Below are 47,416 nucleotides of genomic sequence, written 5' to 3'. Positions count from 1 at the left end.
CAACCGTTTGCGATGGTGAATCACGACAAACTCAAGCCAGAAACCCCTCGTGAGTCAGATTCCACAGGTTTTGGTATTAGGTCTGAGCGCACGTCAAAACCGCTCCGGATAATTCATAAGTATAGGATTTGACCTTTTCGGCATTTGACCCGCTCGATTGTTTATTCAATTTTGAGCGTACCAAAATTTTAATGCTACCGTAGCGGATGGGTATTTTCGTGTGTCACAGCTTCAGACCCCAATAAGCTGGCTGGAATCGGCAAATGACGCCGACACTGATTTTCCACTTCAAAATTTGCCTTACGGCGTGTTTCGTCAGGCGGGGCAACCATTCCGGTGTGGTGTGGCTATCGGTAAATATGTTCTCGACCTGGCGTTGCTCGAAGGCCTTGGTCTGCTGGATGTTGCAAGGGGACGCCCGGTTTTCGCAGACCCGAGCCTCAATGCTTTCATGAGTTTGGGATCTTTTTGCTGGAATAGTGTTCGTCAACAACTGCTGAACTTGCTTGCTTTCGGGGGTGATGACCGTTTGCAAGCAAATGCGGAAGCTGCCAATCGGGCGCTTGTTCCCTTGAACGATGTTGAGTTGTCTCTCCCTTTTAGAGTTGCCGAATACACCGACTTTTATTCTAGTCGCCAGCATGCATTCAATGTCGGGTCTATGTTCAGGGATCCTGAGAACGCCTTGCCGCCGAACTGGCTTCACATGCCTATCGGCTATAATGGCCGGGCGTCTACTGTGGTTGTGTCGCCATCCGCCATTCGCCGCCCCCATGGGCAGATCAGAGATCTTGGCCAGCCCGCGCCTGCGCTGCGTCCATCCGCCCATCTAGACTTCGAACTGGAAATGGGCGCCATCGTTGGATCTCCAAGCCCCATTGGCTCACGTCTGAGCGTCGAGCAAGCCGACGACATGATTTTCGGCTATGTCATTTTGAACGACTGGTCCGCCCGGGATGTACAGACTTGGGAATACCAGCCATTGGGTCCGTTTCAGAGCAAGGCGTTTGGCACCTCTATTAGCCCATGGATCGTGACTAAGGCAGCGCTGGAGCCATTCCGGACATCTACGCCGGACCGGGAGATTGCATTGTTGGACTATTTGCGCGAGCCGCGACCAATGTCCTACGATATCGCAATGGATGTTGCCCTGCAGCCAGCGAACGCGACCGTTGAGACGGTGATATCCAAAACGAACTACAAGCACCTCTACTATTCGGCTGCGCAGCAACTTGCACATCACGCGGTATCCGGATGCGCCATGACAATTGGCGATCTGTTGGGGTCCGGTACGATTTCGGGCCCCACCGAAGGCAGTTATGGTTCGCTGCTTGAATTAACCCGAGGCGGGAAAAAGCCATTGCGTCTGGGGAATGGAGAAAGCCGCACTTTCCTCGAGGACGGCGACAAAGTCACGATGCGAGCCAGAGCCGGGAAAAAGGGGAACGCCATCGGCTTTGGTGCCTGCTCAGGCATTGTACTACCTGCCCGCTGACCACCGAAACGCTCACGATCATCGCTGATATTGCCGAGCAAAACGTTCCCGCAACAGCGCCTTTTGAACTTTTCCCATAGCGTTACGAGGGAGTTCATTGACCAGTAGGATCTCGCGCGGCTGTTTAAAGCGTGCTAATTTCCCCTTCAACGAATTCATGATCGCTTCGATATCTGGCGTCCGACCAGGCAGGGCAACGATAATCCCCAGCACTGCCTCACCCATATCGGCCTGTGGTACACCAATAACCGCGCTCTCCAAGACGTCGGGACACTCGTCGAGAACCAGCTCGATCTCCTTGGGGTAGATATTGTAGCCGCCGGATATAATAAGATCCTTTTGCCGGCCGACGATGTGCAGATAGCCGTCTTCGTCGAACCTGCCCAGGTCGCCGGTTATGAAGAAGCCGTCCGGGCGAAGTTCCTCTGCGGTCTTTTGCGGCATCTGCCAGTAGCCTTTGAACACGTTTGGGCCACGTACTTCGATCATTCCCACTGAACCGCGCTCAAGTTCGACACCGCTATCGGGATCGCTGATTTTGATTTCGATTTCAGGAAGCGGGTAACCCACCGTTCCAGGCCGCCGTTCCCCCAAATAAGGATTGGAGGTGTTCATATTAGTTTCGGTCATCCCGTACCGCTCAAGAATACGGTGCCCAGAACGCTCGAAAAACTCGATATGTGTTTCTTTCAGCAAAGGAGCCGAACCAGATATGAACAGCCTCATTCCCGAAGTCAGTTCATGGGATAGCCGCGGGTCCTCGATCATCCGGGTGTAAAAAGTCGGCACGCCCATCAGAACTGTGGCCTTTGGCAGCAGTTGAAAAATCAGGTTGAGATCAAATTTTGGTAAAAATATCATGCTGCTGCGCGCCAAAAGACTTACATTCGTTGCAACAAACAGGCCGTGCGTATGAAAGATGGGAAGGGCATGGAGCAGGCAGTCTTCGGACGTGAATTGCCAAAGCTTGGCCAGAACCGCAGCGTTGGATAGCAGATTATCGTGGGTCAGCATCGCACCTTTGGAGCGACCGGTGGTCCCTGACGTATAAAGAATTGCGGCGAGATCATCACCGTTTCGTTCGACCACATTGAGCTTGTCAGGCTGCGCGTCTATCAGATCGGTCATGGTGCCTTGCCCATTCTCGTCCAATGTAAATGCCGTTATACCAAGCTCGTCACATATGGTTTGTATTTCTGGTCCCGAGGACATATCGGCCACGAGCAGCGACGCGCCGGAATCCTTCAAAAAATAGGACATTTCCGTCGCTGTGTACGCTGTATTGAGTGGCAGAAAAACCGCACCTGCGGCAACCGCACCCCCATAAAGCGCCAGAGCTTCTGGCGATTTCTGAACCTGCACGGCGATGCGGTCCCCTGGGCGGATGCCGGCATCAACAAAGGCATTCGCGGCGCGTACGCAAAGGGCCCAGAATGCAGCACCCGACATCGCCGTTCCTTCTGGCAGGTGCAAGAACGCTTCGCGCGAATGCCTCAGTGGTGAGAATAGGGCATTGTAGAGTACATTAGTCATCGGATCGCCATAAATTTTGATGTCCAGTATTGGTCTTCGGGCCCGCCATCAGGACTTCCTTGCGCAGCCTTTGCCAACTGCTGAACTTCAGCGGTCGCAACGACCTCGCAATTCCCAACGTAGCGTTCATGGTGTTCCTCGATTGAATCGAGGTCGTAGAGATAATTGGCCATTGCACCGCAGGACTGCCTCAAGCCGTTGGGCGAGGTATCGGCCGACGCGTTCACGTTGAAAACCATTCCACCGTTTCCGAGATGAAAACGGGCCACGGGATCACGGGGCATTCCGTCCGAGCGGCGCACCGAAAGTAGATAAGCCGCCGCCAGTTCGCGTAAATCGTCCGCCGGCTGACCTGTGGGTGGCTGATGCTGTTCCAATACTCCTGCCGCCTTCTTGTTGCCTGACTGCGCTGCTTCCCGCAGCCAATCGACCAGTCCGGGCATCGGCGACAAAGTCACGAAGCGCTTCAAATGCGGCAGCTCGAACCGCAGTTCTTCGACCACTTGCTTAATCAAGGAGTTACCAAAGGAAATGCCCTTGAGACCGGCTTGGCAATTCGAAATTGAGTAAAAGACTGCTGTATCCGCGGCCTTGGTGTCGATTGGTTCTCGAGTATCAGCGAGGAGCGCCTGAACCGAACCAGGGACACCCGTGGCGAGCGCTACTTCAACAAAGATGAGTGGTTCATTGGGAATTGAGGGATGAAAAAACGCAAAGCACCGGCGATCGCGAGGCTCGAGCCGTCGGCGCAGATCGTCCCAGTCGTCGATTGCGTGCACCGCTTCATACTCGATGATCTTGGCGAGTATGGATGCCGGAGCTTCCCAGTCGATGTGTCGCAGAACAACAAAACCGCGATTAAACCAGGACTTGAAGAGATGAACGAAATCGAGATCGGCCTTGCCAAGATTTGCATGGTCGCGCTGCAAGGCCAGAAGATGCGTACGCATCCGCACGAGATTGGCAGTGGCGCCGGGCGCCTGATTTAGTCGTCTGAGCAACTCCTGCCTCGGCGGCTCTGCAGCCTCAAGAACTGCTTTAAGGGACCTGGTATCGTTTTGCGAGGCATAATCAGCACAGGCCATTTGCAAAACTTCGTTGTCGATATCCAGTTCATCGGCAAGGAAGTTGAAGAAACCCAATCGCTGATCGGCATCCGCCTTTTCGTAGTGCGCAAAGAAATTTCGCGACAATTGCATGCCGGAAATTTCGCCGTGCGCAGATAGCAGCGCGAGACTAATATCCTTCAGGGACGCCTCGCTCAGTGGCGGATGGTCAGTGTCCCGCCTCTTGAACAGCGTCGAAAGAATTTCGCTCAGGAAACTGGATTTCGGCATCGACTGCCTCCACGCTAACGAGCTGATACGGGGCGATCCAAATGTGGACGACGCTTCAGAGCTCCGGGCCTATTTCTCTGGATAAGGCATAATCACGAGCATCGAGGCTGGCAGGTTGCCGCGATTCATTATCGTGCGCCTCTCCCCGCCTGCGAGATGACAGGAATCCATCGGTTTGAGCAGAGTCTCTTTCCCATCGACCGTGACGCATACCTCTCCAGAAAGGACAACGTAGACGCGCTCCAGCGGAGATGAGCTTTCCTCTGCTCCTCCTCCCGGCAGAAAATGTGAAAGGCCAACCCAAAAGGCATCAGTATTCGTAGCCTCGTGACCCTGAAGCCGGAGTCCACACATATTGAAATGGCCCGCCGCCTCATATGGGCGCGCATCGGCTAGTCTCGCGATCTGCATTCTGTGCTCTCCTCAAGTTGAACGATTGACAGCAGATGCCAACAGAGCATGGTCAAGTCTGTCTCGGACAGCCTGGGCTTGATCAGGTGTCCAGGTCCTGAAGCCCTCTCCGCTCTTCATGCCGAGTTTTCCCTGCCTGATCTTGTCCATGAGATAGGGATGAGGCTCAGGAGTGCGGTCCAGGCTCGGCATCAACACTTCAAATATCTGCGCCGTAAGATCGAGCCCAACCAGATCGGACTGTTCGAGCGGACCCAGTACTGCCAAACGTGCCCCAAAGCCGGCTTTGACGACATCGTCGATGGTTTCGGCTGAGCATACCCCTGCCGCGACAAGAGCGATTGCCTCCCGTTTCATCGCGTGCTGGAGCCGGTTTCCGATCAATCCCGGAATGTCCCTCTCCACTTTGACGGGCTGGCGTCCGGCGTCTTTGAGAATGTTGATCACTACATCCACGGCCGGAGCATTCCGCGCATCCATCTGAACCACTTCCACAAGCGGAATCAGGTGAGGTGGATTCCAGAAGTGCGTTCCGACGACACGGTACTTCTTGCGCACATCATTGGCGATTGTTGCCAGTGGAATGGCCGAAGTATTTGAACACAAAATGCACTCTTCTGACGATAGCGCATCGAGGCTTGCAAATATTTCCTGTTTGAGCGCAATGCGCTCACTCACGGCCTCGATCGCGATATCGGCTCCCGCAATCGCGCCCTCAAGATTTCGGCTGACCTGAACCGACCCGTTTGGGACGCTGCTCCCCAAAAGCTCGCCTATTTCAGCCAAATGCTTGATCAGACCATCTAATGCATCCGCGGATGCATCGAATACCGAAACCTGGTGACCGGCCGAAGCCATGACGTACGCGATTCCCCGGCCCATCAGGCCGGCACCGATTATCGCAACTGATTTGGGCCCTGCAGCCATGTCAGCCCGCCGTATATCCGCCGTCGACATACATTATCTGCCCGGTGCAGAAGTCCGACGCAGGGGCAAGCAGATAAAGAGCCATGCCCATCAGGTCTTCTACCTCGCCAAGCCGTCCCAGCGGTATTCGGGAAAGCGATCGCTTGCGCGTCGCCTGTCCCACCTCATCGTCGCTCCACATCCAATCGGTCAGTTTCGACCTGAAAACCGTTGGAGCGATCGAGTTTACGGTGATGCCATACTTAGCCCACTCCGTCGCAAGAACGCGTGTCAGGGCGTCGATAGCACCCTTGGAGGTGCAGTATCCCGTGTAACCCGAATAATTGCCGTGCCGACCGCGCACGGATGACATCATCAGAACCTTGCCGACGACCCCATTGTCGATCCACCATTTCCCCACAGACTTTGCCATCAGCCAATTGCCGCGGACATTGGCATCCATGATCCGCTCCCACTCATCCAGCGGCTGATCCTGAATGAAGCCAGCCTTGTTATATCCAGACGCGATAACGAGTTGGTCGATCCTTCCAAAGGCATTCAGGGCAGTATCCCGGATGGCATCGACGTCTTCGGTACTGTCCGGACGCCTGGGAATGGTAACACTCTGTCCTCCAAGTTCTTCAATTTCGTCAGAAAGTTCGGCAAGCGCCTGCTCGTCTCCCGATGCAAGGCAGAGTTTGACCCCCATTGAGGCAAGAGTGAGTGCACACCCCCGCCCGAACGCGCCTGAAGCACCTGTGATAATTGCAACCTTGCCTGTGACATCAAACAGAGACATTGGATCTCGCAGTGGTGCTGAAATCTCGCCCATTTCAGTTCCCTCCCCCGAACCGGAACGTCTGGTCTGGATCGATGGCGGCAACGATGCGGACGCCGCATCCCTCACCTTCCGGCCAACGCCAGGGAAATGCCATGAACGTGCAGCGCTTACCGGTAACCTTATCAAGATCACCACCCACATTCTCGATGCCCGGAATGCCGCCCTTGACCATTAAAATCTTGTGGGCGGCTTCCCAGTACGGAAAGTCCTCGGTTACCTCGCGACCAGTGTATTGCTTATACTCATCAATCAGATGCGGGTGCGTGGGGCCCGGTCCATGATCGACCAGCTTGGTCGCCATCGGATGGTCGTTCGCCTGCACATCAACCCCTACTAACTTTACCTTCTTTTCGACGAGCCACTCCGCCCCTTCCTTGTAGAGCCCGGGTGAATAGGCATAATAGTCGTCGGTATCGGCCATCTTGTGATGCATGCCGGTATTGATCATCACAATATCGCCTTCCTGGATCACCGGGCGAGCATTCTCCAGATCCTCGGCAGTTATGACCTCCCACTTGCGTTTCGGGATGGAGACCGCCACTCCGGTGCCGAAAAATCGCCAAGTCGGATAGCCTGTGAGGGTGGGCGTGTTTTCGGTTACGTGCAGCGGTGCATCCATGTGCGTGCCGCGATGCATAATGCCCTCAAATTCCGTCTCATACAGACCATTCCTCGCGTGGAATTTCTTGACGAGTACATTCACTCCGGGTGACGAAGGCCATTCAGGCATTCCGTGGCCCCAACGGTGGGTTAGATCGTAAAGTTCAAGCGCCATAACTAATTCCTTTCGCCTAAACAGCCGTACCGGACTCGATCGCGACGGAATTCGCTGGATCAGTCATTGCAATAAAACGGATGACGCACGCGTCACCCTCAAGCCAACGCCAAGGAAGGGCATGGAAGGCAGCTCTTTGTCCTAGAACCTCCTCGACGTCCCCGCCCACGTTTTCCACCGTGGGAATCCCCGCTTCCAACAGCGTTTTGTGGGCGACGTTCCATTCAGGATGGTCTTGTCTGGGATCCCGCCCTGTTTCCTCCTGGTATTTGCCGGGCAGGCGGTTCATTAACGGCCCGCCGCGATGCAAACCGAGTGAAGTGGCGAGGGGATGATCTATCTGGGGGGTGTCCATCGCGACCAGGCGAACCTTCCGCATCACCAGCCACTCTGCGGCCGACTTGGAAAGGCCCGGAGACTCTCCAAAATATTCCAGGCTGTCGGAGAATTTCCTGTGCCAACCGGTAACGATCACGACCATATCGCCTTCGCCTATCGGAGGGGTGGCTTTTTCGAGATCAGCCACCTCGACAAGGTCCCAGCGCGATTTGGGTATGGATACAACCACGCCGTTGCCAAACAAGCGATCCAACGCTATGGCACCAACGCCATCTCCGCCCTGTATGAGGTGTATCGGCGCATTGAGATGCGTACCTGAGTGCATCACCATGCGTATGCGGTGCGCCATCACACCATGTTGCGCATGTTTCACGGAGCGCCACATGAGAACATCGTCGTGACCCGGCATTGACGGCGTGCCGTGTCCCCATTCGTGACCCAGTTCCGTGAAGACCAATCCGCTTATTGGATCCGTTACAGACACGCCCTTCTCCCAATCCAAGTTCTTGATTTCGTTGACACCTCTTTTGCCGAAAACCTCGACCATTGCGCCAATACAATTGGTCGGCTTTGCCATGCTTTCTTGTTAATGCCCGTCACACCCACTCGGAAGGGAGCCCAGGACGCCAATGTGCAAGGTCATTTAAAATGCGATGAGGTAGCTCAGCCCTCGTTGCGCCAGCGCAGTACCCATTGCTCGAACCATGTCAGAAGCGTCGCACTCATATAACCGAGTGCTCCAAGCAAAATGACACCTGCAAATAGGTCCGGAGAACGAAACATGCGGCCGGATGCGAGTATCCACTGCCCCAGCCCATCCTGCCCCGAGAGCATTTCACCGACGACCGCCAAGATAAGCGCAACGGTCAAGCTGAGGCGCATTCCAGCCAAGATGTCAGGCATCGCATTGGGCAATGCGATCTTGAAAATATACTGCATCTTCGTAAGACGCAGAATCCGGCTTACCTCGTTCAGACGCGGCTCGACGGACGTGAATCCATGAATGGTCGATAGAAGCATCGGCCAAAGCGCCCCAAATCCAATAATGAACAAGACCATCGACGTTGAGAGGCCCAGAAACGCGATTGCTACAGGCACCAGGGCTGAAGCCGGTAGGGGACGCAGCAACTCCAAAGATGGCGCCACATACACTTGGGCCATTCGAGAAGTCCCAATGATTGCGCCGAGGCTTATGCCGATTAAGGATGCAATGAACCAGCCGTAAAACATGTGCTGGACGGTGCTGAAAAATTTGCCTGTAAGGACGCCAGATTCAAGACCGGCAAGCAGGGCCCGGAATGTGCGGTCGGGTCCGGGCAGGAAAACATTCGACACCAGACCGGAACTCGCCACAATCTGCCATATGCCAATGAATCCTAGCGCCACCAGCACGCTACCTAGAAACCAAAGCGGTCGCTCAAATCGGTGCAACATGTACATTTTCTAACGCCCCTCGTCCGCTTGCCGCCACACAAGGAGCTTCTGCAGCGAAGTAAGAAGCAAATTCAGACTCCAGCCTACGACACCAATCCAGACCAGATAAGCGAACATGAGATCGGGCCGAAGTGCTTGCTGGGCAACGCGCATGCCATACCCAAGCCCGATTGGATTTGCGGTGACCTCAACAGTGACGCAAACCACCAGCGCTATGGCTACGGCCAACCGCAACGCTACAAATATCCGAGGTAGCGCGGCAGGAAGCACGATCTTCCAAACGCGCGAAAAAAAGCCAAGGCAAAGCACTTTGGAGACTTCGATCAACCTGGGTTCGACGCTTTGGATGGCACTCCTTGTGAAGATCAAAATGGGCCATGCCGCGCTGAATGCTACAATCGAGACCTCCATGGTCATACCCGCGCCAAGCACCAGCAGTGCGACGGGGATAATCGCTGTCGGAGGAATTGGGCGGACTGCCTCGATGGAGAAGGTGAGCAATTTATTGGCAACCGGAAATAGGCCAAGTGTTATGCCACCAGCTAGACCGACGCTGCCCCCCAGCAGAAGCCCCAGTGTCGCCGCAGTCAGGGTTTCAAGCGTTGCATTGAGCAATGAGCCATTTAGCAACGCTGCCCAACCTGCCGTCGCGATCTGGCTCGGCACCGGCCAGAATTCAGTTTCGAGCGGCAATACATGACCCCCGATCTCCAACCCGAGAATGACCAAAATTGGCAAGACCAGCGCGCGCCAATTGATGTGGCTAGGGCGATCGACAATTGTTTGCTTCAAATCCACGGCCGTTATCCGTGTTCAACCAATTTGATGAAGCTGTACAACTCGTGACGGAGTTGAAGAAATTCAGGCTTCTCCGGAGTGGTCAACTGATCTCTTGGACGCGAAATGTTCACCTCGAATTCGCGGCCAACCCTGCCAGGATGAGGCAAAAGCCCAATGACACGATCTCCCAGATACACAGCCTCTTCCAGATCGTGTGTGACGAAAAAGATCGTGCAGCCGCTAACAGATGCCAACTCTTGCATCTCGTCCTGCAATGCCTGGCGCGTCATGGCATCGAGCGCGCCAAATGGCTCGTCCATCAATAAAACCTCCGGATCCTGAGCCAGGCAGCGTGCAATTTGGAGCCGCTGCTGCATGCCACCGGACAGTTGCGTCGGATACTTTTCGGCATGATCGGCCAGGCCGACTAGTTCCAGGTGGGCCATGATCTTGTCCCGCCTCAGCTTGCGGGGCACCTGAGCAGCCTCGAGCGCCAGCGACACATTCCCGAATACCGTCCTCCAAGGTAGGAGTGCCTTTACATAGTCCTGAAACAGAACCGCAACGTCAGGCCGCGGTCCGGAGACCGGCAGTCCCTGATATAAAATCTGGCCCGCGGACGGGGTCAGCAGCCCCGCAAGCAGCCGCAGCATGGTCGTCTTGCCGCATCCCGAGGGGCCAATGACGCATAAAAACTCTCCACGTGCGACATCGAGATTGATATTGTCGAGAATAAGTTTCGAGCCGAATGACAGAGAAAGGTTTTCGAACGAAATTATTACTTCGCCATGTCCCCGTGCACCTTTGGCCGTCATTGCTTCCGAAGCCTGGTCGACACTAGGCATTATGCATCTCCGATTTCGATGTCGTTCCACTCGGCAATCCGTCGCGATAGAGACTGTGCCGAGGCATGATGTGTTGGCCGCGCCATTAGAATACGGGCTAACACAGTGTCAGCGACTTGCTTGGACCAGACAGGCATCGAGTTTTTGGCAACAAATCCCCAAGCGTCCGGTCAGCAAAATGCTGCAGGAAGGTTTCAACTCCCTGCAGCAGGCGCCCTATTGCCAGAGCAACTCGTTGACGTCCACCTCGCCAGATAGCAGGCCCTGTCCAACCATCATTGGCACCCATTCCGCTGCCACTTCTGGAAGGATCACGGTTTCGAAGGTTGGAACGGGAACGCTATTGAGCATTTCGATGGGTTGCTGCAAGTAAGCCGATGCGTGAGCTCGAACCTGATCGGGGTAAGCCACGGCAAACTCCGAAGCATCATCCAAAGCGGCACGAAACGCAGCGACGATCTCAGGATTTTCGGACGCCCAACCGCCTTGTGCCGCGTGTACCAAAAGCGGAAGTTCCGACGGCGCGCCATCTGCGATGCTGCCAGCATATTTACCAATACTAGCACCCAACATTCTTGAAACGGTCGGCTCCACAGGGACAACTCCATCCACCGACCCGCTACGCAAAGCATCAGGCATCTGAGGGATTGCTATTTCGACAAATGTAACCGTATCGGGATCAGCGCCAGCGTTGATCAGCATCTGATTAAACAGGATATGGAGAAAACCGTACAATGCGTTCACACCAATCCTTTTGCCCTCGAAATCCATAGGGCTATCGATGACAAGGTCGTTGTCAACAACCACCGGTCCAAAAACGAGCCTGCTATGATCGGCATCGAGGGGATTGCCACCAGCAACGACTGTCAGATCGAGGCCGTTCTCAATGGCCTGCAGTACCTGCACCATCGTCGGCGTACTGATGTCCACAGAACCGGAGACAACTCCAGCGATCTCGACGTTGCCACCGCCGACGACCAGCTCTACATCAAGCCCGTGATCTTCGAAGAAGCCTTCCTCTAGAGCGACAAAGAGCGCCGCCGAACCAACAGCTGGCTGGTAGCTGACTTTCAACGAGGTTTGCGCAAGCGCACCTGAGCCAGCAAAGGACAACCCAATGAGCGCAGATGCGAACAGAACGAGCCTGGCCGACCATCTACCAACCGGAGCCTCACTATTCCCTTGTTTAGCTTCTGATGGATCCAATTTATACATTTATTCCTCCCGTTTTGTAATTCTCAGGTTTATTTACTTCGGCAGTCGTTTGTCCGGATCACCGGTACAAAAGCTTTATATTGAACTATAGATTGACTTTCTGCAGATCGAACTGGGCCACTTGCTTATAGCGCGCCATGAACGATTCAATCTCACCTTGTTCGAAAACCTCATCGACCGATTTGAAGCCATTCGGCGCGCGCTCCTCGGCAACCGCAATGATCCCCTCAGGCCCCCCTTTCCGATTGGACTCAACGATTTGCTTGGTTTTGATCCTGCGGTCACTTTCATAGACAGCGAACGCCTCTGCGACACTAGACGCCGTGGTCAATGCCTGGGTCAAACGCTCGGCATCAAGAATGGCCTGGGAAGCCCCATTTGAACCAACGGGATACATTGGATGGGCCGCATCGCCCAACAGCGTGACACCACCGAATGACCAACGGTCCAATGGGTCCTTGTCAATCATTGGATACTCGTAGACCGCTTTGGCTTCGTTGATTATCCCCGGTACATCGATCCAACCAAAATCCCATCCGTCATACCAGGAGGCGACCTTTTCCACCTCGGCCTGACGAGTCCAGTTCTCAGGTTTGTACCCCTCCTCGACCGGAACGTGGATGCCGGCGATCCAGTTGGTCAGCGATTTTCCTGCACGCAGGTGCTCCGGTGAAATCGGATAGGCAACGAAAGTTTTGCGCCCGCCAATGGCGACATGTGTCTTGCCTGTTAGGAAAGCGTCGGTTTCCGAAACACCTCTGTACATGATACGGCCCGTCCATCGGGCTGGCCCCTCATCGGGATACAGTTGTGCACGTACCGTAGAGTGAATGCCGTCGGCGCCGATCAACACGTCGGCAGAGACTGTCTCAATGGCTTCTTGCGTGTCCGGGTCGACGAAGGATGCGGAGACTCCCGAAGCGCCTTCCTGATACTCAAATCGCTTGAGGTGGTGCCCCGTCTTAATGCGCGCCGCGCCGAGCCTTTTGGTGGCCTCGCGCATCAGTGCCAGCTGCAGATAGCCACGATGGATGGACAATTGCGGGACGTTGTATCCGGCGGCCAACCCTCTTGGCTCCCGCCAAATCTTCTGACCCTGCTGATTGAAATAGATCAATTCTTCATTGGGAATGGAAATTGCCAGAAGATCTGGGACAAGCCCCAACTTGTTGAGAATACGAACTGAATGAGGAAGAATATTTATACCCACGCCGAGTGGACGCACTTCACGCACCGACTCATAGATCGTTACGTCGAGCCCCGCTTCTTGTAGGGACATACCAGCAACCAGGCCGCCGATTCCCCCTCCAACAATAATAACTTTCATGTCAGTTCTCATTCCCGCTCACGCCACTCAGCAGTGCCGCGCTTCTCGAAATCCGGATAGCCTGGCGCGCGAAAAGACTCCGCCAGGCGACGGCTCAGGTAAAGATTCTCAGCTCAGGCCGGCTCGCCAGACACCAGCACAAAAGCAACACGACAAGGAGCATCCGACCGATTGCTCCAAGTGTGATTTGTCCCACGCTGGACGAGAACATCACCTGCCTTCATCAGACTTTCTTGGGCATCCATAACGGCATAAATTTCGCCAGACATGATGATGGCGTAGTCAATCGTATCGGTAATATGCATGCCGACATGCTCTGATTCATGGTCGTAGTGTAGACCCGGTGCCTTTGGTCGACTGGAAAGGTCTTTTCTGCGGATCTCAAAATAGTGAGCTTTTTCCGCGGCATCTTTGGGTTCCGGCGGAAAATCGACGATGTGCAGAATTGTCCCGCCTTCGACCGGGCAGATTCCCTTGGCTTCAGCAAAGCGATCAGGATCATTCACCTTTGCCGGCAGTGGCCCCGTACCCCAAACGTTATACTTGTAAAAATTTGGGTTACCCGAATTGTAAGGCGCCTGCGGAGCGTCACCGTCTTCCGTTATTACGGAATGTCCGTTCTCGTTAATTCCTGTCACCAGACGGCGAACGGGGGGTAATTTTTCGATCATGATTTGTAATCCTCCACATAGACCCTAATTTTATCAGTTCGAGCAGCAAATCTACTCCCGCCCAGAGCGCTTCCAGGATAAGTGGCTTCCACTTGTCCGGCTCGGAAGCGCAACAAAACAAAGACTTGGAGCTCCTGTATTGGTTCTGTCAGAACAAGATATGCTCTAGTCGGCCAGATGGGTTTCAATCCAATAGCGACAGATGTGATTGTCTGCATCGACAGCCACTTTGGCCAATATAATCGCGGCCCAAGGCGATAACCGGCGCTTATCCGGTACAGGCTGGAGCTTCAGTGGTTGGCACCGCGTCCAACGGATATACGGGCATCGACAGCAACGGTGATGAAGTAAATTTTAAACGGACTGGAAAGCTGACTATTCCAGCTTAAGCTCTTGAATCGCTTCAACAAACCGCTTCACATACGGCAACTGGGTTTCGCCCGAGCGATACACCAGCCCTGCCGATGTCTCCCAGAATGGCCCTTCAATGCGAAGTTTCACAATACCCTCTGTGCCACGGTCCCGAAGCAACAAGTCCGGAACATGTGCTAGATGGAGGCCACGCGCGACCATATCGAAAATTAGTTCGGGCTCGGAGGTTTCGACGGAAATCGTCGGGGGCCTGCACCCATGCGAGGAAAAATAGGACCATATTCGGCTCGAACCAACGTCATCGTCGGCCAAAACGACCCACGGACTCTGGGCAAGGTCATGCGGCACAGAGATGAGTTTCTTGGCTTCCGGGTGGTTGGCGCTGGCAATAATGCTGTGCTTCACATGCATTAGCGGTTCGACTACGAGGCCCGGTCGCTTTGGAAAGTCCAGCGAAGCGCACATTATATCAAACTTCCCGGCCTCCATCGCAGGCAGCAGCGTATTGAGAACACCACCGATCAAACGGATTCTTACCCCTGGCCACTCATCTTGGAATGAGCTGATCAGCTTGGGCAAGATCTTCGAGTACCAAAGCGGACCTGCCCCAATCCGAATTATCCCTTGGGTTCCACCCCGTACTGAGTCGATTTCTGCAAGCGCATGGCGATACTCCATCTCCATAAGCCTGACTCGCCGTGCGAGGACATCGGCGTAGCGTGTGGGTATCATTCCATTGGGTTTTCGCTCGAACAGTTCGACGCCGAGGTCTTGTTCGAGATTATGGATGCTTCTCGTTATGGCTGGCTGGCTGATGTGGAGCCGTTCAGCGGCACTACTGATGCCCTGGCAATCATAGACGGTAACGAAATACCGCAGGAGCCGTGAATCCATAATTTAGTCTCTCCTCACTTGGATACCCGCGCGAAGTTAGACTAACGGTCAAGCAGGGTATAATCAATAGTTATCCCATTCCGTATAATTTCTCTGATGAGTGAGCTGATCCAGCACGCGTTATGATTTAAAACAGACGCCAGTATCGACTTAAAATACTAAAAAATAAATATTTTTTAGGCGACGTATCTGATCGAGGCCCACGAAGCGCGCCATATAACATATAGCTTCTCGGTATGGGAGCGCGCCTTCTTGGTCCGGAAGGTCGATTGGAGCGTACAAATCGCCGGCAAGACTAAATGGCAGGCACTGCACCAATCATGATGAAGGCGATGACGCACGATTCGGAGCCGCGATTGACCCACATATGGTTAGTGCCGCGCTGGACGATTACGTCCCCAGCTTTAACATGCACCTGCTCCTCGTCGTCGAGTTGCATGTCACATTCGCCTTCAATCACAATCGCGTAGTCTACGGAGTCAGTGCGGTGCATGTGCGGCTCGTAATGCGGATCAATTTTTAGTAGTCGGAACACGGTGCCATTGGGAAGAGCAATGGGTACCTCGCGCAAGGAAGCATCTTCTTCGCCGGTGTTGTCGACTGGATACCCTTCCGTGCTCCACAAGACGCAAGTAGTTCCCCCGGGTCGGCGCGATTTCGTATTCGCACAAACTTCATCTATTAATACGACAGCCTTGCCGTCTTGGTGACCAGTCACGATCCTTCGTGGTGGAAATGTCATTGCTTTGTCCTCCTCTGCAATATGCGAATTTAATTGGATGTTGAGCGCGTCGAGGCTTAGCTGCTCGCGATCACCGGGACTTGCAAATACGACGCATAGTCGCCTCCGGTGTATATCGTGTGATTTCCGTTAAACCTGTCGACGGGCCGGTCAGTGGGGTCGTTATGTGTAAACAGTCCGGAGCCTTTCATCTTGCCAGTAGCCCCCGGCCTTTCAAAATCTTTGCCCTGTAGGGTTAGCGACAGTCTTGAACCTTTGGTTAGCGCAATGCTTGCTGGCCAGATCTCTACCTCAATCTGGTAAATGTGACCCGGTGTGAGCGGCTGTTCTTCATCGTGAGCGTGCCAAGGCATCCAGTCTGTCGTGCGAGAATCGTCGAGCTTCCGATGGGTGACGCGGAGCCAACCTTGCGAGACCGGAAGCTTGGGTTCATCGGCTGCAGCGAAGGTCACTTCATCGCCATCAGGATCGAAAGCCTGTATTGTTGCAAACAAATCCATGTCTGGCTTGTCGCACGATACATGGAGATGCGCCTTGAACGGCCCTGCAAGCGTCAGATCCGTTTCAAGCGGGCCGGTTGCAAATGTAACACCCTCCGATAACGCAGGGTATGTAGTCTCACCTATGATCTTCGCAGGCTCGGCATCCAGGATAAGTTCGGGCGCGTTCAGGTAAAGTTTTTGCCAACTCGTGCCATCCAGTGGCCAGCTTTTGCTGGTAAGGGTCTCCGCTACTGAGTCCCCGGGTCCCCGAACCATCACTTCCACCCTCGGCTCACTCTCCCAGCCATTGTCCTCATCCTTGAGGTAGCGGTCGAAGAACTTTCGTTGGAGAAGAACGGATTCAGGTTGGAAGAACGTGGCAAAGTACGAACCCGATTGAATTTTCAGCCACTTCTGCTCAGACGCCAGTCCCATGAATCCGGTAACCGTTCCCCTGAGATGCAAGCCCAGCCCTCCCCAGTTGGCGACAACAAGCGCTGGGAGCGAGACCTGGCTCAAATCGCCCGATCTGGACGTGTAGTACTCATCGCACAGGGGATGATCCAACACCCCTTGGATGTAGTCGAAGCGGTTAGCGCGCAACTCTTCTTCACTTAGATTGCCTGAACCACTCAGGCGCTCTCCGGTGACCATGTCGACCAGATCACAGTTCGGGTTGCCGTGCTGCCTTTGAAGATTACGCGCCCACCAGAAATGCACGAAACCATCACAGAACATGCCGCCCGTACGGGTACGGCCCCGATAAAAGTCCGACGTACCCTGCCAGGGTTGTATCGCCGCCAGATGAGGCGGGCGCAGCGAAGACACCATCCACTGCCCGCAAGCAAAATATGATATCCCCAGCAAACCGACTTTGCCACTGGACCAGGATTGGGTGCCCGCCCACTCAATAGCGTCATAATAGTCTGCGAACTCCTGGGGACTATTGACGTCCATCTTGCCAGGGGATTTGCACAAGCCGCGCGAGTCGACACGCACGGTCACATATCCATGGGGGACCCAGACCTCCGGATCGGGTGTTTCAAACGCCATCCACTTGCCGGTAGAATGCTCAAAAACGTCCGGACAGTTCTTGACCAGCGTATCCCAAGTGTCCTTGCGATGGTTAGAGAAATGAAGATCCTTGCCATAAGGACCAAGGGTAATGATAACGGGATATTTTCCGGGCGTTTTGGGCCGAAAGACGTTGGCCTTAAGTGTGGCGCCGTCCCGCATGGGCACGTCCACATCATGCTCCATGACGATATCGTGGCCGGTCTTGTTCTTCTTTTCGACCTCATAAACAACAGGCATATGATCCCTCCATTAGTGCTGCCTCGCTCGCGCTCGGCCGCGGTGAACGGCAGCACGCATGAGGTTGCTGGTAGTGCTTTAGGAGCAGAAAACTATAGACTTGATCGTCGGTCAAATGCCGTCGGAACGGCGTGCGATAACTTTGTGTTATCGAAAGTAGAATCGCACGGACGGGCTCTGACCTGAGAACGGCGGTGGAAAATTAGGCCACGGTAGCGGCGGGATTGTCCGGCTGCGGGCGGCGCAAAAGTCGTCCACTGTCCGTCGTCAGAACATTTGGCGCAGATTGGGGCGTATTTTGTTTGTTTCACTGCCTGTTTTCCCTTTTTGACAGGCGGTTGAGTGAGGTCGTCGTGAATTTCAGCTTTGCCATCGCCGTCGTCCGTTCGTAGCAGTTTTGCAGCACGCCTGCGTAGACACCAGAACGCTACGTAATGCGCAGAACGGAAAAAGCGAATACGCTTCAATGAGTTGGGAAAGACAAAGATGCCCAGGGGTGTTTGGGAAAGCTTACAATGAGTGCTTGGGAAGCTTCTGCTCTACCATTGAGCTACACCCGCGGACCAAAGCCTGTTTGCGGCAAATCCGGGGGCGCGTCAAGGGAGCGGGGCGCTTGGCGATGCCCTCGATCATTGCCAGTGAAACGATAGTTTTTCCGGGGGTTTCGGCGGGAACTCCAGTCACGAAAGCGCGGGCGCCAGCCCAAAATAAGGCAAAAAATCGGCACGCGCTGTTGATATCTCCGCCCCACTCCCCTATTGTCTTGGATCAACAGCCTGATGAACTGAGACACCCAGCCGGCGCCGCAGGCGGATCTGGCCTGGACCTCTATTGTATTAGGGACCACAAAAGCGAATACGAACCAATATTGATTGTTTGTGCATGGTTCAACGCAAAGGAGATTCATGCCAGCCAAGTTATCCGTCAAAAACGTCTTCAAAATCTTTGGTGAAAAGACGGAACACGCCAGAGCCCTCCTCGCGGAGGGGAAATCCAAGGAAGACATTCTGGAAGCCACGGGCGCCACGGTCGGCGTGCAGGATGCGAGCTTCGATGTGGACGAAGGGGAAATCTTCGTCGTCATGGGACTCTCGGGATCCGGCAAATCGACCCTGGTGCGCATGCTCAACGGCCTGATCGCCCCCACCTCCGGCCATATCATGATCGATGAGGACGACGTCGCGACCTGTTCCAAGGAGCAGTTGCGCCGCATCCGCCGCGACAAGATCACCATGGTGTTCCAGCACTTCGCGCTGTTTCCCCACTGGACCGTGGCCGAGAACGCCGCCTATGGGCTCAAGGTAAAGGGCATCAAGCCGGCGGAGCGGCGCGAACTGGCGCTCAAGGCGCTGGACCAGGTGGGCCTCGCGCCCTGGGCCGACAGCCTGCCCTCCGAGCTTTCGGGCGGCATGCAGCAAAGGGTGGGCCTGGCGCGCGGGCTGGCCAACGGCCCGCAAGTGCTGCTGATGGACGAGCCGTTCGGCGCGCTCGACCCCCTCATCCGGCGCGAGATGCAGGACGAATTGCTGGCTTTGCAGCGGACGCTGAAAAAGACCATTGTCTTCATCACCCACGACCTCAACGAAGCCCTGCTGCTGGGCGACAAGATCGCCATCATGAAGGATGGGCGCTTCGTGCAGGTGGGCACGGCGCAGGAGATCGTCTCCCACCCGGCCGACGATTATGTCGCCGCCTTCGTGGCCGATATCGACCGGGGGCGGGTGTTCACCGCCGAGGACGTCTCCAACGATCCCGCCGCGGTCAAGCTGGGCTCGGACAATGCCGAAGACGCCATGCGGGCCATGGAAGAACTCAACCGCAACGCGCTTTACGTGGTGGACGGGAAAAACAACGTGGCCGGGGTGGTCACCTATCAGGACCTTGCCGCCGCGACCTTCGACGAAACGACGCCCGCGCCGGTGCTCGAAGAGGTCATGCTGACCGAATACCCCACCGCCGACGCGGACCAGCAGTTGGCCGACCTCTATGGCGCCGCCAGCGCCGGCCTGCCGATCGCGGTGACCGACGACAAGGACCGGCTGGTCGGCGTCATCGAGCCCGAAGCGGTGTTCGCGCAACTCTCAGGGGATGGCGAAGCGGAAGAGCCGCCGGCGGAAACCGACGCCGCGCCCGAAGCGGCACACGAGAAAACCCCAAAGGAGAGCGCAAATGCTTGATAGTCCCGGCGACCTCCTCACGATCCCCTTCGCCGACTGGGTCAACGATTTCGTGCGCGGCTGGCTGGTGCCCAATTTCCGGCCGGCCTTCCGCGCGGCGCAGGTTCCCATCACCCTGGTGCTCAACGCGCTCAACGATTTCTTCAACGCCCTGCCCATGCTGCTGACCACCGGCGTCTTCGCGCTGGCGGCCTGGAAATGGGCCGGCCGGGGCATCGCCATCTTCACGCTGATCGGCTTTGCCTTCATCGACATGATCGGGCTGTGGCCGCAAACCATGACCACCCTGGCCATGATCATCACCTCGGTGCTGTTCTGCGCGGTGATCGGCATTCCGGTCGGGATCGTTTCGGCGCGCAGCGATCTCACCTGGAAGATCGTCCGCCCGGTGCTCGACATCATGCAGACCATCCCCAGTTTCGTCTATCTGGTGCCGATCGTGATGCTGTTCGGCGTCGGCATGGCGCCGGGCATCATCGCGACGATCATCTTCGCGCTGCCGCCCATCATCCGCCTGACCAATCTGGGCATCCGCAATGTGCGGGGCGACCTGGTCGAGGCGGCGCAGGCCTTCGGCTCGACCGCCTGGCAGATGCTGTGGGACCTGCAGATCCCCCTCGCCATGCGCACCATAATGGCCGGGCTCAACCAGACGCTGATGCTGGCGCTGTCCATGGTGGTCATCGCCGCCCTGATCGGGGCCGGCGGGCTGGGGCTGGTGGTCAATACCGGGCTGGGCCGGCTCGATGTGGGCGGCGCGACGGCCGGGGGCGTCGGCATCGTGATCCTCGCCATCGTGCTCGACCGCATCACCCAGGGGCTGGGGGAAGCCAATCGCAGCGAGACGGTTTCGCTGCGGCAGGTGTTGTTCAACCTCGTCCGGCTGCGCGGCACCGAGACCGTGCGCAAGACCGAGAGGGCTTAGCCCGCATCCGAGATGACGCGGCGGTTTTTTGGCCGCCGCTTCTATCGCCCGTGTCTTTATCGGGCTTCGCATGGCGGGCGCTTCGCCCGTCCATTTGAGAACCAAAGAAAAGGAGACAAAGACAGCTATGTTCAGTCTCAAAAAATCCTTCGCAACCCTTTCCGCCGCAACCCTTCTGGGGGCAGCGCCGGTCGCCGCGATCGCCCAGGACAATCCGGGCGAGGGCGTTTCGATCGTCATGGCGCAGCCGACCTGGGACACCGGCTGGTTCCATACCGAAATCTATCGCCAGCTGTTCCAGGAACTGGGCTATACGGTCGATCCGGCCATCACGCTCGACAACCCGCCCTTCTACCAGTCGGTAGCGCTGGGCGACGTGACGCTGTGGGTCGACGGGTGGTTCCCGCTGCACAACACCTATGAGCCGATCTTTTCGGAAGGCGCCGAGATCGTCGGCGCGGTCGCCCGGGGCGGCGCGCTGGAAGGCTATCTGGTCAACAGATCGGCGGTCGAGGAATTCGGCATCACCTCGCTCGAGGATTTCAAGCGCGATGACGTCAAGGCCGCCTTCGACCGCAATGGCGACGGGCTGGCCGATCTGGTCGCCTGCCCGCCGGGCTGGGGCTGCGAGATCAATATCGAGCACCATATGGACGCCTATGGCCTGCGCGAGCATATCAACCCGATCAAGGCCGGCTATGCGGCGGCGATGGCCGACGCGGTTGCCGCCTATGAAAGCGGCGAGAACATCCTGTTCTACACCTGGACGCCGAACTGGACGGTGAACGAACTGGTGCCGGGCGAGGACGTGATGTGGATCGAGGTGCCCGAGGTCGATCTGCCCGAGGATCTGATGGACCTGGCCGATGCGGCGACGCTGGACGGCGTCGAGGGGTGCGTCAACGATCCGTGCATGCTGGGCTTCCCGGCCAACGATATCGTGCCGGTGGTCAATTCGGCGTTCCTCGAGGCGAACCCGGCGGTGGGCGCGCTGCTCGACGCGGTGGAGATTCCGCTGACCGACATCTACGCACAGAACGCGGCGATGAATGCGGGCGACGACGACATCGAGGCGCAGGCCAGCCAGTGGATCGAAGACAATCGCGACGCCGTGGATGGATGGCTCGAAGCCGCGCGGGACGCTGCTTCCTGACGCGAGCCCTTGAGAGAAACGATGGAGGCCGGGGGAGACCCCGGCCTTTCTTTTTGCGTGAGAGAGGTGGGGGATGGGGCAAGCTCAGAGCCCCCCTCATCCGCCCCTTCGGGGCACCTTCTCCCACCAGGGGAGAAGGGGAACCGAGGGTGGGAGGCGTTGGCGCAAACCAAAAGAGCCCCCTTCTCCCCTGGTGGGAGAAGGGTCGGGGATGAGGGGGGCGCTGAGCTTGCCGGGGACGCTCGCAACCCGTGTTCCATCCGCCGCCTCAGCAGTCCCCCACCCCCAACCCCTCCTCTCAAGGGGGAGGGATTAAGGGTGGGGTGGAGCCAGGGGAACGATAGCCAACTCAGGGATAGGGCCGGAAGTGCTTGGAGAGTTTCAGGCTCTGCGCCTGATAGTTGGAGCCCAGGGCCGAGCCGTAGAGCGCGGCGGGGCGTTCGGCCATTTTCTCGTAGACCAGCCGGCCGATGGTCTGGCCGTGGCCGAGCAGGAAGGGCACTTCGCGGCTGCGCACTTCGAGGACCGCGCGAGAACCCTCGCCGCCGGCGGCGGAGTGGCCGAAGCCGGGATCGAAAAAGCCGGCATAATGCACCCGGAACTCGCCGACCAGCGGATCGAACGGGACCATTTCCGCAGCGTAGTCCGGCGGCACATGCACGCTTTCGCGGCTGACCAGAATATAGAATTCGTCGGGGTCGAGGATCAGCTCGTTGTCGCCGCGATTGACCAGCGGCTCCCAATAATCGAGCACATCGAGCGCATTCTTCCTGTCGACATCCACCACGGCGGTGTGCCGCTTGGAGCGGAAACCGATGAGGCCATCGCGCCCGTCGCCGACCAGATCGATAGACAGCGACACGCCGTCGCCCACATCCATGTTGGGATCGAACACCAGAGTCTGCTCGGCATGAAGCGCCTTGTGCTCGGGGGCCGAAAGCCGGACATCGCCGACCCGGAAGCGCATCTGCGACAAGCGCGAGCCGGTGCGCACCAGGACGGGGAAGGTGCGGGGCGAAATCTCGAGATAGAGCGCGCCCTCGTAGCCGGCCGGGACCGTATCGAAGGAGCGGGCGCCATCAGCGATGACCCGGGTGAAAATATCGAGCCGCCCGGTCGAGGATTTGGGATTGGCCGAAGCGCTCACCTCCGCCGGCAGGGCGAGGCGTTCGAGCAGGGGCACGATATAGACGCAGCCGCGTTCGAGCACCGCCCCTTTGGTCAGGTCGATCTCATGGAGCTTGAGGCGGTCGATGCGGTCAGCCACGGTCTTTCGCGGCCCGGGCAGGAAACTCGAGCGCACCCGGAAGGCGGTTTGCCCCAGGCGCAGATCGAGGCTGGCCGGCTGGACCTGGTCGCCGTCATAGGGGCGCTCGGAGGCGATATGGCCGCCATCGGTGAGGGCATGGATCAGCCGGGCCGAGAAGATGCCCTTGGGCCAAGCAGTTTCAGTCATCCCCTACGCCTCCGACGAACAACACAGGCTTGGCTTAGCAATTGAGGCGATTGACGCCAAGCGGGTTTTGGCAGTAAGTCAGCGCTGACCGAATTGAACCTCGGTTGGTGGTGATTTGGCCGGTCCGATTGCAGGCCACCTAAAACAAGTCTGCTAAAGAGACCATATGCACCGGCCGCTCACGCGCGCCGGTTTTTGTTTTTGAGGAACCGCCATGGCCGATAAATCCGCCAATCCCCTCTTCGACCCCAAGGCCCGCAAGGCCCAGACATTGGTGGTGCATGGCGGCCTGGAACGCAGTCAGCACGGGGAGACCTCGGAGGCGATCTTCTTCAATTCCGGCTTCGTCTATCCCACATCGGCCGGCGCCGAGGCGCGCTTCAACGGGGAGGAGCCCGGCCATATCTATTCGCGCTTTTCCAACCCCACGGTCGAGATGTTCCAGCAGCGCGCCGCGCTCCTCGAAGGGGCCGAACTGGCGCGCGGCACCGCCACCGGCATGGCGGCGGTGACCACGGCGGTGATGAGCCAGTTGCGGGCCGGCGACCATATCGTCGCGGCGCGCGCCCTGTTCGGGGGCTGCCGCTATGTGGTGGAAACCCATATGCCGCGCTTCGGGGTGGCCTCGACCCTGGTCGACGGCCGGGACCCGGACAATTTCGCCCGCGCCATGCGCCCCAACACCAAGGTGGTTTTCGTCGAGACCCCGACCAATCCCACCCTCGAGCTGGTGGACCTCAGGGCGGTGGCCGAGATCGCCCACGCGCATGGCGCGGTGCTGATCGTCGACAATGTGTTCGCCACCCCGATCTGGCAGAAGCCGCTGGAGCTGGGGGCCGATATCGTCACCTATTCGGCGACCAAGCATATGGACGGGCAGGGCCGGGCCATGGGCGGGGTGATCCTGGGCAACAGGGACATCGTCGGTGGCGATATCCACACCCTGATCCGCCAGACCGGGCCCTCGATGAGCCCGTTCAATGCCTGGGTGCTGCTCAAGGGGCTGGAAACCCTGTCGCTGCGGGTCAAGGCCATGACCGAGACGGCCGGGCGCATCGCCGATTTCCTTGCCAACCATCCCAAGATCGAGCTGATCAGCTATCCCCATCACAAGAGCCATCCGCAATACGATCTGGCGCGGCGGCAGATGAGCGGCGGGTCGACGCTGGTCTCGTTTACGCCCCGGGGCGGCAAGGAAGCGGCCTTCAAGCTGGCCGACGCGCTGGCCATCATCGCCATCTCCAACAATCTGGGCGACGCCAAATCGATCATCTCGCATCCGGCGACCACCACCCATGAGCGGTTCTCCGATGCCGAGAAGGCGGAGATGGACATCACCCCCGGCCTCCTGCGCCTCTCGGTGGGGCTGGAGGACGCGGACGATCTCATCGCGGACCTTTCGTTCGCGCTCGATCAGGTTTAGACTCCGGCCCAGGATCATTGTCGGGGCGCGGCGTGGCCGGGCATGGATTTTCGCACCATATTTTCGGCCGTGGGCGCGCTGACCGCCGGTCTGGGACTGGCCATGCTGCTGCCGGCGGCGGCCGACTTCCTGGCCGGCAATGCCGACTGGCTGGTCTTTGCCTCCTCATCGGCGATCACCCTTTTCCTGGGCGGAGGACTGTGGCTGGCGGCCCGGGGCGGCGAGGCGCGGCTCACGCTGCGGCAGGCCTTCCTGATGACCGTGTCCATATGGATCGTGCTCACCGCGTTCGGGGCGCTGCCGCTCTATCTCTCCGACCTCGGGCTGAGCATGACCGACGCCCTGTTCGAATCCATGTCGGGGATCACCACCACAGGGGCGACGGTGCTCACCGCGCTGGACACCAGCCCGCCGGGCATCCTGCTCTGGCGGGGACTGCTGCAATGGCTGGGCGGGCTGGGCGTGGTGGTAATGGCCATCGCGGTCCTGCCCATGCTGCGGGTGGGCGGCATGCAGATGTTCCGTGCCGAGGCCTTCGAGACGCCGGACAAGATCTTGCCCGCCGCGGCCCAGATCGCCACGGCGATGACGGTGATCTACAGCCTGCTGACCCTCGCCTGCGCGCTCGCCTACTGGATGGCCGGCATGCCCGCCTTCGACGCGGTGGTGCATGCCTTCTCGACGGTGGCGACGGGCGGGTTCTCGACCCGGGACGCCTCGCTCGGCGCGTTCGAGCAGGGCGCCATCCACTATATCGCCGTGGTCTTCATGATCCTCGGCGCCCTGCCCTTCGTCCTTTATATCGGCGTCTTGCAGGGCAGCGTGGTGCAATTGGTGCGCGATTCCCAGGTGCGGCTGTTTCTCTATCTCATCGGCCTTGCGACGCTGATCATCGTCTTCGTGCAACTGTCCGGCGATGTTGCCGAGGGCGAGCTGGCGGTGCGGCAGGGCCTTTTCTCGGTGGTGTCGGTGATGACCGGCAGCGGGTTCGGCATGGCGGACTTCTCCCAATGGGGGCCGCTGGCGGTGTCGCTGTTCTTCGTCATCATGTTCATCGGCGGCTGCACCGGCTCGACCTCGTGCGGCATCAAGATCTTCCGGTTCCAGGTCTTGGCCCGCGATCTCTACCAGCATGTGCGGCAGATCGTTTTCCCCTCCATGGTCTATGTGAAGCGCTATAATGGCCGCCCGCTGCCCGACAGCGTCTCGATCTCGGTGCAGAGCTTCGTCTTCGTCTATTTCGCCAGCTTTCTGATCCTGGCCGTGCTATTGTCGCTCTCGGGCCTCGCGCCGCTCGATGCGCTGGGCACGGCCGCGACGACCATTTCCAATGTGGGGCCGGGGCTGAGCCGGGAACTGGGACCGGCCGGCAGCTTCGCCGAGCTTCCCGACGTCGCAAAATGGCTGATGACGGTCGGGATGCTGGTGGGGCGCCTCGAGGTGATGATGATCCTCGTGCTGCTCACGCCGCGCTTCTGGCGCGCCTGATGCTGCCGGACCTAACCAAAATGTCAGCAGCATTACCGATTTCTAACGTTACGCCGGGATGACCATCTCCTAAGGTACGCCGAACACCCTATTTGCCAATCGACACCGGACCCGCTCTTGAAACTCGTTATCCGTCTTCTCATCGTCATCGCACTGGCCACCGCGGCCTATTTCGCGTGGCAGTATTATGCCGAGCCGGCCCCCGTCGCCGCGCCGCGCACCAGCGAGGTGACCCGGGGCTCGGTGGAGGTCTCGGTGCTGGCGAGCGGCATCCTCGAAGCGCGGTCGCTGGTCAATGTCGGGGCGCAGGTATCGGGCCGCATCAACGCGCTGCACGTCGCCCTGGGCCAGCATGTGGAGGCCGGCGAACTGATCGCGGAAATCGACTCGCTGGAACAGGAAAACGCGGTCCGTGCCGCCGAGGCGGCCCTGGCCAGCGCCGAAGCGCAGAAGCGCATCCAGGAAGCCAATGCGCGCCAGGCGCAGCAGACGCTGGCGCGGTCGCAGCAATTGCGCAGCCAGAACCTCATCACCGCCTCGGAACTCGAAGCGGCCGAGATCGCCGCCGAAGTCGCCGCCGCGCAGGTCGAGCAGTTCGAGGCGCAGATCCTGCAGGCCCGGCTCAGCGTGGAATCGGCCAATCTCGACCTCGACCGCACGAAAATCACCGCGCCCAGCGCCGGGACCGTGGTGGCGGTCATGGCCGAGCAGGGCCAGACGGTCAACGCCAATGCCGATACGCCGACCATCGTCAAGATCGCCAATCTCGACACCATGATCGTCAAGGCGGAAATCTCGGAAGCCGACGTGCCGCGCGTGCGGCCGGGACAGCGCGTCTATTTCACCATATTGGGCGATCCCGACAATGAGATCGGCGCCACGCTGGTCGATGTGGAGCCCGCCCCGGACTCCATAACCTCGGACACGGCGACGACCTCGTCGGCCATCTATTACAATGGCCGCTTCACCGTACCCAATCCCGACCACATGCTGCGCATCTCGATGACGGCGGAGGTGACCATCGTGCTCGACGAGGCCGAGGACGCCCTCGTCGTCAACGCCTCGGCGATCAGCAACGGGCCGAACGGGGCCAGCGTGCTGGTCTACGACCCCGTGCGGGGCACGACGGAATCGCGCCCGGTGACGGTCGGGCTCAACAACAATATCACGGCGGAAATCGTCGAGGGCGTCGCCGAGGGCGACCTTCTGGTCGACTCCGCCGGCACGGTGGCCGGCCCGGCCGGCTTCACCGGCGGGGGCATGGGACTGGGCGGGGCGCCGCGCGGCCCGATGATGTTCCGATGAGCCAGCCGATCATCTCCATTCGCAAGCTGCGGCGGGAGTACCAGGCCGGGGACGAAAAGCTGGCGGTGCTCAAGGATGTCGACCTCGACGTCCATGCGGGCGAGATGGTGGCCATCATCGGCCAGTCCGGCTCGGGGAAATCGACCCTGATGAACGTCCTCGGGTGCCTCGATGACGGCTGGACGGGCAGCTACACCTTTGCCGGCAAGGACGTGCGCAAATTGTCGGCGGACGGGCTGGCCGAATTGCGCCGCGAGCATTTCGGCTTCATCTTCCAGCGCTACCAGCTGCTGACCGAGCTCGATGCGGTGGAAAATGTCGAGGTCCCCGCCGTCTATGCCGGGGCCGATCGCAAGCGACGGCGCCAACGCGCCGCCGACCTGCTCACCCGGCTGGGGCTGGGCGAGCGGCTATCGCACAAGCCGTCCGAGCTCTCGGGCGGGCAGCAGCAGCGCGTCTCGGTGGCGCGGGCCCTGATGAATGGCGGCGAGGTCATTCTCGCCGACGAGCCCACCGGAGCGCTCGACTCGCGCTCGGGCACCGAACTGATGGCGCTGCTGCAGGAGTTGCACGGGGAAGGCCACACGATCATCATCGTGACCCACGATCCGGAAATCGCGGCGCAATGCCAGCGCGTCGTCGAGATCAAGGACGGCGTGATCATCTCCGACACGGCCAAGACCGCGGCCGTATCGGGCCGCGCGGAGCAGGCGGCGGGGCTGCGCCGCGCGCCCCTGTGGCGCGGCGGCATAGACCGGTTCGGCGAAGCGTTCTCCATGGCCGTGCGCGCCATGGGGGCCCATCGGCTGCGCACCTTCCTCACCATGCTGGGCATCATCATCGGCATCGCCTCGGTGGTCTCGGTGGTGGCGCTCGGACAGGGCAGCCAGCAGCAGGTGCTCGAAAGCATATCGGCGATCGGGACCAACACCATCAACATCATGCCCGGCACCAGCGCCGCCGACCGGCGGGCGGGCAATATCCGGACCCTCGTCCCGGCCGACGCCGAGGCGCTGGCGGCGGAGAGTTTCGCCGACAGCGTGACGCCGCAGGTCTCCTCCAGCCAGCGGGTGGGATACAGGAACGTCTCGGCCAATGCCTCGGTGAGCGGGGTGGGCGCCGATTATTTTCGGGTCAACGGCCGCACCTTCATCACGGGCGTGACCTTCAACCAGACCAGCGTCGACACGCGCAGCCAGGAAGCGATCCTTGACGAGACCGCGGCGCAGACGCTGTTCGGCGACAGCCGGTCGGCGCTCGGCCAGGTGATCATCCTGGGCAATGTGCCGGTGCGGGTCATCGGCGTCATCGAGGACCAGACCCTGGGCTTCGGGTTCGGCAACCAGCTCAATGTCTGGCTGCCCTATACGACGGTGATGTCGCGCATGCTGGGCCAGCGCCATCTCAGCGCCATCTCGGTGCGGCTCGCCGACACGGTCGATGCCACGGAGGCGGAGAACCTGATCACCGCCATATTGCGGCAGCGCCACGGGGTGGTGGACTTCACACTGCAGAACACCGACACGATCCGTGAGACCATCCAGAGCACCACGCAAACGCTGACCCTGCTGATCTCGGCCATCGCGCTGATCTCGCTGGTGGTCGGGGGCATCGGGGTGATGAACATCATGCTGGTCTCGGTCTCGGAGCGCACCAAGGAGATCGGCGTGCGCATGGCGATCGGGGCGCGGCAGGCCGACATCATGCAGCAATTCCTCATCGAGGCGGTGCTGGTGTGCATCATCGGCGGGCTGGCCGGGGTCGGGCTGTCCTTCGCCTTCGGCCAGGGCCTGACGGCGCTGATGCCCGATGCGCGGCTGGATTATTCCCTCTCCACCATCGTCGCGGCCTTCATCTCCTCCTCGCTGATCGGCATCGTCTTCGGCTTCATGCCGGCCCGCTCGGCCGCGCGGCTCGATCCGGTGGACGCCCTGGCGCGGGAATAGCAGCGGCCCCAGGCAACAAAAAAAGGCGGCCTAAGATTTGTCGCGTTTCCGAACCGCAAAAGTGGTGTCCACTTTTGCTGGAAACACTCCAGGCCGCCTTTTTCCGTGTCACGATCCCGATCAGAACTGATTGGGATTGAAGTGATAATGGGTGGAGCAGAACTCGCACACCACTTCGATCTGCCCGTCCACCACCATGTCGGCGCGGTCCTCAGGCGTGAAGTCATAGATCATCTGCTCCACGCGCTCGGCCGAGCAGGTGCAGCGTTCGACCAGATGCTGGGGCTCAAAGACCCGGACGCCGGTCTCGTGATAGAGGCGGAACAGCAGCCGTTCGGGCGAGATGTCGGGATCGGCCAGCTCGGCATCGGAGAGCGTGTCCATGAGGGCCCGCGCCTCGGCCCAGCGGTTGTCCTCGGCAAAGTCGGTATCGGCGGTTTCCGGGTTGTCGAAATCGCCGTCGCCGGGCAGGTCGGGCATGGTGCGCCCGCCATGCTCGGGCAGATGCTGCAGCAAGACGCCGCCGGCGCGCCAGGACGGCCGCGACTGGCCCTTCATGGAATGCTCGGCCACCGCGAGGCGGACCCGGGTCGGAATCTGCTCGGACTGCATGAAATAGGTATGGGCGACCTCTTCGAGGCTTTCGCCTTCGAGCGCCACGATGCCCTGATAGCGATCCATATGGGCGCCCTGATCGACGGTGAGGGCCAGTATGCCCTTGCCCAAGAGGTCCTGCGGCCGGATGGTGCCGGCCTTGGCCAGCGCGGCCAGCGCCTCCTCGTCATAGCGCGCATAGGCGCGCAAGCCGTCCGGCGTATCGAAATCGACCACCAGCAGGCTCACCGGACCATCGGTGCGCGATTGCAGGATGAACCGGCCCTCGAATTTGAGCGAGGAGCCGATCAGCGCCGCCAGCGTGGTCGCTTCGCCCAGAAGGCGCGCCACGGGCTCGGGATAGCCATGGCGGTTGATGATCACGTCGAGCGCATCGCCCAGATGGACGACGCGTCCCCGGCTGTCGAGGGTTTCAAGCGTGAAGGGCACGGCAACGTCGTCGCCGCTTTCGGGCCGGTCCAGCCCGAACTGTTCGAGAGAGAGTTCGCTCATCTCCTGTCCTAACCTTATTGTCCGCGCCTGGGAAACGCAGGGCCGCCCGGCTTTATCCCCGAAGAGGCTAAAGCGTTTCGATCCCGAAGACCCAGCACAAAATGGCCTTCTGGATATGCAGGCGGTTTTCAGCTTCGTCAAAGACAACCGACTGCGGCCCGTCGATCACCTCGTCGGTGACCTCGTCGCCCCGATGGGCAGGAAGGCAATGCATGAAGAGCGCGCCGGGTGCCGCGTTGGCCATCAATCTGGTGTTGATCTGGTAGGGTTTCAAGATACGCCGGCGCTCGCCCTCATCGGTGTCGCCCATGGAGACCCAGGTGTCGGTGATGACGAGATCGGCCTGCGCTATGGCCTCGACCGGATCGGTCCCCAGGCGCACGGCCTCCACATCGGCGATGTCGGAGAGCAGGCCCTGATCGGGCCCGTATTCCCGGGGGCAGGCCACCGAAAGCGTATTGCCGAACAGGGCCGTCGCATGCACCCAGGAGGCCAGCACATTGTTGGAATCGCCGATCCAGGCGACCTTGCGGCCGTCGAGCGGGCCCACATGCTCCTCGAAGGTCATGATGTCGGCCAGCACCTGGCAGGGATGGCTACGCCGGGTGAGCCCGTTCACCACCGGAACGCTGGACGCGCCGGCCAGATCGAGGAGGTCGTCATGGGAGAGGATGCGGATCATGATCGCGTCGACATAGCGGCTCATGACCCGGGCGGTATCCTCGATGGTCTCCTCACGCGCCAACTGCATTTCCTGGCCGGTCAGCATGAGGGTTTCGCCCCCCAATTGCCGCATGCCGACATCGAAGGAAACGCGGGTCCGGGTGGACTGGCGCTCGAAGATCATGGCCAGCACCTTGTCCTTGAGCAGCGGCGGGCGCTCGCCGGCCTTGAGGCGACGCTTGAGCTCATGGGCAAGGTCGAGAATGCCGCGCAGCTGGGCGGCGGAAAAATCCTTGAGGTCGAGGAAATGTCTCGCTGTCATCATCACAATCCTGAATCCATGGGGTGGCCCGAGGGCTATTGCCCCGCCTGCCCGGCCTCGGCGTCCCATTCGGCCAGGACGCGGGCGACGATACCGACGGCTTCCCGCACATCGTCCTCGCTGACGATCAAGGGTGGCAGCAGACGCAGGACATTGTCGCCGGCGGCAACGGTGAGCAGCTTGTGGTCGCGCAGGCGCTGCACGAGCTCGCGGACGGGCGGGGTGACCTTGATGCCGGCGATCAGCCCCTTGCCGCGCACTTCGGTGACCAGATGGGGATATTTCTGGATCAATTGCTGCAGCTCATAGGCGAGGACCTGCCCCATCGCCTCCACATGCTGGAAAAAGCCCGGCTCGAGCACGCGGTCGAGCACGGCATTGCCGATGGCACAGGCCAGCGGATTGCCGCCATAGGTCGACCCGTGGGTGCCCGGGACCATGCAGCGGGCGACCTCCTCGGTGGCCAGGCACGCCCCCATGGGGAAGCCGTTGCCGATCGCCTTGGCGACGGCCATGATATCGGGCGCGATGCCGGCCCATTCATGGGCGAAGAACCGGCCCGTGCGCCCATAGCCGCACTGGACCTCGTCGAAGATCAGCAGGATGCCGTGCTGGTCGGCGATGCGGCGCAGCCCCTGCAGATAGGCATCGGAAAACGCGGTGACGCCGCCCTCGCCCTGCACGGGCTCGATGAGGATCGCGGCGGTCTTGTTGTCAATTGCGGCCTCGACGAGCGCCAGATCGCCGGGCGTAAGGTGCTTATAGCCCGGCATGGGGCCAAAACCCTCGGTGTAGGCCGGATTGCCGGCCGCCGCGAGGGTGGCGATGGTGCGCCCGTGGAAGGAGCCGGCGAAGCCGATGATCTCCACCCGGTCCTTCTCGCCCTTGTCCCAGAAATAGCGCCGGGCGGTCTTGATGGCGCATTCGAGGGCCTCGGCGCCGGAATTGGTGAAGAACACCTTGTCGGCGAAGGTCGCGTCCACCAGCCGCTGGGCCAGCCGCTCCTGCTCCGGGATCTGGAAGATGTTGGAGGTGTGCCACACCTTGTCGGCCGCCGCCTTGAGGGTCGTCACCACATGGGGATCGCCATGCCCGAGCGCGTTGACGGCGATGCCGGAGCTGAAATCGAGATAGGAGGTCCCGTCCGCGGTGAACAATCGCACGCCCTCGCCCTGCTCGAAAGCGAGTTCGGACCGGGCATACGTGCCATACAGCGCAGACATTTTGGTGGACCTTTTCTGTTGCCAGAGGTTTCGGAAGCGGGAATGCGAAAAGCGCGCTCGCGACCCAAGCCGGCAGCGCGCCTTTTTGCACGCCTGCTTATGCTGGGCGGCGCGGGAAATGTCAATCAAGGCCCGGAAACCGGAGGCTTCTTCTGACTCAACTTCGCCACATTGGAGATTCATACCCCTGTGCGGCCCGCCAAGCCGTGCACGAAGGCAACAGCCTGCCCTTTTGTGGATCGCCGGCCAAAATTAAGGGGGAAACCCTTGGGAAAGTCCCCGCCCGCCCTTGCGCCCAATTTCTCCGATTGTGTAGTATGGAGCCATTGGGAACACGACATCTCGTGTGGCGGACCCCATCAGCATACGACAGTTAGTATCAAAGCGGCTGAATGTGCAATTCGGCCGCATGAGATACGAGTCTGAATATCTTACGGCCTGGAGCTTAGTTATGACCTGGACGGACGAGCGCGTCGCACTTCTGAAAAAACTCTGGATGGAAGGTCTCAGCGCAAGCCAGATCGCAGCGGAGCTCAGCGGCGGCGTGACGCGCAACGCGGTGATCGGCAAGGTGCATCGGCTCAAGCTCTCGGCCCGCGCCAAACCGGCCAGCGTCTCGACCCGCGCCAAGGCCCCCCGGCCTACGGCGCCGCGCCGGCCCACGGCGCCGGCCAGTCCCAACGCGCCGCGCGGCACCGCTTCGGCGGCCGCGAGCGCGGTGAGCCAGCGGCGGAGCAGCCCGGCCCCGATCATGGGCGCCACGGCGCTCAAGATCGATGCGGACATCGAGGTGGAAACCCTTGTCGAGCCGGTGACCAAGGCCGTCGAACTGTTCATCCCGCCCGAGGAACGCATTTCCCTGCTGCAACTGAGCGAAAAGACCTGCAAATGGCCGATCGGGGACCCGATGAGCAGCGAGTTCCATTTCTGCGGGCGCGCTTCGGAAGACGGCAAGCCCTATTGCGAGTTCCACTCCCGCCGCGCCTATCATCAGATCGACCGCAAGAAGCGCTGATCGGCCTTTAAAAAACGGCCGCTCAAGCAAGCCGGCCGGGCTTTCATCGCAATTTAACCAGCCATCTCCCCAAATGCGCGGTTGAACAAATCAGCCGCCTTGACGTTGACATGTTTTACTGTGCCTAATCGCAGGTGAAGGGCAGGTAGAAGACCCTCAACGGGGGCGCAGGGAGAATGCGCTATGAAACTAATGCTTGCGATGGATATCGCCGATCGCCTGCGCGAAGTCGCGTCCAGCGCTCGTCCGTTCGATATTGAATCCGAAGCCCGTCACCTTATCGCCCGCCATCCCGAGGCGCATGTGACGGTCAATGAGGTCATCGAAACCCTCACCCAGGAAATCCGCATCACACGCCGGCCCATGCCCGAGCAGGTATCGCATTTCTAAGGGAGTTATCGGATTTAAGCCTTGAGAAAGGCCCGGCTCTTTCGAACGGGGCCTCAGCGTTGTGACGCGGCCTCCTTGCGGGGCCTATTTCGCCACTTGCCATTCCGGCAGCGGGAACAGCCGGTCATAGGCGAAATTGAATACGAAGGCGTAGCCCATATAGAACAGGGCAAACGCGATATCCATGACCAGCGCCTGCATGAGGCTGATGCCCAGATACCAGGCGATGAAGGGCAAGAGGACGATCAGCAGGCCCAGTTCGAACAATAGGGCATGCACGATCCGCATGGGTAGCGATTTGAGCGTCGTCCCCCGCCACGCCCTGAGGACGTGGTCGAAGATGAGATTGTAGAGATAGTTCCAGGCCGTGGCGAGCGTAGCGCTGACCACCCCGACAATGCCGATATCGTGGAGGGGCATGGCGAACAGCCACGCCGCGAGGGGGACGACGATCAACAGGCCGATGATCTCGAAGCTGATGGCGTGACGGACACGGTCCCATGCGGTGCGCATGATATTTTCCCTTGCACTGTGCTCGGGCCGTCCCGAATTGGTCTCCAACATGGCGGAGGTCGTCCTCACGAGGGAGCTATTTAGGGCCGCCCGCGCCGAAGTCAAGGCCACGCACCGCCCCTGCTGGACTTCGCCGCCGAAATAGCGTTTTCTCGCGCCCGTGATGGCCGATTTCCTCCCCGTTCTTTCCGTCGCCCTTGGCGGCGCTTTGGGCGCCGTGCTGCGCCATGTGGTTGCGGCGTCGGTCACGCGGTGGCTGGGGCATGGCACATTGGGCACATTGGCGGTCAATGCCAGCGGCGCCCTGATCATCGGAGGCGCTGCGGGCCTCGCGCTGGGCCCGGACGGGGCCCTTGCCTCCGATGCGCTGGTGTGGCTGGCCGGGGTCACCGGGGTTTTGGGGAGCTACACCACGGTTTCGAGCTTTTCATTGCAGACACTGGAACTGGTGCACACCGGACGGTTTTCCTGGGCGCTGGCCAATATCGCGGCCTCGCTGATCCTCTGCCTGTCGCTGGCAAGCATCGGCTTCGCGCTGGTACTTGGCGTGAGGCTGGCGGCATGAGCGACTGGCGGCTTTCAGCGGCGATCGCCGGCGGCGGGGCGCTGGGGAGCCTTGCCCGCTATGGCGCATCGGTGGCTGCGGCGGCCACAATGTCGGGACCCACTGTCTGGGGCACGCTGAGCGCCAATATCTGCGGCTCGTTCCTCATCGGGCTGATCGCCATCTGGGCGGCCCGGCGCTTTCCGCCCCCGCTCGTCGCCGGCTTCCTCGTGACGGGCTTTTGCGGCGGCTTCACCACGTTTTCGGTGTTCTCCCTCGAAACGCTGATGCTGGCGGCCGGGGGACAATGGGCCGGCGCGGCCGGCTATGTGGCGCTCTCGATCACGAGCTGGCTGGGGGCGGTCTGGCTCGGCTGGGAAGCGGGCGCGCGCCTGTTCCCTGCCCGCAGCTAATCTCGAATTTATTCCGCCGCCCAAGCTCCGAACTGGGCATTGTGCAGCCGCGCATAGGCGCCGCCCGCGGCGAGCAGGCCCTCATGGGTCCCCTGCTCCACGATGCGTCCGTCATCGACCACCACGATGCGATCGGCGTTGCGGATGGTGGCGAGGCGGTGGGCGATGACCAGCGTGGTGCGCCCCTTCGAGAGCTCGGAGAGGGCGCGCTGGATGTGCATTTCGGTGGCGGTATCGAGAGCCGAGGTCGCCTCGTCCAGAATGAGGATGGGCGGATTCTTGAGGAAAATGCGGGCGATGGCCAGGCGCTGCTTCTGCCCGCCGGAGAGCTTGGCGCCGCGCTCGCCAACCAGAGTATCGAGCCCGGCCGGCATCTGGTCGATCACCGCATCGAACTGGGCCTTGCGCGCCGCGTCCATGATTTCCGCGTCGCTCGCCCCGAGCCGGCCATAGGCGATGTTATCGCGAATGGAGGTGCCGAACATGAACACGTCCTGCTGCACGATGCCGATCTGATCGCGCAGAGAATCCTGGGTCATGTCGCGGATATCGATGCCGTCGATGCGGATCGCGCCCGAGGCGATCTCGTAAAAGCGCGGCAGGAGCGAGCAGATGGTGGTCTTGCCGGCCCCCGAGGGGCCGACCAGGGCCACCGTTTCGCCGGCGCGGATGTCGAGGGAGATGTCGCGCAGGGTCGGGCGATCGTCGGAATAGCCAAATTGCACGTGGTCGAACACGATATCGCCCCTGAGCCCGGCCACCTTGCGCGCGCCGGGACGGTCGACGATGTCGGGCTCGGTGTCGATCAGCTCGGTGAAGCGCTTGAAGCCGGCAATGCCCTTGGGATAGCTCTCGATGACGCCGATGATCTTGTCGATGGGCCGGAACAGGACGTTGACCAGCAGCAGGAAGCCGACAAAGGCGCCATGGGACATCTGCCCGTACATGACCAGTCCGGCGCCGACCAGCATGACCAGCAATTGCACCAGGCTCTTGGAGAGATAGGACAGCGAGATCGACGCGGTCATGATCTTGTAGGCGGCGAGCTTGGTGGTGCGGTAATTCTGGTTGTCGCCCTCGAACAGCCGGCGTTCGTGCCGTTCATTGGCGAAGGCGCGCACGGCGCGCACGCCGCCGATGGATTCCTCGATGCGGACGTTGAAATCGGAAACCCGGCCGTAAAGGTTCTTCCAGGTGACGGTCATCGCCGTCCCGTATTTCCAGACGATGAAGCTGGCGACCGGCACCATGATCAGGGTGATCATGGCCAGGGTGGCGTTCATATAGGCCATGATGGCGAAGGCGCCGACAAAGGTCATGACGGCGATGAACACGTCCTCGGGGCCATGATGGGCGACCTCGCCGACCTCTTCGAGGTCCTTGGTCACATGGGTGATGATCTGCCCGGTCTTGGTGTTGTCGAAATAGCGGAAGGACAGCTTGTGCAGGTGATCGAAGGCCTGGCGCCGCATGTCGGTCTCGATGCCCACCCCCAGCGCATGGCCCCAGTAATTGACCACCGACAACAGGCCCGCATTGACGATATAGACCACCAGCAGCCCGGCAGCGGCGACGAGAATCCACGTCCAGTTCTGGCTGGGCAGAAGATAGTCGACATAGAGCTGCACCACGAGGGGAAAGCCCAGCTCGAGCAGGCCCGCCAGCACGGCGCAGCCGAAATCGAGCAGGAACAGCCCCTTATAGGGGGCGTAATAGGAAAAGAAGCGGCGCAACATGGCTGACTGTCTGCAACGGAAATCGGGCGGACCTAACGCCTCTAAACTTGATGAGTCAAGTCAGGTAAAAGAGAGGGTCCCAAAGGGGTCTTAAACCCGCCGCCTTCCCGCGGTCAACCGCCCGCCGGGGCGATCGATGCGGCACAGGTCAGGGCCGAAGCGGATAACAGCGGGTCAGGCGACGACGAATTTCTCGTCGAAGGCGTAGCCCGAGCCCCGCACCGTGCGGATGGGGTCCTTGCTGCGGCCCTTGTTGATGGCCTTGCGCAGCCGGCCCACATGCACGTCGACGGTGCGCTCGTCCACATAGACATCGGTGCCCCAAACGCCATCGAGCAATTGCTCGCGCGAATAGACGCGGCCGGGATTGCTCATCAGATATTCGAGCAGCCGGTATTCGGTCGGCCCGAGATGGATCTCCTTGCCGGACCGGCGGACGCGATGGGTGGTGCGGTCGAGCTCGATATCGCCGGCCTTGAGCACGGCGGCGATCAGTTGCGGATTGGAGCGGCGCAGCAGCGCCTGGATGCGCGCCATCAGCTCGGGCAGCGAGAAGGGCTTGACCACATAATCGTCGGCACCGGTGGCGAGGCCGCGCACCCGCTCCTCCTCCTCGCCACGCGCGGTGAGCATGATGATGGGAATGCGCGCCGTATCCTGCCGGGCGCGGATGCGGCGGCAGATCTCGATGCCCGAAGTGCCCGGCAGCATCCAGTCGAGTAGGATGATGTCGGGAATGGCCTCGGACAGCCGCAGCATGGCTTCCTCGGCATCCTCGGCGGTGGACACCGAAAAATTCTCGGCTTCGAGATTGTAGCACAGCAATTCAACGAGATCGGCTTCGTCTTCGACGACCAGAACCTGAGGCGTCATCGGTCAGCTCTTGATCTGCTCTCGCTTGAGATCGCCGATATCGGCGACGAGCGTCTTGCCCGTAGCGAGGAAATAGGCCTGTTCGGCGATATTGGTCGCGTGGTCGCCCACGCGCTCGAGATTCTTGCCGCAGAACAGCAGGTGCGTGCACATGGTGATGTTGCGGGGGTCTTCCATCATATAGGTCAACAGCTCGCGGAACAGCGAGACATAGAGCGCGTCGACATCGGTATCGCGCTCGACCACCTCGACGGCGATGTCCTTGTCGCGTCCGGTGAAGGCATCGAGCGCGAGGCGGACCTGGCGCTGGACCAGCTCGCCCATATGGCGCAGGCCGTTCTTGAACTGGACGGACATGGCGATGCCCTCGAACTGGGTCGACCGGCGGGCCGTGGACTTGGCCATGTCGCCGATGCGCTCGAGATCGTTGGCGACGTGGATCGAGGCGATGACCAGGCGCAGGTCCAGCGCCACGGGCTGACGCCGGGCAATGATCGACACCGCCATCTCGTCGATCTGGTTCTGCATGGCGTCGATCTTCTTGTCGTCGGCCACGGTGGTGAGCGCCAGTTCGGCGTCCGAGCGGATCAGCGCCTCGGTGGCATTGGCGACGGCCTTTTCGACAAGGCCGCCCATTTCCGAAATGGTCCGGGCCAGTTCGGTCAGTTCCTCCTCATAGGAGGAAACGATATGTTCATTCGAGCCGGGCATGGACACTCCCCTTAACCGATACGGCCGGTGATATAATCCTGGGTACGCTTTTCGCGCGGGTTGGTGAAGATTTCCTCGGTCGGACCTTCCTCGATCAGCTTGCCCAGATGGAAGAACGCCGTCTTCTGGGAGACACGGGCCGCCTGCTGCATCGAATGGGTCACGATGATGATGGTGTAGTTGGAGCGCAACTCGTCGATCAACTCCTCGATGATCGCCGTGGCGATGGGATCGAGCGCCGAGCAGGGCTCGTCCATCAGGATGACTTCGGGGCCGACCGCGATGGCGCGCGCGATGCACAGGCGCTGCTGCTGGCCGCCCGACAGCCCGGTCCCGGGCTGGTGCAGCCGGTCCTTGACCTCCTCGAACAGCCCCGCCTTTTGCAGCGAGGTGATGACGATTTCCTCGAGATCGGCCTTGGAGCGGGCCAGCCCGTGAATCTTGGGACCGTAGGCGACGTTCTCGAAGATCGACTTGGGAAAGGGATTGGGCTTCTGGAACACCATGCCGATCCGGGCCCGCAACTCGACCACGTCGAGGCTCTGATCGTAGAGATTGTGATCGTCCAGGGTGATCTTTCCGGCGACCCGCGCCCCCTCGATGGTATCGTTCATGCGATTGATGCATCTGAGGAAGGTGGACTTGCCGCAGCCCGAGGGCCCGATGAAGGCGCTGACGGATTTTTCCGGCAGGTCGATGGAGACATCGAACAGGGCCTGCTTCTCGCCGTAGAACACCGACACTGCGTCGGCTTTCAGGCGCGCCGGATGGGCGTTGGGATCGGGCGTGCGGACCGTCTGATGGACCGGGCTGGCCTGGGTTTCGGTCGCGGACATGTCGGTCGCGCTCCTTGCGGTCATGATGGGTGTGGTCATTTGTTGCGCTCCAATCGCGTGCGCAGGAAGATGGCGATGGCATTGAGCGTGATCATCAGGCCCAGAAGGACGAGGATGGCGGCCGAGGTCCGGGCTTCGAAGAAGTTGCGGTTCTCATTGCCCTGCCAGAGATAAATCTGCACGGGCAGAGCGCTGGACTGGTCGAGCGGGGTGCCGGGAATGTTGGCCACGAAGGCGTTCATGCCGATGAGCAGCAGCGGCGCGGTCTCGCCCAGCGCCTGGGCCACGCCGATGATGGTCGCGGTCAGAATGCCCGGCAGGGTGAGCGGCAGGACATGGTGGAAGACCATCTGCGTGCGCGAGGCGCCCAGGCCCAGCGCCGCCTGGCGCAGAGAGGGGGAAACCTGGCGCAGAGAGGAGCGGGTGGCGATGATGATGGTAGGCAGGGTCATCAGCGTCAGCACGAGGCCGCCGACGATGGGCGCCGAGATGGGCAGGCGGAAATAGTTGATGAAGACCGCCGCGCCGAGCAGGCCGAAGACGATGGAGGGCACCGCGGCGAGGTTGTTGATATTGACCTCGATCAGATCGGTGAAGCGGTTCTTGGGCGCGAATTCCTCAAGATAGATGGCGCTGGCCACCCCGATCGGCACGGCCAGAACGACCACGACCAGCATCATGTAGAGCGAGCCGACGAAGGCCCCCGCCAGACCGGCCGAAGCCGGCGCGGTGCGGGAATCGGTGTTGGTGAAGATGTGCCAGGCGAAATCCATGCTGATCACGCCATCGGCGGCGAAGCGGTCGGCTATGGCGCGGGTGACGGCGGAAAGCTGCTGGCGGGCGTCGGGCAGGCTGCGGTCGATGGTGCCCTTGAGCCAGTTGTCGGTATCGGCCGAGCCGAGCAGCGCGACGTTGAGGGTCTGGTTGAGCAGGGCCGGATCGTCCTGGTACATCTGGCGCAGGGTGAGCCCGGCATTGTTGTCGACCAGCCGCCGGATATCGGAGGCCTCGGCGTCGAGCTCGGGCATTTCGGCGCGCACCGCCTGCTCGATCAGCGCGGCCCAGTTGATGCCGGCCAGCGCGCGGCGCCAATCGAGGAAGGCCGCTTCATATTGGGCTGCCGAGGCGTAGTCGCTGCGCAAGGGGGCCGGACCGGCAGTGATGACATCTTCATCGAAGGTGACGTCGAGATGCAGCGTGGCCTGGGTGAAGGCGGGCAGGCCCTTGCTCAGCACCTGCCAGAACAGGGTGCCGACCAGCGCCAGCGCGATGGCGATGGCGGCGATGCCGATGCCGCGGAAGATGGCTTCGCCACGGTGGCGCCGTGAGAGGCCGTTGCGGACGCGTTCGCGGCGGTCGAGGGCGGCGGATTGGGACATGTCGCTCATGATCAGTCGTACTGCTCCCGGAACCGGCGCACAATGGTCAGCGCGGCCACGTTGAGGATGAGAGTGAGGACAAAGAGGGTCAGGCCCAGCGCGAAGGCGACGAGGGACTGAGGGCCAGCAAAGTCGGAGTCGCCGGTCAACTGGTTGACGATGGTGACGGTGACGGTGGAGGTCGGTTCGAAGGGATTGAAGCGCAGGACGGGGCTGTTGCCCGCGGCCAGCACCACGATCATGGTCTCGCCGATGGCGCGGGAGACGGCGAGCAGGAAGGCGCCGACAATGCCCGGCAGCGCGGCGGGCAGGATCACCCGGCGGATGGTCTCGGACTGGGTGGCGCCCAGGCCGAGGGAGCCGTCGCGCAGGGATTGGGGCACCTGGCGCAGGATGTCGTCGGAGAGGGACGAGATGAAGGGAATGATCATGATGCCCATGACGAGGCCGGCCGTGGCCGCGCTGGTGGCGCGGATGTCGAGCCCCACCGTCGCGCCGAGGCCGGAGAGGAACGGGCCGACGGTCACCAGGGCGAAGAAGCCATAGACGATGGTGGGAATGCCGGCCAGGATCTCGATCAGCGGCTTGACGACGTTGCGGACGCGCGGATGGGCGTATTGGGAGAGATAGATCGCCGCCATCAGCCCCACGGGCACGGCGAACAGCATGGCGATGGTGGCCACCATTATGGTGCCCCACAGCAGGGGGATCAGGCCGTAATCGCCTTCCGCGCCGGTGCCGGTGGTGGAAAAGCGCGGGTTCCAGACCGTTCCGAAGAAGAAGTCCAGCGGATTGATGAAGGTGAAGAAGCGGATGGCCTCGACCAGCAGCGAGGCGACGATGCCGACTGTGGTCAGGATGGCGACGCCCGAGCAGGCCAAAAGCAGCAGCGTTATGACGCGCTCGACCTGATTGCGGGCCCGCAGGCCGGGAACGATACGGCCGCGCGCATAGAGCAGCGCGCCGATACCGATGATCGCGGCGGCCAGGATGACGATGAGGAAGCCGTAGAGCTGGAACTGGCTGAGCGCGCGGGCCGCCTCGGCCTCGAAGGGCTGGGGCTCGCCGATGATGCCGAAGCCCGAGGCGATGGCCTTGATGCGGGACACCGCATTGACGATCTGGCCGGGCTCGAGGCCGGCGGCGATTTCGGCCGGGATCTGCGAGCGGGCGAACTGGTCGGCCACGCCCGGGCCGAACAGCGCCCAGAGGCCCATGATGAGAGCGGCGGGGATGACCACCCACAGCGCCACCCACACCCCATGATAGATGGGGCGGGAATGCAGTCTCTGCCCGGAGGACTGAGCGACGGCGCGACTGCGCGACCAGCCGGTCTGATAGGCGAGGCCGAGCAGGACCAGAAGCATTGCTGCGATGACGAAGCTGTTCATTCCGAGCTACCCGACCGTATGGGGGTCAAAAGGGAAAGAGGCAGGGACGCGGGAAGCGCCCCTGCCGAAGGGTGGCCGATTACTCGGCGGCAGCCTGAACGCCTTCGTTGAAGTCGGCGACGATCTGGGCGCGGGTGTCGGCTTCGAGCGGGATCAGGCCCGCTTCTTCCAGACGGCCACCGGCACCGGCCATGACGTCGGAGAGGAAGAATTCGACGTATTCGGCAATGCCCGGGACCGCATCAATGTGGGCGCCCTTGACGTAGAACTGCAGCGGACGCGACACCGGGTAGTCGCCGGCCAGGATGGTTTCCATGGAGGGCTCGACGCCCGAAACGGTGGCGACCTTCAGCGTGTCGGTGTTCTGCTCGTAGAAGGACAGGCCGAAAACGCCGATGGTGTCGGTGTTGGACTGCAGGCGCGACAGGGTTTCGGTGTAGTCGCCGGCGATCTCGACCACCACGTCCTGGCGGAAGGTGATGCAGGCGTCGGCATCGTCCACGCCGGCTTCTTCACAACCCGGGACCACGACGCGCTCTTCGAACACTTCGCGGGTGCCGTGGTTGCCGGCCGGAATGGCGAGGGCGATCGGCTGGTCAGGCAGGGAAGAATCGATGTCGGCCCAGCTGGTGTAGGGGTTGTCGACCATCTCGCCATCGACCGGCACCTGAGCGGCCAAGGCCTTGTAAACATGGACAGGTTCCAGAGCGAAGTCGCCCTTGTCGGCGTTGACGGCGAAGACGATTCCGTCATAGCCGATCACGACTTCGCGGATGTCGGTGACGCCGGCGGCGGCGCAGGCCTCGACTTCGGCGGTGCGGATCTTGCGCGAGGCATTGGCGATGTCGATGGTGTTGTCGCCGACGCCTTCACAGAACTGGCGCAGGCCGCCCGAGGAACCGCCCGAACCCACGACGGGGATATTGAACTCGGGGAAGGCCGCGCCGAACTCTTCGGCGACGATGGAAGCGAAAGGCAGAACCGTGGAAGAACCAGCGATCTGAATGGTTTGGCGAGTCTGCGCCTGAGCAGCGGTGGCGCCGAGGGCGACCGTGACGACGGCAAGTGCGGCGCCTGCGTAAAGAGCGGTTTTCATGTCTCTGATCATCCTTCGTGTCAGAAGCGTCCGGGCGTAGAGCCCCCGAATGACCGGCGTTCCGGAGGGAGGCCGTGTCGTGAACGGGGCGAACCTAGAGGCCGCGCCTGAACCTTCTATGTCGTTTGGATGACAGTTCCATGACAGAACATTGGGTTGAAAAGGCGGCATAATTCGCGTTGTGCCCCGCCATGCACCCTGACAATGGCGGTTCCCACGACTCAAATGTGTCAGCGCGGCAGCAAAATCTCGACGCGGGTCCCTTCCCCCAGCCGGGAGCGGATGGACAGCTGGCCGTGATGGCGGGCGACGATGTGCTTGACGATGGCCAGACCCAGCCCGGTGCCCTTCTGCTTGCGGCTCGATTCCGCATCAACACGATAGAAGCGTTCGGTGAGACGGGGGACGTGCTCCTCGGGGATGCCGGGGCCGTGATCGGTGACGGTGATGGCGTAGTGCTCGCCGGTGCGGCTGGTGCAGGTGCCGAGCGCAATCTCGATGTCGCGGCCGCCGCCATATTTGATGGCGTTGTCGGCGAGGTTCTCGACCACCTCGAAAAGCTGCTGGCGGTCGCCCATGACGGTGACGGTCTCGTCGGGCATGGAAAGGTCGAGCTTCACCCCGTTGGTTTCGAGGCGCGGCTCGAGGCTTTCGGCGACCTCGCGCAGCAGGAGGTTGAGGTTGACCGGGGTGGTGGGCCGCACGTGCTGGCGCAACTCGATGCGCGAGAGCGAGAGCAGGTCGTCGATGAGGCTGGTCATGCGCTCGGACTGCGAGCGCATGATGCCCAGGAACCGCTCGCGCGCCTTGGCGTCGCCGGCGGCGGGGCCTTGCAGGGTATCGATGAAGCCCATCAGCGAGGTGAGCGGGGTGCGCAATTCATGGCTGGCATTGGCGATGAAATCGGAGCGCATGCGGTCGGCGCGCTTCTGCTCGGTGAAATCGTAAAGCGTGATGACCGCATAGGAACGCCCGCCGCCCGCCGGCGCGTAGGGGGAGACCGAGACGCGGAACCAGGTGTCGTTGGGGGTGGCGGTGTGAATCTCGCAATGGCGGGGCTGGCCGGTTTCGAGGGCCTCGTCGAGGGCGGCGACCAGATCGGGATCGCGCAGGGTGAAGGCCAGCGGGTCCCCTGCCCTGGCGCGGGGAAATTTGGCGAGCGCGGCCGGATTGGCATGGATCAGCACGGCGCGGTCGTTGACGATGAGGCAGGGCTCGGTGAGGACGGCGGCGAAATCGGTGACGGCCGCGTCCAGCCCCGGCGCGGCGGCGACGGCCGGCTCGGCATTGTGCACCCGCGTGGCGCGCCACAGCATGAAGCTGGCGACGGCGAGGAAGCCGGCGGCGATGACCACGCCTTCGGCGGCCGGCAGGCGGCCGGAAACGGTCAGCGCCAGAACGAGAAGCGCCGCGCCCGCACCCGCCAGAAGCACGGGCGCGATGAGGCCCGTCCGGATGCGGCCCGGCACTCCGGCATCGGGCGTTTGGGGAATCGTCATTGCAATAGGCTCATCCATGGTGCCGATGCCATACCGTAGCGATATGACAGGCACATGATGACGGTTCCGGGCCCGAATTCAATGCCTTGGACTTCGCCAGCTTAAAACGTGAACCGCTTGCGGCCCGGGCGGGCGCCGTCGCTGCCGTCGGAGCGAAAGCCGAGCTTTTCCAGCAGGCGCCAGGAGGGACGGTTCTCGGGCCGGCATTCGGCGACGAGGCGGCGGCCGGGCCAGGCGGCGCGCAGGGTCTCGATCATGCCGGTGGCGGCCTCGGCGGCAAAGCCCTGCCCGCGCGCCGCCGGCGCGAACCAGTAGCCGAGCTCGATCTCCTGATCGCCGCGCAAATGGGTGCCCACCGTGCCGACCAGGGCCGGGCCGTCGAACACCCCCCAGAAGCAATCGCGGCCATCGCCTTCCCCGGCCAGCAGTTGGGCGGCATCGGCAAGGGTGAAGGGCTGGCTGAGGAAATGCACCATGTCGAGAATGGCCGGATCGTCGGTCAGGGCGTGGAAGGCCGCCGCATCCCCCGGGCCGAGCGGGCGGAGGGAGAGGCGCGCGGTGGCAAAGCCGGGCATGGCGGAGAGAGAAGCGGCCATCCTTGTCCCCCGATCAGTTCAGCGCTTGTCGCGGCGCTCGAAGCCGCGGCGGATGGCGCGCAGGCCGAAGAACACGGCGACCAGCGCGATGGGCGAGAGGATGGAGATGACGAGGGTCTTGCTCCAGCCGGTGGCTTCCAGCGGCCCGGCCAGCGCATAGCCCAGAATGCCGATGAGATAATAGGTGATGGCGATGGTCGACAGCCCTTCGACCGTATGCTGGAGCCGGAACTGGCTGCGCGCCGTCTCGGCGATGGTGTCGAGCACCGCCTTGTTCTGGATCTGCATGTCGAGGCTGATGCGCACATTGAGCAGTTCGACGGCGCGTTCGAGCTTTTCGAGCAGCACGGCCAGCCGCTTGTCCATGGCCTCGCAGGTGGCCAGCGCCGGTTCGACCCGGTTGCCGACGAAGCTGGCCAGCGACGAGCCCGGCCCCAGCGTCGTCTCGCGCAGCTTTTCCAGCCGGCGCTTGAGGATGGCGCCATAGGCATAGGAGGCGGCGAAGCGATAGCTGAGCTTTTCCGAAATCTGGCCCGAGCGCACCGACAGATCGTGCAGGCGCTTCAAACGCTCCTGCACCGCATCGGTGCTTTCGACCGAGGACAGGTCGGTGAGGACTTCGGTCAGCTCGGTTTCCACGGCGCGCAGCTCGGGCGAGGTGGCGCGGGCCAGCGGCAGGGCGAGCAGCGCCATGCCGCGATAGGTCTCCGCCTCGAGGATGCGCCGCAGGGTGATGGCGCGCCGCAGGGGCGACAGCGCGCCGGCGGCGAATTCGAAGCGGATGAACTTGTCCTGGTCGGGCACGAAATCGGTGGCGAGCTGGGCATTGCCATATTCGACCGCGACGAGGCAGAGGCTGGTATAGGTGAAGGAGGACAGCGCGCGCTCGGGCAGTTCGGCCTCGTCGAGCACGTCGACGCGCATGGCGCCGACCAGTTCGGCCCCGCCCACGGCCCCCAGCCCGATATCGTCGGGCCAGTTTTCCGCGTCGTTGAGCGCGCCATGCCAGGTGATGGTAATGAATTCGGTGTGAAATTCCCAGGTGACCGAGCGGGTGGCGGTCTCGAAGCGGTATTGGCGCGTGGTGTGGTCGCTGCCGATATCATGACCGCTTCGCTCGGCGAAGGCGGCGAACTCGTCGAGCGCCTTGCGCAGGCCCCCGGAGCGATCGGGCACCGCCAGCACGAGCCGACGCACCCGCACGCCGGGGGCGATCATTTCGATCGGGCGGGCGTGCAGCTCGGCGAGGACGGTATAGCGATAGGGATGTTCGGCGATGGGGGCAGCGCTCATGCGGGTTGGCCGGGGCTCGAGGAAAAAGGAGGGCTATTCAGTCGTTGGTTTATCGCGTTTCCAGTTTAACGCGGACCGGAGCGATCCCCCATTGGCCATTGGTGTGGTGCGCGCATCTGCCCCACCTTCCTCGCAGAGTTTTTCGCCCCTGCCCTAGGCTGAATCGACATTCATCGCATCCACAGCATTGCTGCGGCGAGTTGCAAGAAGCTTAGGAAGTGGGTCGCGCG

General features: G+C 60.9%; 43 protein-coding genes and 1 riboswitch. Of the genes, 12 read left to right on the top strand and 31 right to left on the bottom strand.

Annotated elements, in window-relative coordinates:
• Positions 1 to 220 precede the first annotated feature (220 nt).
• On the top strand, positions 221 to 1,495 hold the full coding sequence (gene fahA / locus DVH29_RS12820) for a fumarylacetoacetase (protein ID WP_199562591.1): 1,275 nt from the start codon (positions 221 to 223) through the stop codon (positions 1,493 to 1,495).
• Positions 1,496 to 1,513: 18 nt separating this feature from the next.
• Here fahA and DVH29_RS12815 read toward each other — a convergent pair whose 3' ends face one another.
• The 16 genes from DVH29_RS12815 to DVH29_RS12745 all read right to left on the bottom strand — a co-directional run bounded on the left by DVH29_RS12815 (position 1,514) and on the right by DVH29_RS12745 (position 17,713).
• Positions 1,514 to 3,028 (bottom strand): malonate--CoA ligase, encoded by a 1,515-nt coding sequence (locus DVH29_RS12815; RefSeq protein ID WP_114646578.1) that lies wholly within the window; start codon positions 3,026 to 3,028, stop codon positions 1,514 to 1,516.
• The gene (locus DVH29_RS12810) at positions 3,025 to 4,365 is read right to left on the bottom strand and encodes a malonyl-CoA decarboxylase domain-containing protein (protein ID WP_114646577.1); all 1,341 of its coding nucleotides are present in this window, start codon (positions 4,363 to 4,365) and stop codon (positions 3,025 to 3,027) included. The genes DVH29_RS12815 and DVH29_RS12810 overlap by 4 nt, the downstream gene beginning before the upstream one ends.
• A 69-nt stretch (positions 4,366 to 4,434) precedes the next feature.
• Positions 4,435 to 4,719, bottom strand: a complete 285-nt coding sequence (locus DVH29_RS12805; protein WP_245944980.1) for a cupin domain-containing protein — start codon at positions 4,717 to 4,719, stop codon at positions 4,435 to 4,437.
• A 69-nt stretch (positions 4,720 to 4,788) separates the two neighbouring features.
• Positions 4,789 to 5,703, bottom strand: a complete 915-nt coding sequence (locus DVH29_RS12800) for a 3-hydroxyacyl-CoA dehydrogenase family protein (protein WP_114646575.1) — start codon at positions 5,701 to 5,703, stop codon at positions 4,789 to 4,791.
• 1 nt (position 5,704) lies between these two features.
• Positions 5,705 to 6,514 carry an SDR family NAD(P)-dependent oxidoreductase gene (locus DVH29_RS12795; RefSeq protein ID WP_114646574.1) on the bottom strand — a complete coding sequence of 270 codons (810 nt, stop codon included), beginning with the start codon at positions 6,512 to 6,514 and terminating at the stop codon, positions 5,705 to 5,707.
• Between the two features lies 1 nt (position 6,515).
• Positions 6,516 to 7,298 carry a cyclase family protein gene (locus tag DVH29_RS12790; RefSeq protein ID WP_114646573.1) on the bottom strand — a complete coding sequence of 261 codons (783 nt, stop codon included), beginning with the start codon at positions 7,296 to 7,298 and terminating at the stop codon, positions 6,516 to 6,518.
• A 16-nt stretch (positions 7,299 to 7,314) separates the two neighbouring features.
• Positions 7,315 to 8,214, bottom strand: a complete 900-nt coding sequence (locus DVH29_RS12785) for a cyclase family protein (protein ID WP_199562590.1) — start codon at positions 8,212 to 8,214, stop codon at positions 7,315 to 7,317.
• A gap of 86 nt (positions 8,215 to 8,300) precedes the next feature.
• Complete coding sequence (locus tag DVH29_RS12780) at positions 8,301 to 9,077, bottom strand: ABC transporter permease (RefSeq protein WP_245944979.1); 777 nt, start codon at positions 9,075 to 9,077, stop codon at positions 8,301 to 8,303.
• Between the two features lie 3 nt (positions 9,078 to 9,080).
• Positions 9,081 to 9,869 (bottom strand): ABC transporter permease, encoded by a 789-nt coding sequence (locus tag DVH29_RS12775; protein WP_245944978.1) that lies wholly within the window; start codon positions 9,867 to 9,869, stop codon positions 9,081 to 9,083.
• 5 nt (positions 9,870 to 9,874) lie between these two features.
• Positions 9,875 to 10,666, bottom strand: a complete 792-nt coding sequence (locus tag DVH29_RS12770) for an ABC transporter ATP-binding protein (protein ID WP_114646582.1) — start codon at positions 10,664 to 10,666, stop codon at positions 9,875 to 9,877.
• 246 nt (positions 10,667 to 10,912) lie between these two features.
• On the bottom strand, positions 10,913 to 11,911 hold the full coding sequence (locus DVH29_RS12765) for an ABC transporter substrate-binding protein (RefSeq protein WP_114646572.1): 999 nt from the start codon (positions 11,909 to 11,911) through the stop codon (positions 10,913 to 10,915).
• 85 nt (positions 11,912 to 11,996) lie between these two features.
• Positions 11,997 to 13,238 (bottom strand): flavin-dependent oxidoreductase, encoded by a 1,242-nt coding sequence (locus DVH29_RS12760; RefSeq protein WP_114646581.1) that lies wholly within the window; start codon positions 13,236 to 13,238, stop codon positions 11,997 to 11,999.
• A gap of 113 nt (positions 13,239 to 13,351) precedes the next feature.
• Positions 13,352 to 13,909, bottom strand: a complete 558-nt coding sequence (locus DVH29_RS16235) for a cupin domain-containing protein (RefSeq protein WP_147276088.1) — start codon at positions 13,907 to 13,909, stop codon at positions 13,352 to 13,354.
• Between the two features lie 375 nt (positions 13,910 to 14,284).
• Positions 14,285 to 15,175 carry a LysR family transcriptional regulator gene (locus tag DVH29_RS12755; protein WP_114646571.1) on the bottom strand — a complete coding sequence of 297 codons (891 nt, stop codon included), beginning with the start codon at positions 15,173 to 15,175 and terminating at the stop codon, positions 14,285 to 14,287.
• 295 nt (positions 15,176 to 15,470) lie between these two features.
• Positions 15,471 to 15,917, bottom strand: a complete 447-nt coding sequence (locus tag DVH29_RS12750) for a cupin domain-containing protein (RefSeq protein ID WP_114646570.1) — start codon at positions 15,915 to 15,917, stop codon at positions 15,471 to 15,473.
• A gap of 56 nt (positions 15,918 to 15,973) precedes the next feature.
• Positions 15,974 to 17,713: a CocE/NonD family hydrolase gene (locus DVH29_RS12745; protein ID WP_114646569.1), complete on the bottom strand. Its 1,740-nt coding sequence runs from the start codon at positions 17,711 to 17,713 to the stop codon at positions 15,974 to 15,976.
• Positions 17,714 to 18,618: 905 nt separating this feature from the next.
• On the opposite strand from DVH29_RS12745, the gene DVH29_RS12740 reads away from it, so the two are divergent.
• The 3 genes from DVH29_RS12740 (at position 18,619) to proX (ending at position 21,968) form a co-directional block, all read left to right on the top strand.
• Positions 18,619 to 19,890 carry a quaternary amine ABC transporter ATP-binding protein gene (locus tag DVH29_RS12740; RefSeq protein WP_114646568.1) on the top strand — a complete coding sequence of 424 codons (1,272 nt, stop codon included), beginning with the start codon at positions 18,619 to 18,621 and terminating at the stop codon, positions 19,888 to 19,890.
• On the top strand, positions 19,883 to 20,815 hold the full coding sequence (locus DVH29_RS12735) for an ABC transporter permease (RefSeq protein WP_114646567.1): 933 nt from the start codon (positions 19,883 to 19,885) through the stop codon (positions 20,813 to 20,815). Before DVH29_RS12740 ends, DVH29_RS12735 begins: the two co-directional genes overlap by 8 nt.
• Positions 20,816 to 20,942: 127 nt before the next feature.
• Entirely contained in the window at positions 20,943 to 21,968 is a 1,026-nt protein-coding gene (gene proX, locus DVH29_RS12730) for a glycine betaine/L-proline ABC transporter substrate-binding protein ProX (protein WP_114646566.1), read from the top strand.
• 349 nt (positions 21,969 to 22,317) lie between these two features.
• On the opposite strand, the gene DVH29_RS12725 is transcribed toward proX, so the two are convergent.
• On the bottom strand, positions 22,318 to 23,424 hold the full coding sequence (locus DVH29_RS12725) for a 2'-deoxycytidine 5'-triphosphate deaminase (RefSeq protein WP_114646565.1): 1,107 nt from the start codon (positions 23,422 to 23,424) through the stop codon (positions 22,318 to 22,320).
• A gap of 97 nt (positions 23,425 to 23,521) precedes the next feature.
• A riboswitch (SAM riboswitch) is annotated at positions 23,522 to 23,602 on the top strand.
• A 36-nt stretch (positions 23,603 to 23,638) separates the two neighbouring features.
• Between DVH29_RS12725 and metZ the strand changes: the two genes are divergently transcribed.
• The 4 genes from metZ to DVH29_RS12705 all read left to right on the top strand — a co-directional run bounded on the left by metZ (position 23,639) and on the right by DVH29_RS12705 (position 29,586).
• Positions 23,639 to 24,847 (top strand): O-succinylhomoserine sulfhydrylase, encoded by a 1,209-nt coding sequence (gene metZ / locus DVH29_RS12720; protein WP_114646564.1) that lies wholly within the window; start codon positions 23,639 to 23,641, stop codon positions 24,845 to 24,847.
• A gap of 42 nt (positions 24,848 to 24,889) precedes the next feature.
• Positions 24,890 to 26,335: a TrkH family potassium uptake protein gene (locus tag DVH29_RS12715; RefSeq protein ID WP_114646563.1), complete on the top strand. Its 1,446-nt coding sequence runs from the start codon at positions 24,890 to 24,892 to the stop codon at positions 26,333 to 26,335.
• A 117-nt stretch (positions 26,336 to 26,452) separates the two neighbouring features.
• Complete coding sequence (locus DVH29_RS12710; protein WP_158541664.1) at positions 26,453 to 27,640, top strand: efflux RND transporter periplasmic adaptor subunit; 1,188 nt, start codon at positions 26,453 to 26,455, stop codon at positions 27,638 to 27,640.
• Positions 27,637 to 29,586, top strand: coding sequence for a MacB family efflux pump subunit (locus DVH29_RS12705; RefSeq protein WP_114646561.1), 1,950 nt, complete (start codon positions 27,637 to 27,639; stop codon positions 29,584 to 29,586). The genes DVH29_RS12710 and DVH29_RS12705 overlap by 4 nt, the downstream gene beginning before the upstream one ends.
• Before the next feature lie 120 nt (positions 29,587 to 29,706).
• Here the strand turns inward: DVH29_RS12705 and DVH29_RS12700 are convergent, their stop codons facing one another.
• The 3 genes from DVH29_RS12700 to DVH29_RS12690 all read right to left on the bottom strand — a co-directional run bounded on the left by DVH29_RS12700 (position 29,707) and on the right by DVH29_RS12690 (position 32,901).
• On the bottom strand, positions 29,707 to 30,693 hold the full coding sequence (locus DVH29_RS12700) for an Hsp33 family molecular chaperone (protein WP_114646560.1): 987 nt from the start codon (positions 30,691 to 30,693) through the stop codon (positions 29,707 to 29,709).
• Between the two features lie 67 nt (positions 30,694 to 30,760).
• On the bottom strand, positions 30,761 to 31,678 hold the full coding sequence (argF, locus tag DVH29_RS12695; RefSeq protein ID WP_114646580.1) for an ornithine carbamoyltransferase: 918 nt from the start codon (positions 31,676 to 31,678) through the stop codon (positions 30,761 to 30,763).
• Positions 31,679 to 31,713: 35 nt separating this feature from the next.
• On the bottom strand, positions 31,714 to 32,901 hold the full coding sequence (locus DVH29_RS12690) for an aspartate aminotransferase family protein (protein ID WP_114646559.1): 1,188 nt from the start codon (positions 32,899 to 32,901) through the stop codon (positions 31,714 to 31,716).
• Between the two features lie 451 nt (positions 32,902 to 33,352).
• Here DVH29_RS12690 and DVH29_RS12685 point away from each other — a divergent pair, with 451 nt between their 5' ends.
• Both DVH29_RS12685 and DVH29_RS12680 read left to right on the top strand, forming a co-directional pair.
• Positions 33,353 to 33,916: a GcrA family cell cycle regulator gene (locus tag DVH29_RS12685; protein WP_114646558.1), complete on the top strand. Its 564-nt coding sequence runs from the start codon at positions 33,353 to 33,355 to the stop codon at positions 33,914 to 33,916.
• Positions 33,917 to 34,099: 183 nt separating this feature from the next.
• The gene (locus DVH29_RS12680) at positions 34,100 to 34,306 is read left to right on the top strand and encodes a hypothetical protein (RefSeq protein ID WP_147276087.1); all 207 of its coding nucleotides are present in this window, start codon (positions 34,100 to 34,102) and stop codon (positions 34,304 to 34,306) included.
• An 84-nt stretch (positions 34,307 to 34,390) separates the two neighbouring features.
• Here the strand turns inward: DVH29_RS12680 and DVH29_RS12675 are convergent, their stop codons facing one another.
• Positions 34,391 to 34,819, bottom strand: a complete 429-nt coding sequence (locus DVH29_RS12675; protein ID WP_114646556.1) for a PACE efflux transporter — start codon at positions 34,817 to 34,819, stop codon at positions 34,391 to 34,393.
• 163 nt (positions 34,820 to 34,982) lie between these two features.
• Between DVH29_RS12675 and DVH29_RS12670 the strand changes: the two genes are divergently transcribed.
• Complete coding sequence (locus tag DVH29_RS12670) at positions 34,983 to 35,384, top strand: CrcB family protein (protein WP_114646555.1); 402 nt, start codon at positions 34,983 to 34,985, stop codon at positions 35,382 to 35,384.
• Complete coding sequence (locus DVH29_RS12665) at positions 35,381 to 35,776, top strand: fluoride efflux transporter FluC (RefSeq protein WP_114646554.1); 396 nt, start codon at positions 35,381 to 35,383, stop codon at positions 35,774 to 35,776. The genes DVH29_RS12670 and DVH29_RS12665 overlap by 4 nt, the downstream gene beginning before the upstream one ends.
• 8 nt (positions 35,777 to 35,784) lie before the next feature.
• Here DVH29_RS12665 and DVH29_RS12660 read toward each other — a convergent pair whose 3' ends face one another.
• The 10 genes from DVH29_RS12660 to DVH29_RS12615 form a co-directional block, all read right to left on the bottom strand.
• Positions 35,785 to 37,512 (bottom strand): ABC transporter ATP-binding protein, encoded by a 1,728-nt coding sequence (locus DVH29_RS12660; RefSeq protein ID WP_114646553.1) that lies wholly within the window; start codon positions 37,510 to 37,512, stop codon positions 35,785 to 35,787.
• A gap of 174 nt (positions 37,513 to 37,686) precedes the next feature.
• A complete protein-coding gene (phoB, locus tag DVH29_RS12655) occupies positions 37,687 to 38,385 on the bottom strand; it encodes a phosphate regulon transcriptional regulator PhoB (protein ID WP_114646552.1) in 699 nt (232 codons plus the stop codon).
• A 3-nt stretch (positions 38,386 to 38,388) separates the two neighbouring features.
• Positions 38,389 to 39,096 carry a phosphate signaling complex protein PhoU gene (phoU, locus tag DVH29_RS12650; RefSeq protein WP_114646551.1) on the bottom strand — a complete coding sequence of 236 codons (708 nt, stop codon included), beginning with the start codon at positions 39,094 to 39,096 and terminating at the stop codon, positions 38,389 to 38,391.
• 11 nt (positions 39,097 to 39,107) lie between these two features.
• Positions 39,108 to 39,932, bottom strand: a complete 825-nt coding sequence (gene pstB, locus DVH29_RS12645) for a phosphate ABC transporter ATP-binding protein PstB (protein WP_114646579.1) — start codon at positions 39,930 to 39,932, stop codon at positions 39,108 to 39,110.
• A 35-nt stretch (positions 39,933 to 39,967) separates the two neighbouring features.
• On the bottom strand, positions 39,968 to 41,323 hold the full coding sequence (gene pstA / locus DVH29_RS12640) for a phosphate ABC transporter permease PstA (RefSeq protein WP_439331624.1): 1,356 nt from the start codon (positions 41,321 to 41,323) through the stop codon (positions 39,968 to 39,970).
• Positions 41,323 to 42,702, bottom strand: a complete 1,380-nt coding sequence (pstC, locus tag DVH29_RS12635; RefSeq protein WP_114646549.1) for a phosphate ABC transporter permease subunit PstC — start codon at positions 42,700 to 42,702, stop codon at positions 41,323 to 41,325. The genes pstA and pstC overlap by 1 nt, the downstream gene beginning before the upstream one ends.
• A 79-nt stretch (positions 42,703 to 42,781) precedes the next feature.
• Positions 42,782 to 43,798 (bottom strand): substrate-binding domain-containing protein, encoded by a 1,017-nt coding sequence (locus DVH29_RS12630; protein WP_114646548.1) that lies wholly within the window; start codon positions 43,796 to 43,798, stop codon positions 42,782 to 42,784.
• A 230-nt stretch (positions 43,799 to 44,028) separates the two neighbouring features.
• Positions 44,029 to 45,297 (bottom strand): ATP-binding protein, encoded by a 1,269-nt coding sequence (locus DVH29_RS12625; protein ID WP_158541663.1) that lies wholly within the window; start codon positions 45,295 to 45,297, stop codon positions 44,029 to 44,031.
• A gap of 101 nt (positions 45,298 to 45,398) precedes the next feature.
• On the bottom strand, positions 45,399 to 45,893 hold the full coding sequence (locus DVH29_RS12620; protein WP_114646546.1) for a GNAT family N-acetyltransferase: 495 nt from the start codon (positions 45,891 to 45,893) through the stop codon (positions 45,399 to 45,401).
• Positions 45,894 to 45,911: 18 nt separating this feature from the next.
• Entirely contained in the window at positions 45,912 to 47,186 is a 1,275-nt protein-coding gene (locus DVH29_RS12615) for a DUF3422 domain-containing protein (protein ID WP_114646545.1), read from the bottom strand.
• Between the last annotated feature and the right edge of the window lie 230 nt (positions 47,187 to 47,416).

This window comes from Pelagibacterium lacus (genome assembly GCF_003345525.1).
GTDB classification, from domain to species: Bacteria; Pseudomonadota; Alphaproteobacteria; order Rhizobiales; family Devosiaceae; genus Pelagibacterium; species Pelagibacterium lacus.
The sequence above is the reverse complement of the archived record's forward strand: the minus strand, read 5'-3'. Positions and strand labels throughout refer to the sequence as shown.

Bases quoted from the DNA above. Each gene is read 5' to 3' on its own strand.
- DVH29_RS12750 (WP_114646570.1), bottom strand. From the start codon at position 15,917: ATGACATTTCCACCACGAAGGATCGTGACTGGTCACCAAGACGGCAAG.
- DVH29_RS12785 (WP_199562590.1), bottom strand. From the start codon at position 8,214: ATGGCAAAGCCGACCAATTGTATTGGCGCAATGGTCGAGGTTTTCGGC.
- DVH29_RS12765 (WP_114646572.1), bottom strand. From the start codon at position 11,911: ATGTATAAATTGGATCCATCAGAAGCTAAACAAGGGAATAGTGAGGCT.
- DVH29_RS12670 (WP_114646555.1), top strand. From the start codon at position 34,983: ATGGCCGATTTCCTCCCCGTTCTTTCCGTCGCCCTTGGCGGCGCTTTG.
- DVH29_RS12630 (WP_114646548.1), bottom strand. From the start codon at position 43,798: ATGAAAACCGCTCTTTACGCAGGCGCCGCACTTGCCGTCGTCACGGTC.
- DVH29_RS12735 (WP_114646567.1), top strand. From the start codon at position 19,883: ATGCTTGATAGTCCCGGCGACCTCCTCACGATCCCCTTCGCCGACTGG.
- DVH29_RS12810 (WP_114646577.1), bottom strand. From the start codon at position 4,365: ATGCCGAAATCCAGTTTCCTGAGCGAAATTCTTTCGACGCTGTTCAAG.
- DVH29_RS12625 (WP_158541663.1), bottom strand. From the start codon at position 45,297: ATGACGATTCCCCAAACGCCCGATGCCGGAGTGCCGGGCCGCATCCGG.
- DVH29_RS12740 (WP_114646568.1), top strand. From the start codon at position 18,619: ATGCCAGCCAAGTTATCCGTCAAAAACGTCTTCAAAATCTTTGGTGAA.
- pstC (WP_114646549.1), bottom strand. From the start codon at position 42,702: ATGAACAGCTTCGTCATCGCAGCAATGCTTCTGGTCCTGCTCGGCCTC.
- phoB (WP_114646552.1), bottom strand. From the start codon at position 38,385: ATGACGCCTCAGGTTCTGGTCGTCGAAGACGAAGCCGATCTCGTTGAA.
- argF (WP_114646580.1), bottom strand. From the start codon at position 31,678: ATGACAGCGAGACATTTCCTCGACCTCAAGGATTTTTCCGCCGCCCAG.
- DVH29_RS12725 (WP_114646565.1), bottom strand. From the start codon at position 23,424: ATGACTGAAACTGCTTGGCCCAAGGGCATCTTCTCGGCCCGGCTGATC.
- DVH29_RS12620 (WP_114646546.1), bottom strand. From the start codon at position 45,893: ATGGCCGCTTCTCTCTCCGCCATGCCCGGCTTTGCCACCGCGCGCCTC.
- DVH29_RS12805 (WP_245944980.1), bottom strand. From the start codon at position 4,719: ATGTGTGGACTCCGGCTTCAGGGTCACGAGGCTACGAATACTGATGCC.
- pstB (WP_114646579.1), bottom strand. From the start codon at position 39,932: ATGTCCGCGACCGAAACCCAGGCCAGCCCGGTCCATCAGACGGTCCGC.
- DVH29_RS12715 (WP_114646563.1), top strand. From the start codon at position 24,890: ATGGATTTTCGCACCATATTTTCGGCCGTGGGCGCGCTGACCGCCGGT.
- DVH29_RS12800 (WP_114646575.1), bottom strand. From the start codon at position 5,703: ATGGCTGCAGGGCCCAAATCAGTTGCGATAATCGGTGCCGGCCTGATG.
- DVH29_RS12615 (WP_114646545.1), bottom strand. From the start codon at position 47,186: ATGAGCGCTGCCCCCATCGCCGAACATCCCTATCGCTATACCGTCCTC.
- DVH29_RS16235 (WP_147276088.1), bottom strand. From the start codon at position 13,909: ATGATCGAAAAATTACCCCCCGTTCGCCGTCTGGTGACAGGAATTAAC.
- DVH29_RS12690 (WP_114646559.1), bottom strand. From the start codon at position 32,901: ATGTCTGCGCTGTATGGCACGTATGCCCGGTCCGAACTCGCTTTCGAG.
- DVH29_RS12705 (WP_114646561.1), top strand. From the start codon at position 27,637: ATGAGCCAGCCGATCATCTCCATTCGCAAGCTGCGGCGGGAGTACCAG.
- proX (WP_114646566.1), top strand. From the start codon at position 20,943: ATGTTCAGTCTCAAAAAATCCTTCGCAACCCTTTCCGCCGCAACCCTT.
- DVH29_RS12755 (WP_114646571.1), bottom strand. From the start codon at position 15,175: ATGGATTCACGGCTCCTGCGGTATTTCGTTACCGTCTATGATTGCCAG.
- DVH29_RS12770 (WP_114646582.1), bottom strand. From the start codon at position 10,666: ATGACGGCCAAAGGTGCACGGGGACATGGCGAAGTAATAATTTCGTTC.
- DVH29_RS12665 (WP_114646554.1), top strand. From the start codon at position 35,381: ATGAGCGACTGGCGGCTTTCAGCGGCGATCGCCGGCGGCGGGGCGCTG.
- DVH29_RS12790 (WP_114646573.1), bottom strand. From the start codon at position 7,298: ATGGCGCTTGAACTTTACGATCTAACCCACCGTTGGGGCCACGGAATG.
- DVH29_RS12675 (WP_114646556.1), bottom strand. From the start codon at position 34,819: ATGCGCACCGCATGGGACCGTGTCCGTCACGCCATCAGCTTCGAGATC.
- DVH29_RS12780 (WP_245944979.1), bottom strand. From the start codon at position 9,077: ATGTACATGTTGCACCGATTTGAGCGACCGCTTTGGTTTCTAGGTAGC.
- phoU (WP_114646551.1), bottom strand. From the start codon at position 39,096: ATGCCCGGCTCGAATGAACATATCGTTTCCTCCTATGAGGAGGAACTG.
- DVH29_RS12700 (WP_114646560.1), bottom strand. From the start codon at position 30,693: ATGAGCGAACTCTCTCTCGAACAGTTCGGGCTGGACCGGCCCGAAAGC.
- DVH29_RS12815 (WP_114646578.1), bottom strand. From the start codon at position 3,028: ATGACTAATGTACTCTACAATGCCCTATTCTCACCACTGAGGCATTCG.
- metZ (WP_114646564.1), top strand. From the start codon at position 23,639: ATGGCCGATAAATCCGCCAATCCCCTCTTCGACCCCAAGGCCCGCAAG.
- DVH29_RS12745 (WP_114646569.1), bottom strand. From the start codon at position 17,713: ATGCCTGTTGTTTATGAGGTCGAAAAGAAGAACAAGACCGGCCACGAT.
- DVH29_RS12680 (WP_147276087.1), top strand. From the start codon at position 34,100: ATGAAACTAATGCTTGCGATGGATATCGCCGATCGCCTGCGCGAAGTC.
- DVH29_RS12685 (WP_114646558.1), top strand. From the start codon at position 33,353: ATGACCTGGACGGACGAGCGCGTCGCACTTCTGAAAAAACTCTGGATG.
- DVH29_RS12660 (WP_114646553.1), bottom strand. From the start codon at position 37,512: ATGTTGCGCCGCTTCTTTTCCTATTACGCCCCCTATAAGGGGCTGTTC.
- DVH29_RS12760 (WP_114646581.1), bottom strand. From the start codon at position 13,238: ATGAAAGTTATTATTGTTGGAGGGGGAATCGGCGGCCTGGTTGCTGGT.
- DVH29_RS12795 (WP_114646574.1), bottom strand. From the start codon at position 6,514: ATGGGCGAGATTTCAGCACCACTGCGAGATCCAATGTCTCTGTTTGAT.